The sequence below is a fragment of the Paraconexibacter sp. genome (assembly GCF_059438195.1).
In genome coordinates this window covers 1-54,382 of record NZ_JBLKKY010000020.1, presented here as the reverse complement: position 1 = coordinate 54,382, position 54,382 = coordinate 1, and the positions used below count along the sequence as shown (strand labels likewise).

Annotated in this window: 56 protein-coding genes (1 of these 56 cut by a window edge); 23 read left to right on the top strand and 33 right to left on the bottom strand. The window is 74.0% G+C overall.

Annotation, left to right across the window (positions count from 1 at the left end):
• A protein-coding gene (locus ACME2J_RS09315) for an NAD(P)H-binding protein (protein ID WP_495544626.1) crosses the window boundary here: on the bottom strand, positions 1-614 show its 5' portion. The gene continues 289 nt to the left of window position 1, outside the view; 614 of the gene's 903 nt are visible here — the first part of the coding sequence; it begins with the start codon at positions 612-614; the stop codon falls past the left edge of the window.
• A gap of 169 nt (positions 615-783) precedes the next feature.
• Between ACME2J_RS09315 and ACME2J_RS09310 the strand changes: the two genes are divergently transcribed.
• Both ACME2J_RS09310 and ACME2J_RS09305 read left to right on the top strand, forming a co-directional pair.
• Positions 784-1,047, top strand: coding sequence for a 4Fe-4S dicluster domain-containing protein (locus ACME2J_RS09310; protein ID WP_495544625.1), 264 nt, complete (start codon positions 784-786; stop codon positions 1,045-1,047).
• Between the two features lie 97 nt (positions 1,048-1,144).
• Positions 1,145-1,744, top strand: coding sequence for a hypothetical protein (locus tag ACME2J_RS09305; RefSeq protein ID WP_495544624.1), 600 nt, complete (start codon positions 1,145-1,147; stop codon positions 1,742-1,744).
• A gap of 131 nt (positions 1,745-1,875) precedes the next feature.
• On the opposite strand, the gene ACME2J_RS09300 is transcribed toward ACME2J_RS09305, so the two are convergent.
• From ACME2J_RS09300 to ACME2J_RS09285, 4 genes are all read right to left on the bottom strand, one after another.
• On the bottom strand, positions 1,876-3,036 hold the full coding sequence (locus tag ACME2J_RS09300) for an Mrp/NBP35 family ATP-binding protein (protein WP_495544623.1): 1,161 nt from the start codon (positions 3,034-3,036) through the stop codon (positions 1,876-1,878).
• Positions 3,037-3,204: 168 nt separating this feature from the next.
• The gene (locus ACME2J_RS09295) at positions 3,205-3,942 is read right to left on the bottom strand and encodes an OmpH/Skp family outer membrane protein (RefSeq protein ID WP_495544622.1); all 738 of its coding nucleotides are present in this window, start codon (positions 3,940-3,942) and stop codon (positions 3,205-3,207) included.
• A gap of 222 nt (positions 3,943-4,164) precedes the next feature.
• On the bottom strand, positions 4,165-5,208 hold the full coding sequence (locus tag ACME2J_RS09290; RefSeq protein ID WP_495544621.1) for a zinc-dependent metalloprotease: 1,044 nt from the start codon (positions 5,206-5,208) through the stop codon (positions 4,165-4,167).
• Positions 5,209-5,211: 3 nt separating this feature from the next.
• On the bottom strand, positions 5,212-6,093 hold the full coding sequence (locus ACME2J_RS09285) for an inositol monophosphatase family protein (protein ID WP_495544620.1): 882 nt from the start codon (positions 6,091-6,093) through the stop codon (positions 5,212-5,214).
• A 19-nt stretch (positions 6,094-6,112) separates the two neighbouring features.
• Here ACME2J_RS09285 and ACME2J_RS09280 point away from each other — a divergent pair, with 19 nt between their 5' ends.
• Positions 6,113-9,343 (top strand): ATP-dependent helicase, encoded by a 3,231-nt coding sequence (locus ACME2J_RS09280; RefSeq protein ID WP_495544619.1) that lies wholly within the window; start codon positions 6,113-6,115, stop codon positions 9,341-9,343.
• A gap of 3 nt (positions 9,344-9,346) precedes the next feature.
• Here ACME2J_RS09280 and ACME2J_RS09275 read toward each other — a convergent pair whose 3' ends face one another.
• Entirely contained in the window at positions 9,347-10,243 is an 897-nt protein-coding gene (locus tag ACME2J_RS09275; protein WP_495544618.1) for a PAC2 family protein, read from the bottom strand.
• Positions 10,244-10,268: 25 nt separating this feature from the next.
• Here ACME2J_RS09275 and ACME2J_RS09270 point away from each other — a divergent pair, with 25 nt between their 5' ends.
• Together ACME2J_RS09270 and ACME2J_RS09265 are read left to right on the top strand one after the other, a co-directional pair.
• Positions 10,269-11,225 carry an HD domain-containing protein gene (locus ACME2J_RS09270; RefSeq protein WP_495544617.1) on the top strand — a complete coding sequence of 319 codons (957 nt, stop codon included), beginning with the start codon at positions 10,269-10,271 and terminating at the stop codon, positions 11,223-11,225.
• 37 nt (positions 11,226-11,262) lie between these two features.
• Complete coding sequence (locus ACME2J_RS09265; RefSeq protein WP_495544616.1) at positions 11,263-11,793, top strand: glycine cleavage system transcriptional repressor; 531 nt, start codon at positions 11,263-11,265, stop codon at positions 11,791-11,793.
• A 3-nt stretch (positions 11,794-11,796) separates the two neighbouring features.
• Here the strand turns inward: ACME2J_RS09265 and ACME2J_RS09260 are convergent, their stop codons facing one another.
• The 4 genes from ACME2J_RS09260 to ACME2J_RS09245 are packed head-to-tail and all read right to left on the bottom strand — an operon-like array spanning position 11,797 to position 13,724.
• Positions 11,797-12,213 (bottom strand): acyl-CoA thioesterase, encoded by a 417-nt coding sequence (locus ACME2J_RS09260; RefSeq protein WP_495544615.1) that lies wholly within the window; start codon positions 12,211-12,213, stop codon positions 11,797-11,799.
• Complete coding sequence (locus ACME2J_RS09255) at positions 12,210-12,974, bottom strand: class I SAM-dependent methyltransferase (RefSeq protein WP_495544614.1); 765 nt, start codon at positions 12,972-12,974, stop codon at positions 12,210-12,212. The genes ACME2J_RS09260 and ACME2J_RS09255 overlap by 4 nt, the downstream gene beginning before the upstream one ends.
• 7 nt (positions 12,975-12,981) lie before the next feature.
• Complete coding sequence (locus tag ACME2J_RS09250; protein WP_495544613.1) at positions 12,982-13,365, bottom strand: sulfite exporter TauE/SafE family protein; 384 nt, start codon at positions 13,363-13,365, stop codon at positions 12,982-12,984.
• Positions 13,362-13,724 (bottom strand): sulfite exporter TauE/SafE family protein, encoded by a 363-nt coding sequence (locus ACME2J_RS09245; RefSeq protein ID WP_495544612.1) that lies wholly within the window; start codon positions 13,722-13,724, stop codon positions 13,362-13,364. The genes ACME2J_RS09250 and ACME2J_RS09245 overlap by 4 nt, the downstream gene beginning before the upstream one ends.
• Before the next feature lie 18 nt (positions 13,725-13,742).
• Here ACME2J_RS09245 and otsB point away from each other — a divergent pair, with 18 nt between their 5' ends.
• The 3 genes from otsB (at position 13,743) to ACME2J_RS09230 (ending at position 16,451) form a co-directional block, all read left to right on the top strand.
• A complete protein-coding gene (gene otsB / locus ACME2J_RS09240; RefSeq protein WP_495544611.1) occupies positions 13,743-14,567 on the top strand; it encodes a trehalose-phosphatase in 825 nt (274 codons plus the stop codon).
• Positions 14,564-15,082, top strand: a complete 519-nt coding sequence (locus ACME2J_RS09235; protein WP_495544610.1) for a hypothetical protein — start codon at positions 14,564-14,566, stop codon at positions 15,080-15,082. Before otsB ends, ACME2J_RS09235 begins: the two co-directional genes overlap by 4 nt.
• Positions 15,083-15,209: 127 nt before the next feature.
• Positions 15,210-16,451, top strand: a complete 1,242-nt coding sequence (locus tag ACME2J_RS09230) for a hemolysin family protein (protein WP_495544609.1) — start codon at positions 15,210-15,212, stop codon at positions 16,449-16,451.
• Here the strand turns inward: ACME2J_RS09230 and ACME2J_RS09225 are convergent.
• From ACME2J_RS09225 to ACME2J_RS09210, 4 genes are read right to left on the bottom strand one after another with little or no spacing between them, the layout of a single operon-like run.
• Positions 16,448-16,975: a response regulator gene (locus tag ACME2J_RS09225; protein WP_495544608.1), complete on the bottom strand. Its 528-nt coding sequence runs from the start codon at positions 16,973-16,975 to the stop codon at positions 16,448-16,450. The genes ACME2J_RS09230 and ACME2J_RS09225 overlap by 4 nt on opposite strands.
• A 50-nt stretch (positions 16,976-17,025) precedes the next feature.
• Entirely contained in the window at positions 17,026-18,291 is a 1,266-nt protein-coding gene (locus tag ACME2J_RS09220; protein ID WP_495544607.1) for a sensor histidine kinase, read from the bottom strand.
• Positions 18,288-18,935, bottom strand: a complete 648-nt coding sequence (locus tag ACME2J_RS09215) for a response regulator (RefSeq protein WP_495544606.1) — start codon at positions 18,933-18,935, stop codon at positions 18,288-18,290. The genes ACME2J_RS09220 and ACME2J_RS09215 overlap by 4 nt, the downstream gene beginning before the upstream one ends.
• 23 nt (positions 18,936-18,958) lie before the next feature.
• Positions 18,959-19,165 carry a hypothetical protein gene (locus ACME2J_RS09210; RefSeq protein WP_495544605.1) on the bottom strand — a complete coding sequence of 69 codons (207 nt, stop codon included), beginning with the start codon at positions 19,163-19,165 and terminating at the stop codon, positions 18,959-18,961.
• Positions 19,166-19,575: 410 nt separating this feature from the next.
• On the opposite strand from ACME2J_RS09210, the gene ACME2J_RS09205 reads away from it, so the two are divergent.
• Positions 19,576-20,634 (top strand): glycosyltransferase, encoded by a 1,059-nt coding sequence (locus ACME2J_RS09205; RefSeq protein WP_495544604.1) that lies wholly within the window; start codon positions 19,576-19,578, stop codon positions 20,632-20,634.
• Between the two features lie 36 nt (positions 20,635-20,670).
• Here ACME2J_RS09205 and polX read toward each other — a convergent pair whose 3' ends face one another.
• On the bottom strand, positions 20,671-22,416 hold the full coding sequence (gene polX / locus ACME2J_RS09200) for a DNA polymerase/3'-5' exonuclease PolX (RefSeq protein WP_495544603.1): 1,746 nt from the start codon (positions 22,414-22,416) through the stop codon (positions 20,671-20,673).
• A gap of 26 nt (positions 22,417-22,442) precedes the next feature.
• Between polX and ACME2J_RS09195 the strand changes: the two genes are divergently transcribed.
• The 3 genes from ACME2J_RS09195 (at position 22,443) to trxA (ending at position 24,421) form a co-directional block, all read left to right on the top strand.
• The gene (locus ACME2J_RS09195; protein ID WP_495544602.1) at positions 22,443-23,201 is read left to right on the top strand and encodes a polyprenol monophosphomannose synthase; all 759 of its coding nucleotides are present in this window, start codon (positions 22,443-22,445) and stop codon (positions 23,199-23,201) included.
• 53 nt (positions 23,202-23,254) lie between these two features.
• Positions 23,255-23,956, top strand: coding sequence for a stage II sporulation protein M (locus tag ACME2J_RS09190; protein ID WP_495544601.1), 702 nt, complete (start codon positions 23,255-23,257; stop codon positions 23,954-23,956).
• 135 nt (positions 23,957-24,091) lie between these two features.
• Positions 24,092-24,421, top strand: coding sequence for a thioredoxin (trxA, locus tag ACME2J_RS09185; protein ID WP_495544600.1), 330 nt, complete (start codon positions 24,092-24,094; stop codon positions 24,419-24,421).
• Between the two features lie 49 nt (positions 24,422-24,470).
• On the opposite strand, the gene ACME2J_RS09180 is transcribed toward trxA, so the two are convergent.
• A complete protein-coding gene (locus ACME2J_RS09180; protein ID WP_495544599.1) occupies positions 24,471-24,797 on the bottom strand; it encodes an MGMT family protein in 327 nt (108 codons plus the stop codon).
• A gap of 87 nt (positions 24,798-24,884) precedes the next feature.
• Here ACME2J_RS09180 and ACME2J_RS09175 point away from each other — a divergent pair, with 87 nt between their 5' ends.
• Positions 24,885-25,286 carry a hypothetical protein gene (locus ACME2J_RS09175; protein WP_495544598.1) on the top strand — a complete coding sequence of 134 codons (402 nt, stop codon included), beginning with the start codon at positions 24,885-24,887 and terminating at the stop codon, positions 25,284-25,286.
• Here ACME2J_RS09175 and ileS read toward each other — a convergent pair.
• The 3 genes from ileS to ACME2J_RS09160 form a co-directional block, all read right to left on the bottom strand.
• Positions 25,273-28,431, bottom strand: a complete 3,159-nt coding sequence (gene ileS, locus ACME2J_RS09170; RefSeq protein WP_495544597.1) for an isoleucine--tRNA ligase — start codon at positions 28,429-28,431, stop codon at positions 25,273-25,275. The two genes, ACME2J_RS09175 and ileS, sit on opposite strands and share 14 nt — an antisense overlap.
• A gap of 165 nt (positions 28,432-28,596) precedes the next feature.
• Entirely contained in the window at positions 28,597-29,028 is a 432-nt protein-coding gene (locus ACME2J_RS09165; RefSeq protein ID WP_495544596.1) for a MarR family winged helix-turn-helix transcriptional regulator, read from the bottom strand.
• A gap of 55 nt (positions 29,029-29,083) precedes the next feature.
• The gene (locus ACME2J_RS09160) at positions 29,084-29,944 is read right to left on the bottom strand and encodes a MerR family transcriptional regulator (RefSeq protein WP_495544595.1); all 861 of its coding nucleotides are present in this window, start codon (positions 29,942-29,944) and stop codon (positions 29,084-29,086) included.
• Between the two features lie 102 nt (positions 29,945-30,046).
• Here ACME2J_RS09160 and ACME2J_RS09155 point away from each other — a divergent pair, with 102 nt between their 5' ends.
• Entirely contained in the window at positions 30,047-30,886 is an 840-nt protein-coding gene (locus ACME2J_RS09155; RefSeq protein WP_495544594.1) for an alpha/beta fold hydrolase, read from the top strand.
• A 90-nt stretch (positions 30,887-30,976) separates the two neighbouring features.
• Positions 30,977-32,299 carry a class II fumarate hydratase gene (locus ACME2J_RS09150; protein ID WP_495544593.1) on the top strand — a complete coding sequence of 441 codons (1,323 nt, stop codon included), beginning with the start codon at positions 30,977-30,979 and terminating at the stop codon, positions 32,297-32,299.
• Positions 32,300-32,350: 51 nt separating this feature from the next.
• Here ACME2J_RS09150 and ACME2J_RS09145 read toward each other — a convergent pair whose 3' ends face one another.
• Both ACME2J_RS09145 and ACME2J_RS09140 read right to left on the bottom strand, forming a co-directional pair.
• Positions 32,351-34,336 carry a glycoside hydrolase family 2 protein gene (locus ACME2J_RS09145; protein ID WP_495544592.1) on the bottom strand — a complete coding sequence of 662 codons (1,986 nt, stop codon included), beginning with the start codon at positions 34,334-34,336 and terminating at the stop codon, positions 32,351-32,353.
• 70 nt (positions 34,337-34,406) lie between these two features.
• Positions 34,407-35,888 carry an NAD-dependent succinate-semialdehyde dehydrogenase gene (locus ACME2J_RS09140; RefSeq protein ID WP_495544591.1) on the bottom strand — a complete coding sequence of 494 codons (1,482 nt, stop codon included), beginning with the start codon at positions 35,886-35,888 and terminating at the stop codon, positions 34,407-34,409.
• Between the two features lie 159 nt (positions 35,889-36,047).
• Here ACME2J_RS09140 and ACME2J_RS09135 point away from each other — a divergent pair, with 159 nt between their 5' ends.
• Genes ACME2J_RS09135 through ACME2J_RS09125 form a run of 3 tightly spaced genes read left to right on the top strand, consistent with a single transcriptional unit; the run spans position 36,048 to position 38,966 of the window.
• Positions 36,048-37,472 carry a SpoIID/LytB domain-containing protein gene (locus tag ACME2J_RS09135; RefSeq protein WP_495544590.1) on the top strand — a complete coding sequence of 475 codons (1,425 nt, stop codon included), beginning with the start codon at positions 36,048-36,050 and terminating at the stop codon, positions 37,470-37,472.
• A gap of 55 nt (positions 37,473-37,527) precedes the next feature.
• Positions 37,528-38,085: a LemA family protein gene (locus ACME2J_RS09130; RefSeq protein WP_495544589.1), complete on the top strand. Its 558-nt coding sequence runs from the start codon at positions 37,528-37,530 to the stop codon at positions 38,083-38,085.
• A 5-nt stretch (positions 38,086-38,090) separates the two neighbouring features.
• On the top strand, positions 38,091-38,966 hold the full coding sequence (locus tag ACME2J_RS09125) for a hypothetical protein (RefSeq protein ID WP_495544588.1): 876 nt from the start codon (positions 38,091-38,093) through the stop codon (positions 38,964-38,966).
• A 1-nt stretch (position 38,967) separates the two neighbouring features.
• Here the strand turns inward: ACME2J_RS09125 and ACME2J_RS09120 are convergent, their stop codons facing one another.
• A complete protein-coding gene (locus tag ACME2J_RS09120) occupies positions 38,968-39,432 on the bottom strand; it encodes a MaoC family dehydratase (RefSeq protein WP_495544587.1) in 465 nt (154 codons plus the stop codon).
• A gap of 82 nt (positions 39,433-39,514) precedes the next feature.
• Here ACME2J_RS09120 and ACME2J_RS09115 point away from each other — a divergent pair, with 82 nt between their 5' ends.
• Both ACME2J_RS09115 and ACME2J_RS09110 read left to right on the top strand, forming a co-directional pair.
• On the top strand, positions 39,515-40,411 hold the full coding sequence (locus tag ACME2J_RS09115) for a 5'-3' exonuclease (protein ID WP_495544586.1): 897 nt from the start codon (positions 39,515-39,517) through the stop codon (positions 40,409-40,411).
• Between the two features lie 52 nt (positions 40,412-40,463).
• Positions 40,464-42,524: a glycoside hydrolase family 2 protein gene (locus tag ACME2J_RS09110; protein WP_495544585.1), complete on the top strand. Its 2,061-nt coding sequence runs from the start codon at positions 40,464-40,466 to the stop codon at positions 42,522-42,524.
• Positions 42,525-42,555: 31 nt separating this feature from the next.
• Here ACME2J_RS09110 and ychF read toward each other — a convergent pair whose 3' ends face one another.
• The 4 genes from ychF to mce form a co-directional block, all read right to left on the bottom strand.
• Complete coding sequence (ychF, locus tag ACME2J_RS09105) at positions 42,556-43,638, bottom strand: redox-regulated ATPase YchF (protein ID WP_495544584.1); 1,083 nt, start codon at positions 43,636-43,638, stop codon at positions 42,556-42,558.
• Positions 43,635-44,153: a phosphatase PAP2 family protein gene (locus ACME2J_RS09100; RefSeq protein WP_495544583.1), complete on the bottom strand. Its 519-nt coding sequence runs from the start codon at positions 44,151-44,153 to the stop codon at positions 43,635-43,637. The genes ychF and ACME2J_RS09100 overlap by 4 nt, the downstream gene beginning before the upstream one ends.
• A gap of 75 nt (positions 44,154-44,228) precedes the next feature.
• Positions 44,229-44,453 carry a hypothetical protein gene (locus ACME2J_RS09095; RefSeq protein WP_495544582.1) on the bottom strand — a complete coding sequence of 75 codons (225 nt, stop codon included), beginning with the start codon at positions 44,451-44,453 and terminating at the stop codon, positions 44,229-44,231.
• Positions 44,453-44,866, bottom strand: coding sequence for a methylmalonyl-CoA epimerase (gene mce / locus ACME2J_RS09090; protein WP_495544581.1), 414 nt, complete (start codon positions 44,864-44,866; stop codon positions 44,453-44,455). Before mce ends, ACME2J_RS09095 begins: the two co-directional genes overlap by 1 nt.
• A gap of 41 nt (positions 44,867-44,907) precedes the next feature.
• Here mce and ACME2J_RS09085 point away from each other — a divergent pair, with 41 nt between their 5' ends.
• Together ACME2J_RS09085 and ACME2J_RS09080 are read left to right on the top strand one after the other, a co-directional pair.
• Positions 44,908-45,759: a diacylglycerol/lipid kinase family protein gene (locus ACME2J_RS09085; protein ID WP_495544580.1), complete on the top strand. Its 852-nt coding sequence runs from the start codon at positions 44,908-44,910 to the stop codon at positions 45,757-45,759.
• Positions 45,756-47,057 (top strand): phospholipase D-like domain-containing protein, encoded by a 1,302-nt coding sequence (locus ACME2J_RS09080; protein ID WP_495544579.1) that lies wholly within the window; start codon positions 45,756-45,758, stop codon positions 47,055-47,057. Before ACME2J_RS09085 ends, ACME2J_RS09080 begins: the two co-directional genes overlap by 4 nt.
• A 65-nt stretch (positions 47,058-47,122) precedes the next feature.
• Here the strand turns inward: ACME2J_RS09080 and ACME2J_RS09075 are convergent, their stop codons facing one another.
• Genes ACME2J_RS09075 through ACME2J_RS09065 form a run of 3 tightly spaced genes read right to left on the bottom strand, consistent with a single transcriptional unit; the run spans position 47,123 to position 50,943 of the window.
• Positions 47,123-48,754: an ATP-dependent metallopeptidase FtsH/Yme1/Tma family protein gene (locus tag ACME2J_RS09075; protein WP_495544578.1), complete on the bottom strand. Its 1,632-nt coding sequence runs from the start codon at positions 48,752-48,754 to the stop codon at positions 47,123-47,125.
• A gap of 54 nt (positions 48,755-48,808) precedes the next feature.
• Entirely contained in the window at positions 48,809-49,612 is an 804-nt protein-coding gene (locus ACME2J_RS09070) for a DUF1385 domain-containing protein (protein WP_495544577.1), read from the bottom strand.
• A complete protein-coding gene (locus ACME2J_RS09065; RefSeq protein WP_495544576.1) occupies positions 49,609-50,943 on the bottom strand; it encodes a M20/M25/M40 family metallo-hydrolase in 1,335 nt (444 codons plus the stop codon). The genes ACME2J_RS09070 and ACME2J_RS09065 overlap by 4 nt, the downstream gene beginning before the upstream one ends.
• A gap of 100 nt (positions 50,944-51,043) precedes the next feature.
• Between ACME2J_RS09065 and chrA the strand changes: the two genes are divergently transcribed.
• On the top strand, positions 51,044-52,234 hold the full coding sequence (chrA, locus tag ACME2J_RS09060) for a chromate efflux transporter (protein WP_495544575.1): 1,191 nt from the start codon (positions 51,044-51,046) through the stop codon (positions 52,232-52,234).
• A gap of 76 nt (positions 52,235-52,310) precedes the next feature.
• Here chrA and ACME2J_RS09055 read toward each other — a convergent pair whose 3' ends face one another.
• The 4 genes from ACME2J_RS09055 to ACME2J_RS09040 all read right to left on the bottom strand — a co-directional run bounded on the left by ACME2J_RS09055 (position 52,311) and on the right by ACME2J_RS09040 (position 54,262).
• Entirely contained in the window at positions 52,311-52,691 is a 381-nt protein-coding gene (locus ACME2J_RS09055; protein ID WP_495544574.1) for a PIN domain-containing protein, read from the bottom strand.
• On the bottom strand, positions 52,688-52,933 hold the full coding sequence (locus ACME2J_RS09050; RefSeq protein ID WP_495544573.1) for a type II toxin-antitoxin system Phd/YefM family antitoxin: 246 nt from the start codon (positions 52,931-52,933) through the stop codon (positions 52,688-52,690). The genes ACME2J_RS09055 and ACME2J_RS09050 overlap by 4 nt, the downstream gene beginning before the upstream one ends.
• A gap of 71 nt (positions 52,934-53,004) precedes the next feature.
• Positions 53,005-54,000: a transposase gene (locus ACME2J_RS09045; RefSeq protein WP_495544572.1), complete on the bottom strand. Its 996-nt coding sequence runs from the start codon at positions 53,998-54,000 to the stop codon at positions 53,005-53,007.
• A complete protein-coding gene (locus tag ACME2J_RS09040) occupies positions 53,975-54,262 on the bottom strand; it encodes a transposase (protein ID WP_495544571.1) in 288 nt (95 codons plus the stop codon). Before ACME2J_RS09040 ends, ACME2J_RS09045 begins: the two co-directional genes overlap by 26 nt.
• Positions 54,263-54,382: the final 120 nt, after the last annotated feature.

The following is a 54,382-nucleotide window of genomic DNA, read 5'->3' as shown; positions in this document are numbered from 1 at the left end:
TCGGCGGGCTGGGCGTCGTGGCCGGCGGGCGGATGGCCCAGGACGGTCATCGTGCAGTCGGCGACGTCGTCGGCCCAGACCGGCTGGAAGCGAGCGCGACCGCGGCCGCTCATGGGGACGGCCGGCAGGAGCGCGAGCCGCTTGTACAGGGAGATCGCCGGGTCGTCCGGCGCGTAGACGATCGAGGGAGCGAAGATCGTGTGACGCAGGCCGCTCTCACGGACGGCCTCCTCGGCGAACGCCTTCGACCGCAGGAACCGCGTGCGGTTGTGCGCCGTCGCCGACAGCGCGCTGAAGAAGACGAAGTGCTCCACGCCCGCCTTCTCCGCGGCCTGCACCATCCGCCACGTCGCGATCCCGCCGAGCTCCTCGATGGATCCCTGCGGCTGGTCCCGGCTCGCCGCCGCGAGGTGGACGACCGTCTTCACGCCCCGCAGGGCGTTGCGGAAGGAGGGCGGGTCGGCGAGATCGCCGAGGGACAGCTGCACGCGGACGCGCTCCGCCCCGAGGCGCTTCGGGTCGCGGACGAGGACCCTGACGGGCACTCCCGCGGCGATGAGGCGGCGCAGGAGCGCCGATCCGACGGGGCCGGTGGCTCCGGTGAGGAGGAGCATCGGGGGCGCAGGGTATCCGCCGCGCGGACGGTCGGCTCTCGCGGCGCTCCCCACGTCGAGGGGACGCCCTCTGCCGATCGGGGGCGAGCGACGTCCTCTCCCCCGCTCCTGGCGTAGTATTGCCCGCTCCAAGCTGCTCAGTCAGACGAGATCGGAGTCAAGAAGCCCCATGGCCTACGTCATCGCGGAGCCCTGCGTCGGGACGAAGGACAACTCCTGCGTGGAGGTCTGCCCCGTCGACTGCATCCATCCCACGCCGGACGAGCCGGACTACGACAAGGTCGACCAGCTCTACATCGACCCGGAGGAGTGCATCGACTGCGACGCGTGCGTCGAGGCCTGCCCGGTCGACGCCTGCTTCGCGGAGGATCAGATCCCCGACGAGTGGTCGAAGTTCGTGCAGATCAACGCGGACTACTTCTCGAACCGCTGATCGGGCCGGTCCGCGGGGGCCCTTCCCCCGCGGGCCCTCCGCGCCTCGCAGGCCGACGACGGCCCCACCGCGAGGCGCCCGACGCTAGGGTGCGCGCATGGTGATGACGAACATCCGCGCGCGTGCCCGTGCCGGCGTCGTCGTCCTCGGCGTCGCCGCGACCCTCGGGCTCGCGGCGTGCGGCGACGACGGCGGCGACAACGAGGACTACGAGGCCGCGCTCAACAACTTCTGCGGGGCGCTCCTCGAGAAGCAGCAGAGCCTCGAGGCCGAGGTCCAGGAGGCCGCCGGGAGCGCCGCGAGCGACCCCGCCGCCGCGACCGACGCCCTCGCCGGCGTTCTCCGCGACTACGCGGGGACCCTGACGGGCGAGCTCGAGACGCTCAACGAGACCGACGCCCCCGGCGACTACTCGGAGTTCGACGAGGGTCTCAGCAGCGGCATCACGCAGGTCGCCAAGATCGCGAACGAGACGGCCGACAAGCTCGAGAAGGTCGACCTGTCGGGCGTGCAGGAGGGCGACACGTCGGGCCTTCAGGACCTCCAGGCGGCACTCACGGGCCTCCAGCAGACGGAGAACCCGCTCGAGAACCTCGAGGCTCCCGCCGAGCTCGAGGAGGCGGCTCCGAACTGCGAGGAGCTCAACAGCGGCGGTGGGTCGGGCGGCGAGTCCGGCGGCACCGAGACGACGGAGTAGTCATCACCGCGCCCGCGGATGCGGGCGGACTCCCGGTGGGGTGGGCCGGCGCGGCGCGCCGGCCCACCCGCCCGAAGACGAGAGAGGGCCGCCCCAGGGCGGCCCTCTCTCGTGCCGGATGAGCGTCGCGCTCAGGCCATCGGGAGCGAGACGCCCGACGGCGACGGCCCCTCGGGAGGCCCGTCCCCGGCGGAGGAGCCGGCGGGGACGACGTCGAGGATCGGCAGCGGCTCGGGGGTCATCGCGATGATGCCCCGTGCCGCCTGGCGGACGGCCTGGGCCGCGGGGTCGTCGGGATCGAGCGCGACGAGCGGGACGCCGGCGTCCGCCTGCTCGCGGAGCGGCATCGTGAGCGGCACCTTCGCGAGGAGCGGGACGTCGAGCTCGTCGGCGAGCGCCTCTCCGCCGCCCTCGCCGAAGATCGTGAAGCGCTCGCCGCCCGGCGTCGTGAAGTTGCTCATGTTCTCGATGACCCCGGCGATCTCGAGGTTCACCTTGTGGGCCATCTCGGCGCTGCGCCGGGCGACCTTCTGGGCCGTCGGCTGCGGCGTCGTGACGATGAGGAACTTCGCCTGCGGCAGGAGCTGGCTCAGGGTCATCGAGACGTCGCCCGTCCCCGGGGGAAGGTCGACGAGGAGGTAGTCGAGCGCTCCCCACTCGACGTCCTCGAGGAACTGGGTGAGCGCCTTGTGGAGCATCGGCCCGCGCCAGACGACCGCGCTGTCCTCCTGCACGAAGAAGCCGATCGACATCACCTTCACGCCGCCGGACTCGAGCGGCACGATCTTGCGCTGCGCGCTCACGGGCGGCCGCTCGGCGCCGAGACCGAACATGCGCGGGATGGAGTAGCCCCACACGTCCGCGTCGAGGATCCCGACGCGCTTCCCGTCGGCGGCGAGCGCTGTCGCGAGGTTCGCCGTCATCGACGACTTCCCGACGCCGCCCTTGCCGGACCCGACGCAGATGACGTTGCGGACCTCGGCGAGCGCGCCGGCCGGCAGGCTGCCGCGGCCGAGCGAGCGCTGGAGCTCCGCCTTCTCCTTGTCGGAGAGGACGTCGAAGGAGACGTTGACCGCCGTCACCCCGTCGAGCTCGCCGACGGCCTTGGCGACCGCCGTCTCGAACTGGGCCTTGATCGGGCACCCGGGCGTCGTGAGGGAGACCGTGACGTCGACGGCACCGCCCTCGTGCTGCTCGATGCTCCGGACCATCCCGAGGGTGACGATGTCCTGGCGCAGCTCCGGGTCGATGACGGAGCGCAGGGCCTCGTTGATCTCGTCGCGCGTGGGCATCAGCCGATTCTCGCAGACCGAGGGCTCCGGAAAGACCTCGGGCCCGTCCGGAGACGGGCCCGAGGCCGAGGGAGGAGAGGGTGCTTCTTCGACTGTCGACGGGATATGAGGTCGACAGACTCACCGCCGTGTGGGGCTCCTCTCCGGGGCCCCGGCGGGGAAGGGGTGTCAGACGAGCGAGGCGACCCGCTTCTGGACCTCGCTGGCGGCCTGCGTGCTCGCCGTGATGCCGGACTGCACGATGTTCTCGACCTGGACGCCGATGTTCTCGGCGCGCGCCGTGACGTTCTTCACGCGCGGGTCCTTCGCGACCTTCTCGACGTCCGCGCGGAAGGTCTTCAGCTCGCGCTCGATCGGCGCCGTGCGCGTGTCGAGCTCCTTCTCGAGCCGCGTGCGCGCCTTCTTCACCTCGCGCTCGAGGCGGGTGCGGCGCTGGCGCAGCTCGCGCTCGACCTGCGTGCGCGTGCGCTTGACCTCGCGCTGCAGCTTGTTGCGCGCGGTCGTGCCGCGACGCTCGAACTTGCGCAGCTGGGTCTCGAGCTTCTTCTGGCGGGCCTTGAGCTCCTTCTCGCGGGCCTCGGCGGTCGCGTACGCGCCGCGGACGTCCTCGACGCGGGCGACGAGCGTGTCACGCGCGATGAGAGCGGCGCCGACAGGGATGACGACGGCCTTCTCGGCGTACTCGACGACCGTGTCCTGGACCTTCTCGGCGGTCGTGCGCGCCTCGGAGGCCTTCGCCTCGGCGCCCCGCTCGGCCTTGGTCGCGGCGGTCTTGCGCGCCGTCGCGCCCTGGTTCTTCGCGCGGGTCGCGGCCGCCTTCTTCGCGGCGGTGGAGCGCTTCGTCGCGTTCGTGTCGCGCTTGGTGGCCGCGGTCTTCGCGGTTGTGCTGGAGGTGGTGTCGGCCATGGTGGAGTCCTCTGCTGGCGGCTAAGGAAGTTATCTCTAAGTTGTTCGCTACGGGAGCGTACCCGTCGAACACCTGTTTGTAAACCCCGCCGCGGGCTGCGTTACAGGATGGAACGGGCGTTCGACGATCTGTGACGCGGCTCACGGATATCCGCGGCCGCTCGCCACGTCTACGAGCCGCCTTCCCGGGCGGACCGCGCGGCCCCGTGCCCGCTTGCCGGATCAGCCGACGCGGTCGAGCCAGCGCTGCGGCGCGCGGATCTCGTCGCGCGTCGGGGCCGCCTCGGGCGAGTCCCATGCCGTCCGCAGCGCCCGGCGGCCCCCCGCGGCGACGACCGCGTCGCAGAAGTCCCGGCCCTCGCCGTACTGACGGAGCTTCGCGTCGACGCCGAGGAGCCGCGCGACGACGGTGTCGAGCACGCCGCGCTCGCCCCGCCGTGCGGTCATCGCCCGCCGGAGCGCCGCGACGTCCTCGACGTCGTCGGCGCCGACCTCGTCCATGACGTGCTCGGCGTGCCCCTCCACGAGGGTCATGAGCGCCTGGACGCGGTCGAGGACCGCGAGGACGTCGGGCGAGGCGACCGCGCGGAGGATGTCGCCCTCGCGGATGTGGCCGATGAACGCGCCGAGGTCGTCGAGCGAGGGGAGTCGCAGCGCCGAGCGCAGGTCGATCCCGACCTCGAGGCGCTCGACGAGATCGGCGACGAGGCGGTCGAGCTCGCCGCGGAGCCACGGGACGGCGGCGAACTGGACGGCGTGCGTCACCTCGTGCGCGCAGACCCAGCGGACGAGGTCGTCGAGCGGGACGTCCATCGACCTCGCCGCGCCCTCGAGGTTCGGCGCGACGAGGACGAGGCGGGTCGGAGGCCGGTCCGGCCCCCGCATGAGACCCGGCTCCACCTGGCCGAGGACGCGACCCGCGAGGACCCCGGTGACGACGCCGGCCTCGGCGCCGGCGAGCGTGCCGACCGCGGCGCCGGCGACGCCGGAGAGCGGGCCGAGCGCGTCGCCCGCGCGCGAGAGGCCCGGCTCGATGACCGGGGCGAGGGTCTCGACGTTCATGTCGATCCAGGTCCCGCGCCCGATCCACTCGGGGGACGGGAGGTCCTCGACCGGCTCCATGCGGGCGTAGTCGGCGATCCGCTCCGCCGCGGCGTCGCAGACGCCGATGAGGTCGACCGGAGGCGGGCTCTCCGGGGCGCCCGTCCCGTCCCCGGACAGCGCTCGCCCGACGAGCCCCGCGACGCGTCGGTCGAGCGTCGCCATGCCTCAGCCCTCCTCGGGCGCCGGCAGCGCGAGGAGGCGATCGAGCGAGGCGGCGGAGCGCGCTGCGACGACGGGGGCGATCGCCTCGAGGTCGGTGAGCGGAGCGCCGAGGGGGTCGTCGTACCCCGGGAACGCGACGACCCCGCCGCTCTCGCGCACGATGAGCTGCGCGGCCGCCGAGTCGACCGCGCGCGACTTCCACAGCGTCGCCATCCCGTCGACCCGCGTGAGCGCCACCTGGCACATCGAGATCGCGATCGAGCCCACCGCGCGGATGCGGTGGACGTGCTCGAGGAGGGCGTCCGAGGACTGCCGCAGCCACCACGGGTGCGCGGACTCGACCGCGACGAGCTCGAGCCGGCCGTCCTCGACCGTCCGCTCCGGCGGCGGGTCGACGATGCGCCGGCCGTCGAGGAAGGCGCCACCGCCCCGGACGGCGTGCCACTCCTCGCCCGGGCCGAGGTCGTAGACGTAGCCGAAGACGACGTCGGCCATCGTCGGGCCGTCGGCGACCGCGATCGAGATCGCGTGGTGGGGCATCCCCCGCTTCGCGTTCATCGAGCCGTCGATCGGGTCGACCACGACGAAGGGCGGGCCGCCGCCCGCGCCGTAGTCGACGATCCCGCGCTCCTCGCTCACGACGGTGAACGTGGCGCCCGCCTCGTCATGGAGGGCCTCGAGCGCCCGGAAGACGTGGTCCTCGGCCGCCGCGTCGATGACGAGCGTGCGGTCGCCGCCCTCGCCGCGCTCCCCGGTCTCGACGACGCGCTCGGCGCTCGTCGGGTGCTCGCGCAGGACGGATTCGAGCCCGGCGCGCGCCCGGCGGGAGACCTCGAGCCAGTCGTGACGGAGGACCGCGTCGGCGGCGTCGGTCGGAGGAGTCATCCGCCTCTACTCTAGACCGGTGGACGTCCCGCCCCACCCCCATGCGCCGGGCCCCGAGGCCGACGCCGGGCTCACCGCCGCCCAGCGGCGCGCCGTCGCGCACCGCGGAGGACCGCTGCGCGTCGTCGGCGGCGCGGGGACCGGGAAGACCCGCACGCTCGTCGCGCGGGTCGCGGCCCTCGTCGCCGAGGGCGTCTCGCCCGACGAGATCGTCGTGCTCACCCTCACGAGCGGCGCGGCGGACGAGCTGCGCCTGAGGATCGAGAGCGCGCTCGGCGCCCGGGCGTTCGCCGACCTCGCGGTCGGCACCGTCCCCGGGCACGCGGGCCGCATCCTCCGCGAGGAGGCCGCCGAGGTCGGGCTCGACCCCTTCGCGCTCCCCGCCTCCACGGCGGACCGGCTCGCGCTCCTCCTCGAGCGCATCGACGACCTCCCGCTCCGCCACCACGACCTGGGCGGCAACCCCGCCAACGTCCTCGCGCGGCTCATCGACCGCATCGACGCGCTCAAGGACGAGCTCGCCGGCCCGCAGGACGTCGCCGACTGGGCCGCCACGCTGCCGGGCGAGGACCCGCGCACCGAGCGCGAGCGCGAGTTCGCGAGCTTCTACGCCGTCCACGACCGCCTCCTCGCCGAACGCGGCGCGATCGACGACGGCGACCTCGTGCTCCGCGCCCACCGGCTGCTCCGCGACCGCCCCGACGTCCGGGCGCGCGTCATCGCGCGCCGGCCCCACGTCCTCGTCGACGAGTACCAGGACCTCGCCCCCGCCCACACCGAGCTCGTGGCGCTCCTCTCGGACCCCGCCGGGGGCGCCTCGCTCGTCGTCGCCGGTGACGACGACCAGGCCGTCCGCGCCGGCGGACGCCTCGCCGGTCGCACGCTCGCCGCGCTCGAGGAGCGCCATCCGGGCCTCGAGACGATCGTGCTCGAGCGCGTCCACCGCGGGCGCGACCGCGTCCTGCGCGCGGGCGCGGCGGTCGTCGGGCCGGCGCCCGGGCGCATCGCGAAGCCGCTCCAGGGCGACGAGGGCGGCAGCGTGCGCTTCTGGCGCTGCGAGAACGAGCGCGCGCAGGCGCAGGGGACGGCCGCCGAGATCGAGCGGCTCATCCGGGCCGGGACGCCGCCGGAGCGCATCGCCGTCCTCGTCCGCAGCGTCCGCAACGAGGGGCAGGCGGTCGCCGTCGCGCTCGAGGAGCGCGCCGTCCGCTACCGGCTCGTCGGCGCCGCGGCCTTCTTCCAGCACGCCGAGGTGCGGGACGTCCTCGCGTGGCTGCGGCTCCTCGTCGACCCCGGGGACGCCGCCGCGGTCGTGCGCGCGATCGCCCGGCCGCCCGTCGACCTGCGCTCGATCGACGTCGCGCGGTGCGTCCAGATCTCGCGCCGGCGGAAGGTCGACATGGTGCAGGCGCTCGTCGCCGCGACCGAGTCCCCGCAGCTCCCCCCGGAGGCGCGCGACCGGATCCAGGCGTTCCTCTCCCTCCATCGCGCCGCCGCGGCGGCGCTCGACACGACGAGGCCCGACCTCTTCGTCCACCGCCTCATCGACCGGCTCGGTCTCCGCCGCCAGCAGCTCTTCTCCGCGCAGGCGGACGTCGCCGAGCGGCTGCGCCAGCTCGCGCGGCTGGGCGAGATGGCGGCCGCGTACACCCGCCGGGCCCCGCACGCGACGGCACGCGAGTTCGGCCGCTACCTCGCCGCGGTCGCCGATGCCGGGGCCCCCGGGCTCTTCGACGAGGAGGACAGGGCGGCCGCCGCCGAGCACGCGGCGCGCGGCCGGGCCGGGGCGGTGTCCGTCCTCGCGGTCCACGCCGCGAAGGACCTCGAGGTCGACCACGCGTTCGTGCTCGGGCTCCACTCCTCCCGGTGGCCCGGCGGGCGCCGCACCGTCGTCGCTCCGGTGCCCGACGCGCTGCGGCTGCGCGCGGCCGACGAGGCCGGCCCCGACGTGCGGACCGCGCACCGCGACGCCCACGCCGATCACGTCGCCGCGATGCGGCGGCTCCTCCACGTCGCGCTCACGCGCGCCCGGGAGGGGCTCGTCCTCGCGTACGCGGCGACGGGCGAGCGCGGGGATCCGCAGGCGCCGTCGCCGTTCGCCGAGGAGGCGCGGGCGGCGCTCGGCGCGGGCTGGGAGGACCGCGAGGAGGAGCTCTTCGGGCCCGACGAGGCGCTCCACAGCACGTACCGGGCGCTCCGCGACGAGCTGCTCGAGAGCGTCCCGAAGATCGGCGGCGCGCTCGGCGAGATGCGGCTCGACACCGACCTCGACGTCGCGCACGGGGCCGTCCGCTACCTCGAGCTGCTCAAGCTCGGCGCGCTCATGGCGCGCCCGGCCGGGCTCTCGGTCGCCGACGCGCTGCCGGACGCCAACGCCCGCGTCCTCCAGGCCGCGACGGCGCAGCAGCGCGAGATCTTCCTCACGAGCCCGCTCGACGACTTCATCCTCGGCGCCGAGCGCGACGCGCGGGCCCGCGCCGCCGCGACCGCGGCCCGGGAGGAGCCGTCGCTCGAGGCGTTCCTCCCGCGCCGCGGGGAGGGCCTCGTCCTCAGCGCGTCCGACATCGACACGTACCGGACGTGTCCGCTCAAGTACAAGTTCGCCCGCGTCTTCCGCATCCCGCAGGAGCCGACGCTCAACCAGCGGTTCGGCATCGTCGTCCACCAGGTCCTCGAGCGCTTCCACGTCCAGGGGCTGCGCGAGCTCGACGACCTCCTCGACCTCCTCGACGCGGGGTGGCGGCGCAGCGGGTTCGGCGACAGCGAGCACGAGCGCCAGCTGCGCGCGAAGGCCGTCACGGCCCTCCACCGCTACCACGAGCGCTTCCTCGAGGAGCGCAGCGAGCCGATGTGGTTCGAGCGCGGCTTCCAGTTCCGCCTCGGCCCGCACGTCCTGCGGGGCCGCGTCGACCGGGTCGACCGGCTGCCGGACGGCGGCTACGAGCTCATCGACTACAAGACCGGCCGGCCGAAGACCGCCGCGCAGCTCCGCGACGACGTCCAGCTCTCCCTCTACGCGATCGGCGCTCGCGAGGCGTGGGACCTCGACAGCGCGGCCGGCTCCTACCACTACGTCCTCGACGACGAGAAGGTCGCGGTCCCGCCCGAGGCGCTCGACCCCGAGTGGCTCACCGAGACGGTCGACGAGGTGGCCGAGGGCATCCAGGGCCAGGGCTTCGAGCCGACGCCGAGCTACTCGGCGTGCGCGATGTGCGACTACCGCATCGCGTGCCCGGCGGCGGAGCGCTAGGCGTCAGCCGCGGCCGGACCCGCCGGGGCCGTCGTCCGGGCCCCGCTGGCGGAGGAAGCGCTGGAACTCGCGGGCGAGGACGTCGCCGGACGGGAGGTCGCCGGAGCCCTCCGCCTCCGACTCCTCCTCGGCGGCCTGCTCGAGCCGCTCGACGAACGCCTGGACCTCGGGATCGCTCTGGACGGCGAGCGACACCTGGCGCTCGTAGTCCCCCGCGGCCTCCTCGAGCTCGCTCGCGTCGACCGAGACGCCGACGAGGCCCTCGAGCTTGCGGGTGAGCGCGAGCGCCGCCTTCGGGTTCGGCGCCGCGGCGACGTAGTGGGGGACCGCCGCCCACAGCGACGCGCTGGGGAGGCCGGCCCGCGCGCAGGCGGTGTGCAGGACGCCCGTGATCCCGGTCGGCCCCTCGTAGCTCGAGGACCGCAGGTCGAGGCGGTCGACGAGCCCGGGGTCGGAGGCGATGCCGGTGATCGACACGGGGCGCGTGTGCGGCACGTCGGCGAGGAGCGAGCCGAGGGTGACGACGAGCTGGACGCCGATCGCCTCGGCGACGTCGATGATCTCCTGGCAGAAGGTGCGCCAGCGCATCGACGGCTCGGGGCCGTGGAGGAGGACGAGGTCGCGGGGCGCGCGGGGCACGCGGGCGGCGAAGAGCTCCACCTCGGGCCAGACGATCTCGCGCGTGAGGCCCTCGACGAGCTGGATCTTCGGGCGGCTCGCCTGGAAGTCGAAGAAGTCCTCGGCGTCGATCGACGCGAAGCGGCTCGCGCCGAGCGACGAGCCGACGAACTGCAGCGCCGCCGTCGCGGCGTCGCCCGCGTCGTTCCACCCCGAGAACGCGCACACGAGAGCGGGGGCGCGGAGGCCGTCGGGGCGGTGATCCCAGTTGAGGGAGGGCATCCGGGCCACGGTACATCATGGGTTCGTGCCCGAAGCACCGGTCACCCCGCCCGACGCGGCGCCCGCCCCCGGGTCCGCGACGCCGACCGTCGCCGCCCTGCGTCCCGGCGACGTCGTCGAGCTCGTCCTCGCGTGCACGCGCAAGGACCGCCTCCTCGCGCGATCGGGCACCCCGTACCTCGCCCTCGAGCTGCGCGACCGGACCGCGGCGATCCCCGCGCGCGTCTTCCGCGACGCCGACCGCCTCGCCGCCGGCTTCGAGCGCGGCGACCTCGTCCGCGTCCGCGGCCGCGCCGAGCGGTTCCGGGACGAGCTGCAGCTCGACGTCGAGCGCATCGCGCGGGCCGAGGCCGCCGACGCCGACCCCGCCGCGTTCCTCCCCGTCGCCTACCGCGACCTCGACGAGCTCGACGGCTTCCTCGAGCACCTCGCCTCGGAGGTCCACGACCGCGGGTACCGGGCCCTGCTCGACGCGATGCTCGCCGACGAGGTCCTGCGGCGAGCCTGGCGGCGGGCGCCGTGCACGCGCGCCGGGCACCACGCGTACCTCGGCGGGCTCCTCGAGCACACGGTCGCCGTCGCCACGCTCGCGCTCGAGTCCTGCCAGCTCCACCCGCGCCTCAACAGCGACCTCCTCCTCACGGCGGCGATCGTTCACGACATCGGCAAGACGGAGGAGTTCACCTACGGGGCCGAGATCGGGCTCAGCGACGCGGGCCGTCTCCTCGGCCACGTCGAGCTCGGGCTGCGGATCATCGAGCGACGCGCGGCGGCGATCGGCGCGCTCGACGACGCCCGGCGCCTCGCGCTCGCGCACTGCGTCCTCACCCACCACGGGCCCGACGCCGCACCGGGCCGGCGGTTCGGCTCCCCCGAGGCCCTCGCCCTCGCCCGCCTCAACGCGCTCGACGCGTCGGTGAAGGGCGCGCTCGAGCACGGCCTCGACGGCGGCGGCGGGGGACGTCCCGCTCAGACACCATGACCGGACGCCGCGCCGGAATGCCGTAGCGTCCCTGGTCGTGCAGCTCGCCGTCACCGCCATCGGCCCCGACCGTCCGAACGTCCTCGCGGCGGTGACCGGGGTGGTCGCCGCCCACCGCGGGGAGATCGCCGACGCGCGCGCGTCCGTCCTCGCCGGCCACGTGAGCGTCGCCCTCGTCATCGACGCCCCGGACGGCCTCGACGTCGAGGACCTGCGGCGCGACCTCACCTCGGTCGCCGAGGACCTCGGGCTCGTCGCGGTGCGCGTCGACGCCCTGCCGGCCGGCGCCTCGATCGCCGCGCCCGAGGTGACCCACGTCGTGACGGCGACCGGGTCGGACCACCCGGGGATCATCCACGCGGTGACGCACCAGCTCGCCCGCCACGGCGTGCGGGTCTGCGACCTGCAGGCGAGCCGGATCCCCGACGACGGCAGCGACCTCTCCGTCGTCATGCTCGAGGTCGCGATCCCGGCGTCGGTCGATGCCGACATGCTCACCGACGCGCTGCGCGCCGTCGGCGGCGAGCGCGGGCTCGAGGTCGAGCTGCGCGAGCTCGACGAGGCCTGAGCCTCAGACCTCGAGCGCCGCGTAGGTCTCGAGGCGGCGGCGGACGGCCTCGGGGATCGGCGTCTTCTCCGCGGTCCGCGCCGTGACGAAGACGTGGCGGATCGTCCCCTCGGTCGTCACCTCGCCGCCGACGCGCATCTCGATCGCGGTCGTCATGCCCGTCGTCCCGAGGCGGGTGATCGTGAGGCCGACGTCGAGCTCGTCGTCGAACCGCACAGGCCGGACGTACCGGATCGTCACCTCACCCACGACGAGGTCGACGCCGTGCTCGTCGAGCATCGCGTCGTAGCTCCCGAAGGCCTCGCGCCACAGCTCGGTGAGCGCGACGTCGACGTAGGCGACGAAGTTCGCGTTGAAGACGTGCCCCTGGGCGTCGCACTCGTGGTAGCGGACGCGCAGGCGGTGGACGAACGCGCTCACGCGGCCGCCTCCGCGGGGAGGACGAGCGCGGCGTGGTGGACCGTGATGAGGCGCTCCCCGACGGCGGGGACGAGCGTGAGAGCGCGACGCGCCGCCCACTTCGCGGTCCCGGCAGCGCGGCCGCGCGGCGTCTGCGCCCAGTAGGTGTGCACGGCACGCGGCAGCGGGTCGCTGAGCCGCGCGACGACCCGCATGCCTGCGTCGGCGACGAAGCGGTCGACGGCGGCGCGGTCGAAGCGGTGGAGGTGGCCGATCTCCTCGGCGTGCGCCCGCTTGGCGGGCCGGCCCGCCGAGAGGTTCGCCTCGAGCGGCACCTCGAGGACGACGGCGCGGCAGGCGCGCGCGGTCTCGCGCAGCGTCGCCGCCGGGTCGGGGACGTGCTCGAGCACGTGCGAGAGGACGCCGAGGTCGTAGGAGCCGTCCTCGGCGGGCAGGTGCTCGCCGTCGAACGCGTGCACCTCGTCGATCCCGGGCTGGTCGCGCGCGATCTCGACAGCGGTGCGCGAGAGCTCGTAGCCGACACGCGACGCGCCGAAGCCCCGCCGCGCGAGCTCGGCGAGCATCGCGCCGTCGCCGCATCCGACGTCCGCGATCGTGCGCGGCGCGAGGCCGCCGCGGTCGCACAGGCGGATGACGTGGTCGGCCTTCGGAGCGGCGCTGAGGAGGCGCCACCGGCGCGACCGCTCGCCCTCGGCGGCGGTCGCCGCACCGGCGTAGCAGTCGTCGTAGAAGCGCTGGAGATCGGGCACGGGTCCTGTCACGCGGACCTCACGGTAGCCCCTCGTCGGGGTCGGGCGCGGGCCGCGGGCGCGCGAGCTGCCAGGCGACGAAGAGGAGGAGGCCGGCGAAGGCGACCTCGATGACCCGCTCCGGGAGGGCGTTGACGAGCACGACGCCGAGGATCGCGCCGGGGATCGCGACGACGCCGACGGTGAGGCCCTCGCGCACCCGGAGGTTGCCGTAGCGGTTCTGGCGCCAGGCGCCGACGAGCGCCACCGGCACGATGGCGAGCAGCGAGGTCGCCTCGGCCTCGACGTGCGAGAGCCCGAGGAAGAGGACGAGCCCCGGCACGAAGAGGGCACCGCCGCCGATGCCGAGCATGCCGGCGACGAGGCCGGCCGCGAGGCCGATGAGGATCGCGCCGACGATCATCCGATGATGAGGTCGATCGCGACGGCGACGAGGAGGAGGGCGAAGAGGCGCGACACGAGCTGCGGGGGGATGCGCTGCTGCAGCCACGTCCCCACGAGCACTCCGCCGATCGCGGGGACGCCGACGAGCAGCCCCTCGGCGAGCTGCACGTTGCCGTAGAGGCCCTGGGTCGCCGCGGCGACGGCGGCGATGACGATGATCGCGGCGAGCGACGTCCCGGTCGCCTCGCGCTCGCCGAAGCCGAGCCAGAGGATGAGGAGGGGGACGATGACGGTCCCGCCGCCGACCCCGAACAGACCGCTGAAGAGTCCCGCGAGCGTGCCGATCGCCACGAGACCCGACGATCGGCGGCGGTCCATGCGGGGCATACTAGGCGCGTGCCCACCGGTCCCGCCTCGATCGACGAGCTGCGATCCGCGCTCGCGCCGCTCCTCGACGCGCCCGAGCGCGCGGGCGTCCTCCTCGACGTCGACGGCACGCTCGCGCCGATCGTCCGCCACGCGGACGACGCGCACGTGCCCGACCCGACGCGGATGCCGCTCATCGAGGTCGCGAAGCGCTACGGGCTCGTCGCGTGCGTGAGCGGACGCCGCGCGGCGGTCGCACGGAGGATCGTCTCGATCGGCTCGATCACCTACGTCGGCAACCACGGCGCGGAGACGCTGCCCGGGGGGTCGACGACGGTCGAGATCGACCCGGAGGTCGCGCCGTTCACGGAGGAGATCCGCCGCTTCGCGCGGGCCGCCTACGACGAGGGCGACCTGCGGCGGCTGCGGATCCGCGAGGAGGACAAGGGCACGATCCGCGCGTTCCACTGGCGAGGCGTCCCCGACGAGGAGGCGGCGGAGGCGGCCGTGAGGACCGTGGCCTCCGACGCCGAGGCGGCGGGGCTCGCGACCCACTGGGGCCGGAAGGTCCTCGAGGTCCGCGCCCCGGCCCAGCCGGACAAGGGGGCCGCGATCCGCAAGCTCCTCGAGAACGCCGACGTCGACGCCGCGATGTACGCGGGCGACGACCGCACCGATCTCGACGCGTTCCGCGCGCTGCGCGGCGCCGCCGCCGACGGCGTCATCGCGCACGCGGTGTGCGTCGGCGTCGGCTCGGACGAGACGCCGCAGGAGATCGCGGAGGAGTCCGACGTCCTCGTCGACGGTCCCGGCGGCGTCCGCCGCCTCCTCGAGCTCCTCGCGACGGCGGCGTGAGGTTCGTCGACCTCCTCCGGACGGGGATCCTCCTCAGCGCGGCCGCTGCGACCGCGCTCGCGCTCCTCACGCTCGGCGCGGCGACGGTCGACGGCGACGCGACGATCGTGTGGATCGCCGCGGCGTGGTGGTCCGTCGCCGCGGGCATCGGGACGTGGGTCGGGCGCCATCACGAGACGAGCCCGCCGATCGCGCGCGTCCTCGCCGAGGCGAAGCCCGCGACGATGATGCCCGAGCACCGGCCGGGGATGGTCATCCTCAACCGCCTCTGGCCGCTCCTCGTCCCCACGCTCATCGCCGGCGGGCTCGGGCTCGTGTGGGTCCAGGTCCCGGCGATCGCCGCGGGCTTCGGCATCGTGTGGGCGCTCTCGTGGCGCCACCAGCACCGCGCGGTCCTCGCGATCGAGGAGCGCGACGGCGTGACGTTCTTCGTCGACCGGACATCGCCCCTGCGCCCGATCCGCCTCCTGCGGATGCCGGGCTTCCGCCGCGAGCGGCTCACCTCACCGGGGTAGCCGCCGCACCGGATCACCCACCCGCCCTGACGAAGCTCACCCCTGGCGTGAGTTTCGTCAGAGGGAGAGGGAGCCGTGCGGCGCGCAGTACATTCAGTCGACGGACGAGGCCCTGCGGCTGCTCGCCGTGTTCGTTCTCGTCGCGCTGAACGCCTTCTTCGTCATCGGCGAGTACGCGGTGGTCACCGCCCGGCGCGGGGCGATCGCGGCGCGGGAGAGCCGCGGCTCCGCCGCGGCCCTGCGCCTCATGGATGAACCCGTGCGCGTCATCTCGACCGTCCAGGTCGGCATCACCGCGATCGGGATCCTCCTCGGCGCGCTCGGCGAGCCCGTCGTCCGGGACCTGCTCGGCGAGTCGGTGCCGGGATGGCTCGGCTTCCTCATCGGCTTCGCGACCGTCACCTACCTCTCGGTCGTCCTCGGGGAGCTCGTCCCGAAGGCCGTGACCCTGCAGAAGGCGGAGACGCTCGCGGTCCTCGTCGCCCGGCCGATCGAGATGCTCTCCCGCCTCCTACGCCCGGCGGTGTGGGTGCTCGAGCGATCGGCGACCGTCGTGCTGCGACCGCTCGGCGTGCGCGAGGTGACGGCCGGGGACACGGTCCGCACCGCGGAGGAGCTGCGGGCGCTCGTCGACGAGGCGGAGGGAGCGGGTGTCATCCCGACCGCGCAGGAGGAGCTGCTCCACAACGTCTTCGACTTCGCGGGCCGCGAGGTCCGCGACGTGATGGTGCCGGCGCCCGACGTCTTCTGGCTCGACGCGTCGTCGAGCGTCGAGGCGGCGCTCGCCAGGGTGATCGACGAGCCCTACGCGCGCTACCCGGTGGCCGACGGCTCGCTCGCCCAGGTGCGGGGGGTCGTGCACTTCCGCGAGCTCGTCACCGCCGCCCGCGACGGCGCGCCGTCGACGGTCGGCGATCTCGCGCGCGAGATCCTCGTCGTCCCCGGGACGAAGGACCTCGGCGCGCTGCTGCGCGAGCTGCGCGAGAGCCGCGCCCATCTCGCGCTCGTCGCCGACGAGTACGGGACGAGCGTCGGCGTCGTCTCCGTCGAGGACGTCCTGGAGGAGCTGGTCGGGGAGATCGAGGACGAGTTCGACCTCCCCGACGCCACGATCACGCCGCTGGGCGGCGGCGCGGTCCAGGTCGCCGGCTCCATGACGGTCGACGACTTCACCGAGACCACGGGCATCGAGCTGCCCGCCGGTGAGGCGCACACCGTCGCGGGCGTCGTCTTCGACGGCCTCGGCCGGCGGCCGGAGGTCGGTGACCGCATCGTGCTCGAGGAGGTCGTCCTCGAGGTCGCCGAGATCGACGGCCTGCGGATCACGGCGGTGGTCGTGCGGCCGGTGCCGGCCGACGGGCGGGCCTAGTCACCGTCGCGTCCGAGATGGGTGTCGAAGCCGCGGGCGACCGCGCGGCGAGCGCGCTCCGTGAACGCGATGCCGCCGCTGCCGACCTGCCGGACGGCCTCGCAGATCTCCGCCTGGGTCGCCGTCTTCCCGATGTACCCCGCGGCGCCGGAGGAGACCGCGCCCCACACGATGTCCTCGTCCTCGAAGGCGCTGAGGAGGAGGAGCGCCGTGGCGGGGCGGTCGTCGCGAGCGAGGAGCGCCTCGCAGACCTCGGCGCCGGTCATTCCCGGCATGCGGTGGTCGAGGACCGCGACGTCGGGCGCGAGCGCGAGGATGAGGTCGAGGGCCTCGACGCCGTCGACTGCTTCGGCGACGACCGTGAGGTCGGGCTGGCGGTTGACCGCGCCGCGGACGGCCTTGCGGAAGAGGGGATGGTCGTCGGCGATGAGGACGCGCAACGCGCCGGTCCGGCCGAGGACGATCTCGTCGTCGTCGGCGGCGTCGGCTTCGACGTCGGGGAGGGTGGTGGGGTAGTCGAGCATGAGAGGAGCGTGCGCGAAGCCGCGCGCCGCGCCTACCGCCCGTCGTCGCCTCAGGCGGCTGATCCGCGCGCCCGATCGACGGTCCCCCGATCGCCGGCCGCCGCGGCCTCCCCCGCGGCGGGGGCGGCGCCGGACGTGCGCGCACGGGCGTCGAGCGGGCCGGGGAGGGGGACCGTCATCCGCGCGACGGTGCCGCGGCCCTCGGCGCCCCGGCGCACGTGGAGGGTCCCGCCGACGGCCTCCGCGCGCTCGGCGCACGAGGCGAGGCCGATGTGTCCCTCCATCTGGGCGACGCGGATCGCCTGCTCGTCGATGCCGCGGCCGTCGTCGACGACCGTGAGCACGACGCCGGCGGGCTCCACCCGCACCCCGACCGCGACGTGGCCGGCCGCGCTGTGCTTCGCCGCGTTCGAGAGGAGCTCGCGCGCGACGGAGAAGAGAAGGCTGTCCCACGGTCCCTCGGCCGCCGGATCGACCTCGACGTCGACGGTGAAGCCCGCCCGGCGGCCCGCGCGCTCCGCGACGGCACGCAGCGCGGAGCGGAGACCCACCTGCTCGAGGAGGTACGGGTGGAGGTCGAAGACGGCCTGCCGGATCTGGGTGACGCCTTCGTCGAGTCCCTCGAGCGCGAGCGCGGCGGAGTCCTCCTCGCCGACCTCGAGGAGCTGCCGTGCCGCGAGGAGGTTCTGCAGGGCCTCGTCGTGCAGCGACTCGGCGAGCCGCCGGCGAGCCTGGTCCTCCGCGTCGAGCGCCTGGGCGACGAGCCGCCCGCGACTCACCGCGAGGGCGGAGATCTCGTCGGCGCGCGCCCTGAGGAGCGCGGACAGCAGGGTCGCCGCCGCCCCCATCCAGGCGAGGAAGAGGACCTGCGTGAACTCGAACCCGACGGCGTCGTCCTGCACCCCGCTCGCGTTCGGATACGTGACGGCGACGAGCCCGTAGAGGCCGACGCAGGCGGACGAGGCGGCTGCCGTCGGCCCGGGGCCGAACAGGAGGCCGGCCGCGACCGGCAGGAGGAAGTACGCGTAGCGCAGCTCCGAGAACGGGCCGCCGGATGTGGCGACGAGCGCCGTGATGAGGAGGACGTCCGCGCCGACGAGCACCCGGTGCGAGGCGAGGGGCCGGCCGCGGCACTCGGCCGCGAACGTCGCGATCGCGTAGCCCCCTGCCACGAGGAGGAGCACGCCGAACGGCTCGGTGTTCGCGACCGGGTGGTCGACGAGCCGCTCGGCGGCGAAGAAGACGGGGACGGCGGCGAGGCGGATGACGGCGAGGACGCCGCCGGGGTGACGCAGGCGGGCGAGGACCGCGGTCACTCGATGAGACCCTGCCGCATCGCCTCGGCGACCGCCGCTGCGCGATCGGACACCCCGAGCTTCTCGTACAGGGCGCCGAGGTGGCTCTTCACCGTCGCCGGGGAGAGGTGGAGCAGCTTCCCGATCTCGGGCGCGCTGCGGCCCGCCGCGATGTGGACGAGGATCTCGCGCTCGCGCGGCGAGAGCCCCGGCCGGTCCTTCCCGCCCCGGGCCCGGATCTCCTCGGCGAGGCCGGCCTGGATGTCGGGGTCGATGATCGTCTCGCCCCGGCTGACGGCGGCGACCGTGTCGTTGATGCGATCGCGGTCCGCGTCCTTCGAGAGGAAGGCGGCCGCGCCACCCGCGACGGCCTCGAACGCCATCGCGCCGTCGAGGAACGCCGAGAGGATGACCACGCGCGTCGGCAGCTCGTCGCGCCGGACCGCGTTCAGCACCCTGAGGCCGTCGAGGAGCGGCATCTTCGCGTCGAGGACCGCGACCTCCGGGACGTGCTCCCGGATCGCGTCGAGCGCCGCCTGCCCGTCGGCCGCCTCGGCGACGAGCTCGAAGTCCGGCCGCGCCTTGATCGCGCGGACGACGGCCTCGCGGAAGAGCGGGTGGTCCTCGGCGACGACGACCCGAACGCGCGAGGAGCCTCTGGTCATGACCGGAGGGTAGTCGGCGAGCGTCACGCGGCCTCGTCGGGAGGACTGTGCGTCTGCAGGCGCCGCACGCGCAGGACGGCCGGCGGCTCCGCCAGGGAGCCCTTCAGGCGCAGGGTCGCGATCGCGCGATCACCGGCGACGAGGTCGGCGACCGAGATCTCCCCGTCGTCGTCGCGCCGCCGGTTGCGTCCGCCACCGCGGTTCGGGACGTGTTCCGCCGGGCGGGTCATCGCCTCGCTCCGCCGAGGGCGAGCGCACGCGGCACCGCGATCGCCGCGGAGGCCGCGACGCGGCCAGCCTCCCCGGCCGCGTGCGCCTCGCGCGGCTCGCCCTTCGCCCGGTCGTCCGAACGCCGCCGCTGCCCGCCCGCTCGGGTCGCACCCGGTGTCCCGCACGGCCCGAGGCCGGCGGTGGGGTGCAGGCGGACCGTCGTCCGATGTGCGGGGTCGCGCGGCGTGTTCGACGACATGGCCGGATCATGGGGCCAGGGGCCGCGTCCGCCCATCCGCCGATGGTCGACCCTCGCGGTGAGGAGGGATCGCCGATCGGCGGTCCTCCGATCGGCGCGGCCAGATCGACGGGCCCGTCGACAGGCGGCGACGGGCGCCCGCACGAGGCCCGGCCGTGACACGATCCCGGCGTGGGCGTCGACGTCCTTCTCGTCGGTCTCGGATCGACCGCGGGCCTCAGGTCCGCCGAGGACGCGTTCGCGGATGCGCTGCGGCACGGCGGCGCGACGGTCGCGGTCGCGCGGGCGAAGCCGCCCGGCGAGGTCCGCACCTTCGCGCTCACCGATCTCGTGTGGGCGCGCGCGGCCCGCGAGGCTGCGCAGCGCGGGATCCGCAGCCACGATCCCCGGTCGGTCGTCTACTCGACGGTGACCGCGGCCCTGCTCTGGCCCCGCATCGGCGCGATCCGCTACGACGCGCCGGCGGCGGCCAACCGGCCGGGTCGCCACGGCATCTGGCAGCGCCCGCTCGAGCGCCGGCGGCTGCGGGAGGCGACGCTGCTGATCCCGCAGTCGGAGGCGACGCTCGAGGAGACGCCCGAGCCGCACGCCCGCGCCGTCGTCGTCGGCATCCCAGTCGAGCCGTCGGCCTCGAACGTCCCCGACTGGACGCACCGCGACGTCGCCGCGGTGACGTACGCGTCGAACTGGGAGAAGAAGGGCCTCGACCGCGTCCTCGCGGCGTGGGCGCGGGCACGGAGGGCCGACGAGCGGCTCGTCGTGTGCGGCGTGGACGCGGCGCAGGTCGCGGCGGCCGCCGGTCGCGCGGGGCTCGAGGAGGTGCCCGCCGGCGTCGAGGTCCGGCCGCTCCTCCCCACGCGGGAGTACCGCGCGCTGCTGCGGCACGCGCGCGCCTACGTCACCGCGCCGCGGCGCGAGGACCACGGGGTCGCCCAGCTCGAGGCGCTCGCCGACGGCTGCGCGCTCGTGACGACGGCCGCGCCGGGGCCGTCGGTCGCGCTCGAGGCCGCCCGGGCCGTCGAGCCGCGCTGGGTCGTCCCGGACGGCGCCCCGCCCGCGGCGCTCGCCTCCGCGCTGCGCGCCGCGCTCGACGACCCGCCCGCGGACGTCACCGCCCGGACGCTCGCGGCGATCGCGCCGCACCGCCGCGCGACGATCGACGCGATCGTGGCCGAGCAGGTCCTCCCGGCCCTCCTCGACGCGCCGAACCGGATTCCTGCGGCGTCATAGCGCCGCAGGAATCCGGTTCGGCGCGCTGGTCGGTGGTCAGCGGCCGCGGCGGAGGGCGAGCAGGTCGCCCAAGGGGCGCGTGTTCGCCACGTCGTCCGGGGTGAGCCAGGCGCGGCGGGCGGTGCTCACGCCGTAGCGGAGGTAGGCGAGCGTCTCGGCGCCGTGCGCGTCGGAGCTGATGACGAGCTTCACGCCCGCCTGCGCCGCCGCGCGGGCGCGGACGTCGTCGAGGTCGCGCCGGTTCGGGTTCGCGTTGATCTCGAGGAACGTGCCGGTCCGGGCCGCGGCCTCGATGACCGCGTCGCTGTCGAGCGCGTACGGCGCACGGCGCTCGATGAGCCGGCCGGTCGGATGCCCGATGACGTCGACGAGCGGGTGCTCGATGGCGCGGACGACGCGGGCCGTCATGTCCGACGAGGACATCTGGAACGACGTGTGGACCGACGCGACGACCCAGTCGAGCTCGGAGAGGACCTCGTCGGAGTAGTCGAGCGACCCGTCGGTGAGGATGTTCACCTCGCTCCCGGCGAGGAGCGAGATGCCGTCGATGCGGTCGCTCACCTCGCGGACGCGCTCGGCGTGGCGCAGCAGCTCGTCCGGCGGGACGTCGTTGCCGAAGCCGTGCGTCGCCGAGTGGTCGGTGATCGCGAGGTACTCGTGGCCCTCGTCGAGCGCGGCGCGCGCCATCTCCTCGATCGTCTGCCGCCCGTCGCTCGCGACCGTGTGGCAGTGGAGGTCGCCGCGGAGGTCGTCGAGCGTCACGAGCTCCGGCGCGACGAACCCCTCGGCCACCTCCCCGCGGTTCTCGCGCAGCTCCGGCGGGACCCACGTGAGCCCGAGCCGCTCGTAGACGTCCTCCTCCGTCGCGCAGCGCAGGGTCTCGCCGGTCTCGTCGTCGAGGACGCCGTACTCGCTCACGTGGAGGCCGCGCTTCACGGCGTGCTCGCGGAGCGCGACGTTGTGCTCCTTGCTGCCGGTGAAGTGCTGGAGCAGGTTGCCGAACTGGTCGGGGGCGACGATCCGCAGGTCGACCGACAGGCCGTTGTGGGTGACGCCGCGCGCGCCCGCGTCTCCCGTCCCCGACGAGGACTCGAGCGCGTCGAGCGAGCAGAACGCCTCGACGAGCGCGCGCGGATCGGTCGCCGTCGCGATGACGTCGAGGTCCTTCACGCTGTCGGCGCGGCGCCGAGCCGAGCCGGCGAGGACGACCCGCTCGCTCGCGGGGTGCTCGCGGAGCGGGCCGACGATCCCCTCGGCGACGGCGAGCGCTCGGTGGAGCGGCACCCGTGCGCGCTTCTCCGCGCGGCCGGGCTCGGGGAGCGCCGCGATCGCCTCGAGGACGGTCGTCTCGAACTTCGGGCCGAAGCCCTTCACGGTCCGCAGCCGCTGCGCCTCCGCCGCCGCCTGGAGCGCGGCGATCGAGTCGATCCCGAGCTCGTCGTAGAGCGTGCGCGCCCGCTTCGGCCCCAGGCCGGGGAGCCGCGTCATCTCGACGAGGCCCGCAGGGAACTTCTCGCGGAGCTTCACGGCGGCCGGGATGTCCCCGGTCTCCAGCAGCGCGAGGATCTTCTCCTCGAGCGTCTTGCCGATCCCCTTGATCTGCGTGACGCTCCCCTCGCGCGCCCGCGCCGCGACGGAGGTCGAGGCCTCGCGCACCGCCTTCGCGGCGTTGCGGTACGCGGCGACGCGGTGGACGATCGCGCCGTCGAGCTCGTAGAGGTCGCCGAGCTCGTCGAAGGCCGCGGCGATCTCGCTGTTCGTCGGATCGGGGGTCACGCTCATCTCCGGCGCACTAGCCTACGCGGCTCATGTCGAGCGTCCCCTGGCTCGTGCTGCCGACGTTCAACGAGGCCGAGAACGTCGAGCGCATCGTCGGCGCCGCGCTCGCGGTCCTCGAGCGCTGCGCCCCCGAGGGGCATCGCATCCTCGTCGTCGACGACGGCTCCCCCGACGGGACGGGCGACATCGCCGACCGTCTCGCCGCCGCGCACGACGCCGTCGAGGTGCTCCATCGCACCGAGCGGGCCGGGCTCGGACCGGCCTATCTCGCGGGCTTCGCGCACGCGCTCGAGCACGGCGCCGGGTACGTCTTCGAGATGGACGCCGACTTCAGCCACGACCCCGGGGACCTCGCCCGCCTGCTCACCGTGGTCCGCGACGGCGGCGCGGACGTCGCGCTCGGATCGCGGTACGTCGACGGCGGGCGCGTCGAGGACTGGGGCGCGCTGCGGCGCTTCGTGAGCCGCGGCGGCTCCTGGTACGCCCGGCGGGTGCTGGGCCTCGACGTGCGCGACCTCACCGGCGGGTTCAAGTGCTTCCGCGCCGAGGTGCTGCGCTCGATCGACCTCCCGACGGTGCGGTCCCACGGCTACGCGTTCCAGGTCGAGCTCACCGACCGGGCCGTCCAGGCGGGGTTCCGCGTCGTCGAGGTGCCGATCACCTTCCGCGACCGCGAGCACGGGCAGTCGAAGATGAGCTGGCGGATCGCCGCCGAGGCGGTCTGGCTCGTGCCGCAGCTGCGCCGTCGGCGGCGGCAGGTCGGCGCCCATCTCACGACGAAGCGCTGAGCTGCGCGGGCTCCGGCTCAAGACCCCCGCGGAGCCGGCCGATGGACCGCGGGATGCCGCGCGCCGACGACTTCGTCCTCCTCCAGGGGATCAAGGACACCCGGGGGACGCTCTCGCGATGGCGGGAGGACCCCTGGCCCGTCCTGCGGCGATGGCTCCTCGGATCCGCGGTGATCACCGCCGCGCTCCTCTGGGCGGTCGTCGTCGTCGCCGCCTTCTCGCGGCCCGACCCGACGCCGATCTCGTTCCCGGGCCTCACCGAGCCGTCCTCGCCGGGCGCGGTCGTCGAGGTCCTCAAGCGCAACGCGCTCGTCCTCGCCCTCCACGGCTTCGCGTGCGTCGCGGGGTTCATCGCGGGCAGCTCGCTCCCGCTCGAGGCCCAGCGCTACAAGGGCGTGTGGCGCTGGATCCACGACAAGGCCGGGCCGATGGCGATCCTCTTCGTCACCGCGGCGACGCTCTTCTCGCTGCTCACGCAGGCCTACGTCCTCGGCGGCGCGGCCCGGACGCTCGCCGACCAGGGCGGGATGCACTCCGGGCTGCTCGTCGTCGGACTCCTCCCGCACGCGATCCCCGAGCTCGTGTCGCTCTTCCTCCCGCTCGCCGCCTGGATCGTCGCGAGCCGTCGCGACGACTGGCACGAGCTGCTCGCCGCGACGTTCGTCACCGTCGGCATCGCGATCCCGGTCCTCATCGCGAGCGCGTTCGTCGAGGTCTACGTCAGCCCCGACGTCATCCTCGCGCTCCGCGGCTGAGCGGGAGGTTCCGCCGCCCCTCGGCCGGGTACGCTCGGACGAGCGCTCGTTCGCGTTCGGCATCTTCCACGAGGGCGCTATACTTTGTGAAGTGCCCTCGTCGAGGGCCACGACCGACCCCGAAGGAGCCACGACATGGCCGGCACGCTCACCGACGTCACCGACACGAACTTCCAGGCCGAGGTCATCGAGTCCGACCTCCCCGTCCTCGTCGACTTCTGGGCCCCGTGGTGCGGGCCGTGCCGGGTCGTCGCCCCGGTCCTCGAGGAGATCGCGAGCGAGCGTGACGATCTTCGCATCGTGAAGCTCAACATCGACGAGAACCCGCAGACGGCGGCGAGCTTCGGCGTCATGTCGATCCCGACGATGATCGTCTTCAAGGCCGGCCAGCCGGTGAAGAAGATCGTCGGCGCGCAGCCGAAGAAGCGCCTCGAGGCCGAGCTCGAGCCCGCGCTCGCGGCGTAGCGCCCGAGCGTCGCGGCGCCCGGGTCGGCCCGGGCGCCGCCGCGCGGAGCTACGCCTCCGCGTCCGGGCGGATCCGCGCCTGCGGGTCCGCCCTCCCCGTCGGGTCGAACGCGACCCCCTCCGTCTCGAGCCGCGCGCGGACGGCCTCGGGGTCGCCGAGCGCGGTCGGCGCGATCCGACCGTCCGCCTTGAGGACGCGGTGCGCGCCCTCGATCCCGTGCCGGACGAAGCGCTGGTTGAGCGAGCGGGCGTGCATCTGGTCGCCGCCCGCCGCGCGGGCGACGTCGGCGTAGCTCATCCAGCGACCCGGCGGGATGCTCGCGACGACGGCGGGGAGGCGCTCGGGGTCGAACTGCGGTGCGGTGATGGTGTCCATGCCCCACATGAGGCCGGGAGGCCGCGAGCTCTCCCCCTTACCTCGGAGGTCATCGACGTCCCTCCCTCGCCGGACTACCGTCGCGCAATGACCTCTGCCCGCACCTCCCTCGGCGTCGCCCGCGCCTGCGTCGGACTCGGAAGCTGGATCGCTCCCGACCACACCACGCGGCTCTTCGGCATCGACCCCGACCGCTCCGACCGGTTCATCGCCCGGCTCTTCGGCGCACGCGAGCTCGCGCTCGCGGGGACGCTGCTTCTCGCCCCGGCCCAAGCGGCGCTGCCGGCCGCGGCCATCGGCGCGACGGTCGACGCGATCGACGCGATCGCAGGACTGCAGGAGACGCGACGCGGCACGATGTCGACGACCGCGACGGTCCTCGGCGCCGGGGGCGCCGTGCTCTTCGCAGCGCTCGGCGTCCTCGCCGCGCGCGAGGCGGCGGACGCCCGAGACCGAGCAGCCGCCGCGCCGCCGGTCAGGTCCGCGTGACGCCGATGACGAGGGTCGCGCCCTCGATGCGCGCCTCGGCGACGCCGCCGTTCGCCCCTGCGCCGGCCCCGGCCTCGCCGTAGGCGACGCTCGTCGCGAGGACCTCGCCGGCGATCGTCGCCTCGTGCTCGCGCGCGACCGAGAGGAGCTCGTCGTCCCCCGCGAGCGCGAGCGCGATCCGGTCCTCGACCTCGAGGCCGGCGTCCTTGCGGGCGTTCTGCACGGCGCGGACGATCTCGCGGGCGAGACCCTCGCGCCGCAGCTCCTCGTCGATCTGGAGGTCGAGCGCGACCGCGTGCGACCCCTCGCGCTCGAGCTGGTAGCCCTCGAGCGGCTGGAGGGCGAGGATGAGGTCGTCCTCCCCGAGCGTGTGGTCCTGCCCGCCGACGCTGACGCCGACCGGCCGGCCCTCGCGGAACGCGGCGGCGACGTGGCCGGCGTCGAGGCCCGCGATCGCCGAGGCGACCTGCGGCATGTCCTTGCCGAACCGCGGCCCGAGGCTGCGGTAGTTCGCCTTCAGCTCGTAGGAGCCGAGCTCGTCGGCCTCGCTCACGAATCGCAGCGCCTTCACGTTGAGCTCGTCGCGGACGACCTCGCCGAGAGTCTCGATCGCCTCGCGCTCGCGCCCGGCGGCGACGATGACGGCCTCGCGGAGCGGCTGGCGGATCTTCACCTTCGCCTGGCCGCGCGCCGCGAGGCCGAGCCGGACGGTCTCGCGCGCGGTCGCCATCGCGACCTCGAGCCCGAGATCGCGCGGCCGGCCGTGGTCGGAGGCCGCCGGCCAGTCGCAGAGGTGGACGGACGGCTCGGAGCCGTCGAGGTTGTCGTAGATCTCGTCGGCGACGAACGGCGTGAAGGGCGCGAGGAGCTTCGCGACGGTGACGAGGCACTCCTTCAGCGTCGCGAACGCCGCCGGGTCGCCGTCCCAGAAGCGCCGGCGCGAGCGGCGGACGTACCAGTTCGAGAGGTCGTCGACGAACGTCTGGATCGCGCGGCCGGCGAACGTGACGTCGAAGTCGTCGAGGCGCCTCGTCGCCTCCTCGATCGTCGCGGTGAGGCGCGAGAGGATCCAGCGGTCGAGGTCGCCCCGCTCGGCGACGGGCGGCGCGCTCGCGGCGGCGTCGGCGCCGTCGGCCGTGTCCTCGTAGAGGGCGAGGAACGCGTAGGTGTTCCACAGCTGCCGCAAGAAGAGGCGGACGCCCTCGCCGATCGCCTCGATCGAGAAGCGGTAGCCGTCCCACGGCTGCTTCGCGGTGAAGAAGTACCAGCGGAACGCGTCGGCGCCGTGCTCGGAGAGGACGTCCCACGGGACGACGATGTTCCCGCGCGACTTCGACATCTTGTGCCCCTCCTCGTCGAGGATGAGGCCGAGGCAGACGACGTTCTCGTAGGACGCGCGGTCGAAGAGGAGCGTCGAGACGGCGAGCATGGAGTAGAACCAGCCGCGGGTCTGGTCGATCGCCTCGCAGATGTACTGGGCGACCGGCGCGATCTCGTCGGCGCCCTCCTGGCCCTCGAACGGCGCGTGCTGCTGGGCGAAGGGCATGGCGCCGGAGTCGAACCAGACGTCGATGACCTCCGGGACGCGCGCCATCCGGCCGTCGCAGTGCGGGCACGGGAAGCCGACGTCGTCGACGAACGGGCGGTGCGGGTCGGTGAGCTCCTGCCCGCTGCGCTCCTGCAGCTCGGCGAAGGAGCCGACCGCGTGGACGTGCGACGGGTCGTTCTCGCAGCGCCAGACCGGCAGCGGCGTCCCCCAGTAGCGCTCGCGCGACAGGGCCCAGTCGACGTTGCTCTCGAGCCAGTTGCCGAAGCGCCCGTGCTTGATGTGCGACGGGTACCAGGAGATCGCCTCGTTCGCGGCGAGGAGGTCGTCGCGGATCTGCGACGTCGCGATGTACCACGAGGGCTTCGCGTAGTAGAGGAGCGGCGTCTGGCAGCGCCAGCAGTGCGGGTAGGCGTGCTCGTACTCCTCGGCGCGCAGGAGCTTGCCGCGCGACTCGAGGTCGGCGACGAGATCCCGGTCGGCCTCCTTGACGAAGCGCCCCGTGAAGCCGGTGATGCGCTCGTCGAACGTCCCGTCGAGACGGACCGGGTTGACGACGTTCAGCCCCGCGCCCGTGCCGAGCCGGTAGTCGTCCTCGCCGAAGGCGATCGCGGTGTGGACGATGCCGGTGCCGTCCGTCGCCGTGACGAAGTCGCCCTCGAGGACGGTGTGGGCGCGCTCGCCCCACTCCTCGCTCGCGATGAAGTCGAACGGCGGCACGTAGCGCGCGCCCACGAGCTCGCGGCCGGGCAGGCTCTCGACGATCTGCGACTCCTCGCCGAGGACGCGCTCGCGCAGGTCGGCGGCGAGGACGTAGACCGCGTCGTCGCCGGAGCGCGTCGCGCGGACGTAGGTGAGCTCGGGGTCGACGGCGAGGGCGGCGTTGCTCGGGAGCGTCCACGGGGTCGTCGTCCAGCCGAGGAGGACGTCGCCGTCCTGGAGACCGGGGTGTGCCGCGGCGAGCGGGAAGCGGACGTAGACCGACGGGTCGACGACGTCCTCGTAGCCGAGCGCGACCTCGTGGCTCGAGAGCGCGGTGCCGCAGCGCGGGCAGTACGGGACGACCCGGTGGCCCTCGTAGAGGAGGCCCTTCTTCCAGATCTCGGCGAGCGCCCACCACACCGACTCGACGTAGGAGTCGTCGAGCGTCCGGTAGGCGTCGTCGAGGTCGATCCAGAAGCCGATCCGCTCGGTGAGCGCGTCCCAGTCCTCGAGGAACGTGAAGACCGACTCGCGGCACTTCGCGTTGAACTCCGCGATGCCGTACTCCTCGATCTCCTGCTTCGAGCTGATGCCGAGCTCCTGCTCGACGGCGATCTCGACGGGGAGGCCGTGGCAGTCCCACCCGCCCTTGCGCGGCACGTGGTAGCCGCGCATGGTCTTGAAGCGCGGGAAGACGTCCTTGAAGACGCGGCTGAGGACGTGGTGCGAGCCGGGCCGGCCGTTCGCCGTCGGCGGCCCCTCGTAGAAGATCCACTGGGGGGAGCCCTCGCGCCGCCTCAGCGACTCCCGGAAGACGTCGCGCTCCTTCCACCGCTCGAGGATCGCCTCCTCGAGCGCGGGGAACGACTGGGACGGATCGACCGGACGGCGCGCCATGGACGCGTGATTCTCGCAAGCGCGCCGAGTCCGCGCCCCTCCCCGCCCGGCCGGGAGTCTTCATCTTGCGCGCCAACGGCGGCTGTCGAGATGAAAAGCGCGGGCCGCCGTGGCGTGCTTCGCACGCGAGGCGGCGAGGACGCCGCCAGCGACGGCGAGGCGCGGTCAGGCGGCGAGCTTGCGGCAGATGGCTTCGAGACTCCGCATCTCCGCCTCGTCGAGCACGCTGAACGCCGCCGAGACGCGCTGCGTGTGGTCGGGGAAGATGCGGTCGACGAGCGCCTGGCCGCCGGCGGTGAGCGTGACGCTGGCGGCGCGGCGGTCCGTCGCGAGGCGGCGGCGCTCGACGAGCCCGCGCGCCTCGAGCGTCGAGACGACCTCGGTCGCGTTCGCCTTCGACGTCCGCAGGCGGGAGCGGAGCTCGCGGAGCTCGAGCTCGCCGCCGGCCGACGCGAGGAGGACGAGCACCGAGAAGCCCGAGGCGGAGAGGCCCTCCCTGTCGAGCTCGCAGGAGAGCCGGCGCCGGACGCTCGCCTCCGCCCTCACGAGGCTGTCGAGGACGCGATGGGCGAGCGGGTTGCCCGGGACGAGCTGCACGCGCGCGAGCTTGGCAGGCAGGCCGGACGGCACCGCCGTCCGGCGGCGGGCCGGCTCAGCCCGCCGCGCTCGCCCGAGCCCGCGTGCGGACCGCCGGGTCGAGATGCGCGAGGACGAGCTCGCGCGCGAGGAGCGGACGGTCGCCGAGGCGCTCCACGGTCGTCGCCCCGGTGTCGGGGAGCGCGCCGCGGTAGTCGAGGATCGCGACGCCGGCGCCGCAGGCCTGGCGCGTCGCGTACACGAGCCGGCCGAGGAGGTCGAGCGGGGCCCCGGGCCCGGAGAGGACGATCGCGGCGGGATCGAGCGCGCGGAGGGCGCGGGTCGCGCGCGCGGGGTCCGTCCCGACCGGCAGGGCGAGGGCGCGGAGCCCGCTGCGACGGAGGAGCAGCTCGAGCGCCTGGACGTGGAGCCCGTCGAGACCGCCAGGGTCCGCGGCGTCGAAGAGGACGATCGTCTCGTCCCGCGAGGCGGCAGGCGCGAGACGACGCTGCGCCGACAGCCAGCCGGTCGCCCACCGCACGGCGAAGCCGAGCTCGGTCGGCGCCTCCCGGCCGGCGAGCGACTCGAGGGCGGGCAGGAGGACCTCCTCGACGGTCCGCTCGAGGGAGCGCACGCCGAGGCTCTCCTCGACGACGCGATCGGCGGCGGCCTCGTCGAAGCGCGTCAGCGCGGAGCGCAGCCGGTCCGGGGTGGCGGGCCCGGCGCCGCGCTCGCGTGCGAGCGAGACGGCGGCCGAGATGCTGCGCGTCTGCTCGAGCGCGGTGCGGAGCGCCTCGATCTCGGCGACGTCGAACTGGCGGTGACCGCCGACGGTCCGGCCGGGCTGCGGGAAGCCGAAGCGGCGCTCCCACGAGCGCAGCGTGTTCGGGCTCACGCCGAGCATCGCGGCGGCGGCGTTCGTGCGGATGCTCGGCATGTTCGGATGGTCGGCCGCGGGCGCACGGCGCGCAAGCCGCGCACAGGGGCGTGCATCCGCGACTGTCGTCGCTCCTCTTCGGGCCGCTCTACGATCCGTCGGGTGAAGCTGCGCCTCTGGCACCACACCGACGGGGCGCGCGTCGCCTACCGGGAGGCCGGGACCGGGCCGCCGCTCATCCTCGTCCACTCTGCGGTCCTCGACCACCGCGAGTGGGTGCCCGCGGTCGAGGGTCTCACGCACCGCTTCCGCGTCGTCCTCCCCGACCTCCCGCTGCACGGCGACAGCGAGGACCGCCCCCGCCACCCGTACTCGCCCGAGTGGTTCGCCGAGATCCTGTCCGCCTTCGCGCACGAGGTCGGGGGCCCGCGGCCGCTCGTCGGCGGGCACGGCCTCGGCGCGGAGGTCCTCCTCCGCGCCACCGCGGCCGGGAGTCTGCGCCCGCGTCGACTCGTCCTCGCGCCCTCCCGCCTGCACCGCCCGCCGACGGACGCCGCCGCTCGCGACCGCTGGCGGATCGCCGCCCGCGCCGCCGCCCTCCCCGGCGTCGACCGAGCGCTCTCGCACGCCGCCCGTGTGGTCATGCGCCCCGAGCGCGGGCTGCGCCTCTCCGCCCAGCGCAACCCGGCGGCGGGCGACCTCGTCCGACATGCGATGCAGGACGTCGGCGGCAACGCGAACCTCGCGCGGTCGTGGGCGCGCTTCGCCGCCGCCTGGCCGGCCCGCGGGTCGCGGGACCTCATCGACGCCTACGGGCGCGTCACCGCCCCGACGCTGCTCCTCTGGGCCGACGCCGACGAGCACCATCCGCTGCGGACCGCCGAGGAGGCCCTCGATCTCCTCCCGGACGCACAGCTGCGCATCCTCCCGGGGACCGGCTACCTCATCGCCTACGACGACCCGGTCGGCGTCGCGCGCGAGCTCGTCGCGTTCTGCGGCTGATGTCGCACCGCTCGCGCCTGGCCTCCGGCCGCGCCTCGGCGGGGATAGGGTGCGGGCCGTTCCGTCCCCCCTCGAGCAGGAGCATCACCCATGGCGAAGAAGCGCCTCTACGGCGGCGAGACCGCGAAGGCCGTCGACAACTTCCCGATCTCCGGCGAGACGGTGCCGGTCTCGGTCATTCACTGGCTCGCGCGCATCAAGGGCAAAGCCGCCCTCGTCAACGCCGAGCTCGGCAAGCTCGACCAGGAGATCGCCGACCAGATCGCCCAGGCCGCCGCCGCGATCGCTGCGGGCGAGCACGACGACCAGTTCCCCGTCGACGTCTTCCAGACCGGCTCGGGCACCTCGTCGAACATGAACACCAACGAGGTCATCTCGGCCCTCACCGGTGGCAAGGCCCATCCGAACGACCACGTCAACATGGGCCAGTCGTCCAACGACGTCTTCCCGTCGGCGGTCCACCTCGCGGCGCTCGACGAGGCGACGAACCGCCTCCTCCCCGCCCTGAAGAAGCTCGAGCGCTCCTTCACGAAGAAGGCGAAGCAGTTCGAGAACGTCGTGAAGAGCGGCCGCACGCACCTCATGGACGCGGTCCCCGTCACCCTCGGCCAGGAGTTCGCGGGCTACGCCGCGCAGGTCCGCCTCGGGCAGGAGCGCGTGCAGTCCGCGCTCGTCCACGTCGGCCAGATCCCGCTCGGCGGGACCGCGACGGGCACGGGGCTCAACACGCACCCGAAGTTCGCCGCCCAGGTCCGCAAGCGGCTCGCGAAGGAGTCGAAGCTCAAGCTCATCGCCGCGCCCGAGGACCCCTTCGAGGCCCAGGGCAACCGCGACGCCCTCGTCGAGCTGAGCGGCGCCCTCAAGGTCGTCGCCGTCTCGCTCTCGAAGATCGCCAACGACCTCGCGCTCATGGGCTCCGGCCCGCGCGCCGGCATCGGGGAGCTCTTCCTCCCCGAGCTGCAGAAGGGCTCGTCGATCATGCCCGGCAAGGTGAACCCGGTCATCCCGGAGGTCGTCCTCCAGGTGAGCGCGCAGGTCATCGGCAACGACACGGCGGTCACCGTCGGCGGCATGCAGGGGCAGTTCGAGCTCAACGTCCGCATCCCGCTCATCGCCCGCAACCTCCTGCAGTCGATCCACTTCCTCACGACGACGTCGGACGCGTTCCGCGAGAAGTGCGTCGACGGCATCAAGGCGAACAAGAAGGGCTGCGACGCCTCGGCGGGCGCGACGCTCGCGACGGCGACCGCCCTCAACGAGGCGATCGGCTACGACAAGGCGACGGTCATCGTGAAGAAGGCCGCCGACTCGGGCCGCCCGCTCCGCGACGTCGCGATCGAGGAGGGCGTCGACCCCGAGCTCTACGACCAGACGATCGACCTGCGCCGCATCGCGGCCGGCAGCTCGGCGTAGCGGAGGCGCCTCGGGTCCTTCTCGCGTCGCGAGGAGGACCCGGGGCGGGCGTCAGCCGCCGCCCTTGGGCAGCCCGGACAGCGCGCGCTTCACGACGTCCGCGGAGCGCTTCCGGGTCCCCTTGTACGTGAAGAGGCCCTTCTGGTTGATGCCCTTCACGATCTTGATGTCGGGCACCTGCTTGCGGATCGAGCCGCCCGCGAACGACGGCGCGACCGCGAAGTCGCGGAGGTTCCACACGAGGGCGCCGGAGAGGCGCGGCAGCTGCGCGTACTCCTCGAGGTGCAGCTCGAGCAGGTCGGCCTGGAACTGCCAGCCGCCCGGCTCGTCGGGGCTGTTGAGCCCGTTCGCCTCGGCGCCGAACTCGGTGACGACCATGACCTTGTCCGGGAAGACCTTCTGCAGGTCGCGGATGTGGTCGACGATCGCCGCGCGGACGCTGCGCCGCGAGTCGAGCGTCCGCTCGTACCAGCCGATGTAGTTCGTGTCGCCGATCGCGTCGACGTTGTCGTAGACCTTCCCGGCCTTCTTCGGCGGGTGCTTGCCCCAGATGTCGAGAGCGACGAGGCGACCCGGGTCGCGACGCTTCAGCTCGGCGGACATCGAGCGGATGTAGGGGATCTGGCCCTTCGGGTGGCCGTTGCCCGCGATCTCGTTGACGAGGTTCCAGACGACGAGCGACGGGTGGGCCTGGAGCTGGTGGAAGCTCGTGCGGACGCGCTTCTTCGCCTGGCCTGCGAGCTTGCCGCGCGAGGTCCACGCGCCGGGGGCGTCGACGGGGCCGATCCCCATCCAGAGGATGATCCCGGCGGCGTCGAGGCGCTCCATCAGGGCCGGGTGGAGCGGATGCTGCGCGCGGGTGGCGTTGGCGCCGATCGACTGGAGGTCGCGGACGATCGCGTCCATCTCCTTCGCGTCGACCGCGTCGCCCTTGCCGCGCTCGTCCTCGTGGATCGACGCGCCGCGGAACGTCACGTGCTCGCCGTTGATGAGGAGGCGGGTCCCGTCCTTCTCCACCTCACGCAGGCCGACCCGCTGACGGTAGCCGGACTCCTGGGGGACGAAGAGCTCGAGCTCGTACAGGTTCGGCTCGCCGGGCGCCCACAGCGCGGGGTCCTCGATGCGGGTACGAGCGAGGACGACGCGCGTCTTCCCGGCACGCACCGTGACGGCGGGGAAGCGCAGATCGATGATGCGGCCGTCGCGGCGCAGGCGGCCCTGGACCTGGATCGGGCGGTCGTCCCGGCGCCGGTTCTTGACGTGGATGGTGATCTCCACGTCCGCCGACCCGTCGTCGGCGAGGCGCGTCTGGATCGTCGGCGCGACGAGCTCGCTGCCGACGACCGGGCGGATCGTCACCTCGCGGTTGATCCCGCCGAAGTTGAACCACGTCCGGTGCCAGCCGGTCGCCTTCATCTCGTCGGGGTCGCGCCAGTCGGCCTTGACGACGAGCTCGTTCTGCCGGCCGGGCTCGAGGTCGACGAGGAACTCGAACGGGAGGTACTCGCCGGTGTGCGTCCCGAGCCGCTTCCCGTTGAGGTAGACGATCGCCTTGTGGTTGACCGACTCGAACCGCAGCCGGTGCAGCCCGCCCTGCGGCGCCGTGAAGGTCGTGCGGTACCACGCGATCGAGCCGTCGTGGCTGCGCGCCCCCGCCGTCCCCGTGAGCGTCTTCGCGTTGGGCGAGTAGGGGAGGGTCACGCGCTTGCCGCGGAAGTCGCCGGCCGGGTAGCCCTTGTCGTGGCCGTGGTTCCGGGGGTCCTCGACGACCCGCCACGGGCCGCGCAGCGCGAAGCGGCCCGTCGGCCCCGCGTGGATGACGCTCGGCTCGAGGCTGCTCACCGCCGACGGCCGACCGTCCGACTGCGCGGTCGTCGCGCTCGTCGCCGCCGACGCGGCGGGCACGGTGATCGGCGGACCGGTGTCGCCCGCGAGGTCGCGGCCCGACGCGCTGTCGTCAGCGCCGACCGTCGGCACGAGGAGACCGACGACGAGCGCGGCCGGGATGACGACGCGGAAACTTCCCCTGCCGGGCATCGCGCCGCAGGGTAGCGACCGTCCCCGTCGTGTGCGCCGCAGCCCCGAGCGCCGTCGCGCCGCGCTTCGCTCAGCCGCCGACGTTCATCGCGATGTAGCGCGTCTCGAGGTACTCCTCGATGCCCTCGGGCCCGCCCTCGCGGCCGAAGCCCGAGTGCTTCACGCCGCCGAACGGGGCTCCCGCATTGGAGACCATGCCCTGGTTGAGGCCGATCATGCCGACGTCGAGCCCCTCCATCACGCGGAAGGCGCGGTCGAGATCGCGCGTGTAGGCGTAGGCGACGAGGCCGAACTCCGTGTCGTTCGCGAGGCGCACGGCCTCGTCGTCGCCGTCGAAGCTCGTCACCGGGGCGACAGGCCCGAAGATCTCCTCGTGGAGAGCGCGGGCCGACGGGTCGACGCCCCCGAGCACCGTCGGGCGGTAGAAGTGGCCCGCGCCCGGCAGCGACTCGCCGCCGGTGTGGACCCGCGCCCCGCGGGAGACGGCGTCCTCGACGAGCTCGGTGACCTTCGCGACCGCGTCGTCGTCGATGAGCGGCCCGACCTCGACGCCGTCCTCCACGCCGCGCCCGATCGTCATGGCGCCCATGCGCTCGGCGAGCCGCGCCGCGAAGTCGTCGGCGACCGAGGTGTGGACGAGGAAGCGGTTCGCCGACGTGCAGGCCTCGCCGATGTTCCGCATCTTGGCGATCATCGCCCCCTCGACGGCCGCGTCGAGGTCGGCGTCCTCGAAGACGAGGAACGGCGCGTTGCCGCCCAGCTCCATCGAGACGCGGAGGATCTGCTCGGCGGACTGCTCGATGAGCGTCCGGCCGACCTCGGTCGAGCCCGTGAACGAGAGCTTCCGGGTCCGCGGGTCGCGGATCAGCGGCTCCATCGTGGCACCCGACCGCTTGGCGGTGATGACGTTGAGGACGCCGCCGGGCATGCCCGCCTCCTCGAGGATCTGGGCGAGCGCGAGCATGCAGAGCGGCGTCTGCTTCGCGGGCTTGACGACCATCGTGCAGCCGGCGGCGATCGCCGGGCCGATCTTGCGGGTGCCCATCGCGAGCGGGAAGTTCCAGGGCGTGATGAAGACGCAGGGGCCGACGGGGCGGCGCATGGTGAGCACGCGCCCGCTCCCGTTCTCGGCGGTCGTGAAGCGGCCGTCGATGCGGACCGCCTCTTCGGAGTACCAGCGCAGGAAGGCGTTCGCGTACGTCACCTCCGCCCGCGACTCCGCGAGCGTCTTGCCCATCTCGAGGGTCATGAGGAGCGCGAGGTCCTCGGTGCGCTCGGCGACGAGCTCGTAGGCGCGGCGCAGGACGTCGGCCCGCTCGCGCGGCGCGGCGTCGCGCCACCGGGCCCTCGCCTCCTCGGCCGCCCCGAGGGCGTCGAGCGCGTCGTCGACCGTCGCGTCGGCGACCGCGCACAGCACCTCGCCGGTCGAGGGGTCCTCGACGTCGAGCGTCCCGCCGCCGTCGGCGGGCCTCCACTCCCCGCCGATGAAGAGGTCGTGCGGGACGCCGCCGACGACGTCCTGCTCGCGGGCCGAGGTGACGGTCGTGCTCATGTCGCGACCCTACCCGGGGACCCGCCGTCCGCAACGACGCTGCCAGGGACTGCGGATCCGGCGCCCGGCTGCCGATGTCCAGGCAAGATGAGATGCTCACATCAGCACCCGGGCGGGGGTCACCGCAACTCGCCCCGGACTCGCGCGTTCCCGACCACGATGCCCGCCATCCGCACCCTCCTCGCAGGACTCACGACCACGGCCGTGGCGACCCTCGCCGTCGTCCCCGCCGCCGACGCCGCCACCCGCCTCGTCATCAAGGGGCGCGGGTTCGGCCACGGCGTCGGCATGAGCCAGTACGGCGCGTACGGCTTCGCGAAGGAGGGGCGCTCCTACAAGGACATCCTCGGGCACTACTACTCCGACACGAAGGTCGGGAAGCTCGACGGCGATCCCGAGGTGCGCGTCCTGCTGCGGTCCGCCTCGCGCGCGACGTTCAAGGGCGCGCGGAAGGTCGCCGGCGACCGCAACCTCAACCCGGACAACACCTACTCCATCCGCCGCACCCGGAAGGGCCTCGCGCTCTACTCGCCGACGGGGCGCAAGATGAAGACCTACAAGGAGGACCCCGTCCGGATCGAGGCGCCCGGCGGCGGGTCGATCCGGCTCTCGGGGAAGGCGGCGAACGGCGTGACCAGCGGCCGCTACCGCGGCGCGATGGAGTTCCGGGAGCAGGACGACTCGGTCCTCGCGATCAACGCGGTCCGGCTCGAGGACTACGTGCGCGGCGTCATCAGCGCGGAGTCGCCCGCGCACTGGCCGGAGGAGGCGCTGCGCGCCCAGGCCGTCGCGGCGCGGACCTACGCGATCACGACGCGCAAGAACGGCAGCGGCTTCGACCACTACGCGGACGTGCGCTCGCAGATGTACAAGGGCGTCGTCGCGGAGTACGACTCGACGGACGCGGCGACGCGCGACACCTCCCGGGAGGTCGTCACCCACGACGGCGAGCCCGTGACGACGTACTTCTTCTCGACCTCCGGCGGCCGGACCGAGAACGTCGAGCACGCCTTCGGCGGTGACCCGCAGCCCCACCTCAAGAGCGTCGAGGACCCCTTCGACGACCACTCGCCGAAGCACACGTGGACGATCCGCATGCGGATGAGCACCGCGGAGAAGCGCCTCGGCGACCTCGTCGAGGGCGACTTCCGCCGCATCGAGGTGACGAAGCGCGGCGCCTCCCCCCGGATCGTGAAGGCGAAGGTCGTCGGCTCGAAGGGGACGACCGAGACGAGCGGGTCCACGCTGCGGGCGCGCCTGCGCCTCAACGACACGTGGGCCTCGTTCACGACGATCACCTCCAACGCGACGTCGGCCCGGCGCGCGGTCGCCTCCGGCGCGACGGCGCGCACCGCGGGCCTGTTCGCGGCGGCGACGCCCGGCTCCCCCCGCATCAGCGGGTCGATCCAGCCCGCGAAGGCCGGGAGCTGGCTGCGCGTCGAGCGCCGCGCGAAGGGACGCTGGGTGCTCGTCGCCGAGACCGTCCTCGGGCGCGGCGGCCGCTACTCGGCGAGCGTGCCGCGCAAGGGCTCCTACCGCGTCGTCCACAAGGGCATCGCGGGCCCGACGGTCCACGTGAAGTAGTCCGGTCCGGGCGCCTGCCGCTCAAAGGCGGCGCCCACCTGCCGATACGTCGGACATGACCGTCGTGCTCGTCCTCGTCGGCGTCGCCGTGCTGCTCGTCGTCGCCGCGATCCTCATCCACAACAATCTCGTGGGCGCGCGCAACCGCGTCGACGAGTCCTGGAGCGGCATCGACGTCCAGCTCCGCCGCCGCCACGACCTCGTGCCGAACCTCGTCGCGGCCGTCAAGGGCTACGCGGACCACGAGCGCGGCGTGCTGCAGTCCGTGACCGAGGCGCGGGCGACCGCGATGGCGGCGCAGAGCGTCGAGGCGCGCGCCGGCGCCGAGCAGGCGCTCTCCGTGGGCCTCGGGCGCATCAACGCCCTCGCCGAGCAGTACCCCGAGCTGCGGGCGACCGAGAACTTCCAGCGCCTCCAGGCCCAGCTCGCCCAGCTCGAGGACGAGATCCAGGCCTCGCGGCGGATCTACAACGGCAACGTCCAGGCGTACCTCACGGCGTGCCAGGTCTTCCCCAACTCGCTCGTCGCCTCGCGCGGGCCCTTCCCGGCGAAGCCGTTCTTCGAGCTCGACGACCCGGCGCGTCAGCGCGCCGTGCCGACCGTCGCCTTCTGAGGCTCGTGCGCCCGGGACCGCTCCACAGCGACCACACGCGCGGCGAGCACCTGAGGGAGATCCTCCGCGGCCGCGCCGTCGCCTACGGCATCGTCGGCGGGGGCGCGCTCGCGCTCGCCGTCGCCGCCGCCGCAGGGGCCGCGGCCCCGATCGTCCTGCTCGCGCCGGTCGCGACGGCCATCGTGGTCGTCGTGCTCGCCGTCGCGATCGCCGACCGCCGCGCCGCCGACGAGTTCTTCGCGTCGCTCGCGAGGTCCATCGGGTTCGTCCTCCACGGCGAGAGCGACGAGCCCCACGCCTTCACGCCGCTACTGGCCGCGGGCGACGTGCGGAAGCTCACCCGAGTGATGACCGGGCGCCTCGACGGCCACGAGACGAAGATCGGCCACCTCTCCTGGTACACGGTCTCGAAGGACCACGACGGGCGGACGAGCCGCGGGCCGCGGCGCGCCTACACCGTCGTCGTCGTCGACCTCGAGCCGGAGGGCGTGCCGTGGTGCAGCGGCGTCTACCTCCACCCGCGCCAGGCGCTCGGCGGGCTCCTCACCGAGGGCTGGCTCCCCGGCGGCCTCGACACGATCGAGACGGAGTCCTCGGCCGTGCGGGAGCGCTACGTCCTGCGGGCCGAGAGCGACGTCGAGCCGCTGAGGATCCGCGAGCTGCTCTCGCCGACGCTCCTCGACCGGCTCGCCCGCGACCCGGCGCGACCGGCCTTCGAGTACCGCGCCGGGGTCCTCGTCGTCTTCGAGGAGGGTCACGCGCAGGACGCCGGCTCCTACGTCGCACTCCTCGACGCGACGCGGGCCATCGCGGAGCGGATCTCGAGCGAGGCGACGGAGGCGCGTGAGGCCTCCGTCCCCCCGCCGGGGCGGGCGGCCTGACTCAGCCGCCGAAGAAGCGCACGAGCGACTCGGCGACGCAGACGGGCTTCGTGCCGCCCTCGATCTCGAAGGTCTGGGTGACGGTCGCCTGGACGCCGCCGGGGACGTCCTCGCACTTCGCGAGGGTCGCCGTCATGCGGAGCTTCGCGCCGGCCGGGACCGGCGCCGGGAAGCGGACCTTGTCGTAGCCGTAGTTGAGACCGCCGGCGACGCCGGTCATCTCGAAGACCTCGAACATGAGCTTGGGGCCGACCGAGAGCGTGTAGAGGCCGTGGGCGATCGGGCCGCCGAACGGGCTCTCCTTCGTCGCGCGCTCGACGTCGACGTGGATCCACTGGTGGTCGCCGGTCGCGTCGGCGAACGCCTGGATCGCGTCCTGCGTCACCTCGATCCACTCGCTCGTCCCGAGCTCCTGCCCGACGAGGCCCTTGAGCTCCTCGATGCCGTTGATCGTCCGCTGCGCCATGTCCCTCTCCTTCGTCGACGTCGTCCTGAGGGCGTGGATGCTACGAGAGGCCCCCCGGACGCGCGGGTAGCCTGCAGCGGCGATGCCCGCCCCGCTGCTCGCCGTCGACGCGCCGTCCCTCCTCTACCGCGCGTACTTCGCGCTCCCCTCGTCGATCAAGGGCGCCGACGGCCGCCCCGTCAACGCGCTCCTCGGGACGGCGAACCTCGTCCTGCAGGCCGTCGAGCGGTTCGCCCCGCGGGCGGTCGTGCTCTGCCACGGCGCCGAGGCGGCGGCCTACCGCAAGGAGCTCCTGCCGGAGTACCACGCCGACCGCCCCGAGATGCCGGACGACCTCGCGCACCAGTGGGCCGACGCGGAGGCGTTCTTCGGGGCCTTCGCCTGGCCGACGCTCCACGCCGACGACCTGGAGGCCGACGACCTCCTCGGCACTCTCGCGGACCTCGAGGCCGCGGCGGGCGGGGAGGCGGTCCTCTTCACCGGGGACCGCGACATGTTCCAGTGCGTGCGCGACGGCGTCACCGTGCTCTTCCCGGGCAAGAAGGGCGGCCCGGAGGAGATCGACGCCGACGGGGTCCGCGAGCGCTACGGCATCGAGCCCGCGCAGGTCCCCGACTTCATCGCCCTGCGCGGGGACCCGTCCGACGGGATCCCCGGGGCGAAGGGCATCGGGGCGAAGACCGCCGCCGAGCTGCTGCGCCGGCACGAGAGCCTCGACGGGCTCTTCGCGGTCGCGCAGGAGGTCGGCGTCGACAAGGGCGCGGCCCAGGCCGCGGGGCTCACGCCGCGGGTCCTGGCCGCCCTGCGCGACGAGGCCGCCGCGCTGCGCGAGTATCGCGACGTCGCGACGCTGCGCGACGTCGAGGTCGAGCGTCCGCCGGACGCGCCGACCGACCACCGCAGCGCCGCGCTGGCGGCGCGCGAGCGGGGGATGAACCGGCTCGCCGACCGGCTCGAAGGGCTCGCCGGGGACGGCTGACGCCGCGGCCTTCCCCCGCAGGCGCACGGGTGCGCCATCATGTCGGATCGACGTGCTCCGCCGGGCGTCCCACATCCTGCTCGCGGTCGTCGCGCTCATCGTCGTCCCAGCCGGCCTCGCGCATGCGGCCGCAGACGACTCCGGACGCGGCGCGCGCCCGCCCGCGCCGGTCGCCCTCACCGGGGCATGGTCGTTCGCGCCCGATCCCGAGGACCGCGGCCAGGACGCGCGCTGGGCGACCGGCGGCGGTGCCCCGCGGTGGCAGCGGGTCGCCGTGCCCCACGTCTTCGAGCCGCGGCCGGTCGAGGAGAGCTTCGGCGGCACCGTCGGGTGGTACCGGCTGCGCTTCACCGCGCCGGAGACGACCGCGGGGCTCCGGTGGGGCGTCCGATTCGAGCAGGTGCGGCGCGACGCCCGCGTGTGGCTCAACGGGCGGGAGCTCGGCCGCCACGCCGATCCCTACGTCCCCTTCACGCTCCCCGCGGAGGGCCTGCGGGCCGGCCGCGCCAACACGCTCGTCGTCCGCGTCGACAACCGCAAGGGCCGCGAGCCACGCGAGGGCTGGTGGAACTGGGGCGGCATCACGCGCGGGGTGTCCCTCGTCCCCCGCGGCCCGGTGGGCTACGAGGACGCCGCCGTGCTCCCCGCCGTCGACTGCCCGCAGGGCGGCGGCACGTGCGCGGCGCGCGTCGTCGTCGACGGGACGCTCACCCACCGGCGCGGCGACCCCGTGCGGCCGCGCGTCACGCTCACCCTCCGCGCGCCCGACGGGACCGTGACCCGCGCCTCCCGCACCGCCCGGGTCATGCGGGAGGGGGAGCGCAGCCGCGTCCGCTTCACGGTGCCCGTCGAGGGCGACGCGGAGCTGTGGTCGCCCGAGGACCCGCAGCTCTACGACGCGCGGATCGAGACCCGCGTCGGGCGGCGGGTCGTCCAGGTCGACGAGCAGCGCGTCGGCCTCCGCGACGTCGACGTCCGCAACGGGATGCTCCTCCTCAACGGCCGCGCCGTCGACCTCCGGGGGGCCTCGATCCAGGAGGACCTCAAGGGGCGGGGGCCGGTGATGACCGAGGAGGACATCGAGCTCGTCGTCGACGAGCTGAACGAGATCGGCGCGAACGTCACCCGGGCGCACTACCTCCTCGACGACCGGCTCCTCGACCGCTTCGACGAGGAGGGCATCCTCGTGTGGAACCAGGCGCCCGTCTACCACCGCGACGACCTCCTCGAGACGCGCGAGGGCCGCGAGGACGCGCTCGAGACGCTGCGCGGGACGATCCTCGCCGCCCGCAGCCACGCCTCCGTCGTCACGCACTCCGTCGCGAACGAGCTGAGCGCGACCGCCGACGAGGTCCCGGGGACGAAGGCGTTCCTCGCGGATGCGCGGACGCTCGCCGCCGACCTCGATCCGAGCGTCCCGCCGAGCGTCGACACCCTCAGCTACCCGGGCATGCCGCGCCAGGAGGCCTACGCCGCCTACCCGCTCATCGGCATCAACTCGTACTTCGGCTGGTACCGCGGCAAGAAGGACAACCCCACCTCGAACCTCGCGGACCTCGAGCCGTACGTCGAGGGGATGCGCGAGAAGTACCCGGCGAGCGCCTTCGTCCTCACCGAGTTCGGCGCCGAGTCGACCTACGAGGGGCCGGCGCACGAGAAGGAGACGTTCGCGTTCCAGGCCGACTACGTGCGGAAGGTCCTCGACATCGTCGACCGCTCCCCGGACCTCGGCGGCGCGATCCACTGGACGCTGCGCGAGTTCGCGGTGAAGCCGGACTGGGACGGCGGCGCCGAGCGCGACGTGCCGCGCGACCCGATCCACAACAAGGCGCTCATCGCCTACGACGGGACGCCGAAGCCCGCCTGGGACGTCGCCCGCTCGGACTTCGCCGCGACGCCCCTCTTCCGCGACCAGGCGCTCTCCGCGGCGCGCGTCGGGTCGGGCGGCGGCGCGCACTTCCTCGCGCTCCTCGTCATCCTCGCGATCGCGGGGCTCATCACCCTCGACGCGTGGCTGCTGCGCGGCATCCTCGCGACGCGACGCGAGCGGGGAGACGCCCGCCCGGCGGCGAGCGACCCGCGAGGCGCAGGATCCAGTCGCCAGGCAGCGTGATGCCTGCGGCCCGCGGTGACCTGCGCGGGCCCTACGGCGTGAACTTCACGGTGATGACGTCACCGTCCTGCATGACGTAGTCGCGGCCCTCGAGGCGCAGCGTGCCCGCCTCGCGGGCGCCCGCGTAGCCGCCGGCCCCGACGAGGGCGTCCCAGGCGACGACCTCGGCGCGGACGAAGCCCTTCTGGATGTCGGTGTGGATCTCGCCCGCGGCGTGCCACGCGGTGAGCCCGCGCTTCAGGTGCCACGACTGCGCGGGCTTGTCCACGCCGACGGTGAAGAACGTGAGGAGGTCGAGGAGGTCGAACGCCCCGCGCACGACGCGCTGGAGGCCCGACTCGGCGATCCCGAGGTCGTCGCGCATCGCGGCGGCGTCCTCGTCGTCGAGGTCGGACAGCTCGGCCTCGATGCGCGAGCTGATCGCGACCGCCTTCGCCTCGCTGCCCGTCGCGTGCTCGGCGACGGCCGCGGGCACCTCGTCCACGCCCTCGTCGACGTTGGCGACGAAGAGGACGGGCTTCGCGGTGAGGAGCTGGACGGTCTGCGCGCGGTCGACCTCGTCGGGCATCGGGACGGTCCGCGCGGGCTTCCCGGCCTGGAGCGCCTCGACGAGCGCCTCGAGCCAGCGCTGCTCGGCGATCGCCGCCTTGTCGCCGCCGCGCGCGGCGCGCACGACGCGCTCGAGGCGCCGCTCGACCTGCTCGAGGTCGGCGAAGACGAGCTCGGTCTCGATCGTCTCGATGTCGGCGGCGGGGTCGACGCGGCCCTCGGGGTGGATGACGTTCTCGTCGCGGTGGCAGCGCACGACGTGGACGATCGCGTCGGTCTCGCGGATGTTCGCGAGGAACTGGTTGCCGAGGCCCTCGCCCTTGTGGGCGCCGGCGACGAGGCCGGCGATGTCGTGGAAGTCGATCGTGTCGCGGACGACCTCGCTCGCCCCGATGACCTCGGCGAGGCGGTCGAGCCGCTCGTCGAACACCGGGACGACGGCGACGTTCGGCTCGATCGTGGTGAACGGGTAGTTCGCCGCCTCGGCCCCGGCCCGCGTGAGCGCGTTGAAGAGGGACGACTTGCCGGCGTTCGGCATGCCGACGATGCCGACGCGCATGCTCACTCCGGCCTCCCTGCCAGCTTGCCGACGAGCGTGCCGAGCGCGGCGCCCGCGAGGACGTCGCTCGGGAAGTGGACGCCGAGGTGGACGCGGGACAGCGCCATCGCCGTCGCGGTCGCGTAGAGCGGACGGGCGGGGAGGAGCGGCCGGAAGGCCGCGGCCGCGCAGAACGACGACGTCGCGTGGGCGCTCGGGAAGGACAGCTGGGTCGGCGTCGCGGCGAGGAGCGGCAGCTCCTCGAAGGCGGGGCGCTTGCGCCCGACGATCCCCTTCACCGCGGTGTTCGCCGCGTAGGCGATGCCGACGACCGCCGTCGCCCGGATCCACCGGCGCCGGCGCGGCCGGTCGACCGCCGCCCCGAGCGCGCCGATGCCGAGCCAGAGCCCCGCGTGCTCGCCGAGCCGCGAGAAGCGGGCGACCGCCGGCGTGAGGTGCGGATGGTGGAGACGCCCGCGCAGGAGGCGGTAGACCGCGACGTCCGCCCGGCCGATCGCACGGCGGACCGGCCGCGGGAACACGGGCTCGAGCCGCGCCGAGACGTGGGCGCGGACGGGATGGAGGGTCGGGCGGCGGACGGCGTGCTCCGTGCGCGTCTAGGCGCCGAGGCCGAAGCCGACGCGCTGCTCGTCCTTCTCGACCCGCACGAAGATGACCTTCGAGAGGTCCACGCGGATGAGGGCGTCCTCGGCGTCGATCTCGAACCACTCCTCGCGCCCGAGGGCGTCCTGGAGGGCCTTGAGGCCGTCCTCGGTGACGCGCACCCCGACGGGCGGGGAGGCGTGGAACCCGATCGAGACCCGCTTCGTCTTCTCGGCCATCAGTGCGCCCCTTTCGCGGGCTGGACGATCTCGGTGAGGACGCCGCCCGAGCTCTTCGGGTGGAGGAAGGCGACCCGAGAGTCGCGGATCCCGACGCGGGGCGTCTCGTCGATGAGACGGACGCCCGCCGCCTTGAGGCTCTCGAGGACCTTCGCGATGTCCTCGACCTGGTAGGCGACGTGGTGGAGGCCAGGGCCGCGGCTCGCGAGGAACTTCCCGACCGGGGTGTCCGGCGAGAGCGGCTCCAGCAGCTCGACGTGGTTCTCGCCGACGTCCAGCAGCACCGCCTCGACGCCCTGCTCCTCGACGCGCTCACGATGGACGAGCTCCATCGCGTAGGTCTCCGCGTAGAGAGGCAGGGTCTCCTCGATGCTGTTGACCGCGACCCCGATGTGATCGATGCGTCCGAACATGCGTCGCGGAGTCTACGAAACGGGGTACTCATGCCCTGTCCATGCGCATCTCCCTCGTCATCAACCCCCGCAGCGGCTCGATCGACGGAGCCGGCCCGATCGTCGAGCGCCTCGGCGCCGACGGGACGGACGTCGCGTCGTTCGCGCCCGGTGAGCACGCCTCGGCGATCCTCGAGCGGCCCGACAGGCTCGTCGTCGCGGGGGGCGACGGGACGATCGGGGCGTGCGCGCTCGCCGCGGCCGAGGCCGGGATCCCGCTCGCGGTGATCCCGGCAGGCACGGCCAACGACTTCGCGCGCGCGCTCGGCATCCCGCTCGACATCGAGGCGGCGATCGCCCTCGCCCGCGACCCGCAGGCCCGCACGACGCCGGTCGAGGTGGCGCTCGCCGGCGACGAGAGGCCGTTCGTCAACGTCGCGAGCGCCGGCCTCGCCGTCCGCGCGGCGCGCGAGGCCGCCGGCCTCAAGGCGCGGCTGGGCCCGGTCGCCTACCTCGTCGGCGCTCTCCGGGCCGGTCTCGGCGCCCGCGCCGTGCCGGTGTCGGTCGTCGCGGACGGCGAGCAGTGGTTCACCGGCGCCGCGTGGCAGGTCGTCGTCTCCGGGACCGGCCGGTTCGGCGGCGGCTCCGCCGTCGGGGAGACCGATCCCGACGACGGCCGGCTCGACATCACGATCGTGCCCGCCGGGCCGCGGCTCGCGCTCGCGCGCCGGGCGTTCGGCCTGCGCCGCGGGACCCTCGGCGAGCAGGAGGACGTCCCGCACCGCCGCGCGCGCGAGGTGCACGTCGACCTCGACGGCGGCGACGGCGGCTTCAACGTCGACGGCGAGCTCGTCGACGACCGGGTGCTCGACTTCGCGGTGAGCCCCGCCCGCGTCGAGGTCGTCGTGCCATGAGCGCGCGGACGCCTCCCCTGCCCCCCGCGCGGTACGCGTGGCCCGCCGCGCTCGCCGCATGGGCGACGGGCTCCTACGTCGCCGGGTCGATCCGCCATCGCCGCGAGGGCCGCAGCGGCTACGTCCTCGACGACCCGATCGACGTCGGCAGCGAGGACTTCCTGCGCGCCTGCGAGGCCCTCACCGGCGCGCCGATCTCGCGCGGCAACGTCCTCGACGTCCTCATCAACGGCGACGAGATCTTCCCCGCCCTCCTCGACACGATCCGCCGCGCCGAGCGCACGCTGTCCTTCCTCTCCTACGTCTACTGGGTCGGTGACATCGCCGACGAGGTGGCGGGGGCGCTCGCCGAGCGCGCGCGGGCGGGCGTCGACGTCTGCGTCCTCCTCGACGCGGTCGGATCGATGCGGATGCGGCGCGACCTCTTCACCGAGATGACGGACGCGGGCGTCCGCATCCACCGATTCCGTCCCGTGAAGCCCTACGCGCTCAAGCGCCTCAACCACCGCTCGCACCGCAAGCTCCTCGTCGCGGACGGCTGCGTGGGGATGACCGGCGGCGTGGGCATCGCGGAGGAGTGGACGGGGGACGCCCACGACCCCGACCACTGGCGCGACACCCACCTCCTCGTCCGCGGCCCGGTCGTCCGCGGCCTCCACGGCGCGTTCGCGGAGAGCTGGCTCGAGGCGACCGGTGAGCTCCTCTGCGGGGAGGACCACCTGCCCGAGCTCGAGCCGCAGGCCGACGGCGGCCCGATGCAGCTCGTCCGCTCCCGGGCGGGGGTCGGCGACACGAACGCCGAGGCCCTCATGTACCTGGCGATCGCGAGCGCCCGCGAGACGATCGACCTCGAGAGCGCGTACTTCGCCCCCCGTCCGGCGTTCGTCCACGCGCTCTGCGAGGCGGCGCAGCGCGGCGTGCGGGTCCGGGTCGTCGTCCCCGGCGAGCACGCCGACAAGCAGCTCGTGCGACTCGCGGGCCGTGCCGTCTACTCCGACCTCGTCGAGTGCGGCGTCGAGGTGAGCGAGTACGACGCGACGATGCTCCACGCCAAGGCGCTCATCGTGGACGGCACGTGGGCGACCGTCGGCTCGGTGAACTTCGACAACCGCAGCTTCGAGCGCAACGACGAGGCGACGCTCTGCGTCCAGTCGCCGGAGGTCGCGCGCGAGCTGACCGAGCGGTTCGAGGACGACATCGCCCGCAGCACGCCGATCGAGCCTCGCCGCTGGTCGCGCCGCAGCCCGGCCGCGCGCGCCGCCGAGGCGGCGACGCGGCTGCTGCGCCGGGAGCTGTAGCCGCGCACCGGCCGGTGAGTGTCCTTCCACCCACCTCCAGGGTGGGTGGATCGACATTCACGCGGTCAGGTCGTGATGTCGGTCGGCGTCGCCGCCGCGATCCGCAGTCCCCCGCGGCCCGGCTTGCGCTCGATCCGCGGGACGCCGGCCATGATCTTGTCGATCGCGGCGCGGTCGAGCGTCTCGTGCTCGAGGAGGGCGTGGGCGAACTGGTCGAGCTTGTGGCGGTGGGCCTCGATGATCGCCTTCGCCGCGCGCTCGCCCTCGAAGGCGAGGGCCTGCTGCTCCTCGTCGCGGATGCGGCGCGTGATGTCGCTGACGACGTTCGCGTCGGTGACCGCGCGGGTGGGTGTCGAGGACGTCCCCATGCCGTACTCGTGGACCATCGCGTGCGTCACCTCGGCGACGCGGTGCAGGTCGTTCGCCGCGCCGGTCGTCACGGCGCCGAAGACGACCTCCTCGGCGACGCGGCCGCCGAGGAGCACGGTGATCTGGTCGATGAGCTCCTCGCGGGTCTTGAGGTAGCTGTCCTCGTCCGGCAGGTTCATGACGTAGCCGAGCGCCTGGCCGCGCGGGACGATCGAGATCTTGTGGACGCGGTCCGCCGTCGTGAGCAGCTCTCGGCAGAGCGCGTGACCCGCTTCGTGGTAGGCGACGACGCGCCGCTCGTGGTCGCCGAGCGTCGTCGAGGTCTGGACGCCGGCGACGACGCGCTCGAGCGCGCCGTCGAAGTCCGCGGCGCTCAGCTGGCGGTCGCCGCGCCGGGCGCAGAAGATCGCCGCCTCGTTGCAGAGGTTCGCGAGGTCGGCTCCGGTGAGCCCGCTCGTCTGCTGGGCGACGACGTGGAGGTCGACGTCGGGACCGAGCGGCTTGTTGCGCGTGTGGACCTCGAGGATGCGCTCGCGCCCGGAGACGTCGGGCGGCGAGACGAAGACCTGGCGGTCGAAGCGACCCGGACGCAGGAGCGCCTCGTCGAGCTTCTCGAGGAGGTTCGACGCCGCCATGACGACGAGGTCCCCGGTCGACTCGAAGCCGTCCATCTCGACGAGGAGCTGGTTGAGCGTCTGCTCGCGCTCGGAGTTCTGGTCCGAGCCGCGCTTCGCGCCGACCGCGTCGATCTCGTCGATGAAGAGGATCGCCGGGGCGTTCTTGCGCGCCTCGGAGAAGAGCCGCCGGATCCGCGCCGCGCCGAGGCCGGCGAACATCTCGACGAACGACGACGCCGACTGGGCGAAGAACTGGGCGCCGGACTCGTGGGCGACCGCCTTGGCGAGCAGCGTCTTGCCGGTGCCCGGCGGGCCGTGGAGCAGGACGCCCTTGGGGACCTTCGCGCCGACCTCGCGGAAGCGCTTGGAGTCGCGGAGGAAGTCGACGACCTCGCGCAGCTCGGCCTTCGCCTCGTCGACGCCGGCGATCTCGTCCCAGCCGACCTCGAGCTTCGACTGCGGCTTGATCTGCTGCGGCTTCGTCCGCGGCATCATCTTCATCGTCCGCCAGAGGACGTAGGCGATGACCGCCATGAAGACGAGCCCGGCGACCCCGCCCCAGGCGTTCGCGAAGTCCTGGATCTGCTGCCCGAACCCGCCGTCGTCCTGGACCGGCTGCAGGCGAACGCCACGCAGTCCGGAGACGAACTGCGTGAGCGACTCGGTCAGCTTGAGCTTCGCGTCGAGGAGCTGGGCGGCGTCGGGGTCCACTCCATCGGGCTATCGGCTGCCCGGCGGAGTTTCATGAGTCCTCGACCGGACGATTCAGCTGGTCGCGGACGCGACGCCCTCCGCGCGGAGGATCTCGTCGAGCGCCGCACGGCCGACCTCGAGCTGCTCCTCGGTCGGCTCGCGGGTCCCGATGACCCGCTGCAGCTCGTGGCCGGGCTTGCGCAGCGCGCGGGCGGCCGCGGTGCCGGCGTGGCGCTCGGACCACACGAACACCTCGACGGCGACGCCGAGAGAGGCGACCGAGAGCGCGGCGCTCTGCAGGCGCGTCGGGCGGTCGACGGCCGCGCGCAGGAGCGCCCCGCCCGCGACGTTCGCGGTGAGGAGCGGCGCCATGAGGTGCGAGCCGCAGCGGTCGTGCTCCTTCGCGGCGTCGGCGGCGTCCGGCTCGTCCTGCTCGTACGCGGCGATCGACTTGTGCTCGACCCCGTGGTAGGCGGCGAGGTCCCCGCGGCTGAGGGCGAGGATCGACGGCGCGAGCGAGAGGCCGGCGACGAGCGCCTCCCCGCCCGCACCGGGCAGGCGCTTGCGCAGCGCCGCCGCCGCGACGGCCGTCCCGCCCATCGCGGCGAGGATCGTCGGGTCCTGGAAGGGGAGCTTCGTCTCGGGGAGCGCGCGCTTCACGAGCGGGATGACGAGCATCGCCTCGCCGAGCCGGACGACGCCGCGCGCGCCGGGGACCGACTCGATCGGGCCGCGCAGGCGCGGCTTGCGGCCGCTCGCGACGCCGATCGTCCCGTCGCGGCGGCGGATCGCGGCCGCCCACTGCGTGGGCCCGTGGACGAGGAGGCCGTTGCGCAGGGCCATCCCGCCGAGGCGGAGCTTCTCGTTCTCGCTCATCCGAGGCGCTCCTGGACGATCTCGGCGTAGCAGCGGGCGGCGGCCCCGAGGTCGCGGACGTCGATCCGCTCGTCGGCGGAGTGGATGAGCGGGGCGGTCTCGTAGAGCGTCATGTGCGTGTGGGGGAAGAAGCCGTAGGCGACGCACTCGGGGAAGGCGTCGCGGAACGTCCGGGAGTCGGTGAAGCCCGGCAGGATCGTCGGGACGACGCTCGCGTCGGGGTCCTCGCGCTCGACCCAGCCGCGGATCGCGTCCATGAGCGGCGAGGCGACCGGTGAGCTGTTGCCGACGACCTCCTCGGTGAACTCGATGCGGTAGCCCTCGCCGCCGAGGACCTCGTGGATGCGGCGCTCGGCGTCGGCCTTGCCGAGCCCGGGCGGGGTGCGGCAGTCGACCTTCAGCTCCGCGCGCGACGGGAGGACGTTGATCTTCTCGCTCGCCTGGATGCGCGTCGGGGCGAGGGTGACGCCGAGCATCGGCTCGACGAGCATGCCGAGGATCGGGTCCTTCTCGGCGAGCGCGGAGTACGCGGCGCCGACGTCGCCGCCGGGCGCGAGGAGCCCGAGGCCCTCGAGCATCGCGACCGGTCCCTCGGTCGGGTCGAAGCCCGGCTGGGAGTCGGCCATGCGCTGCAGGAGCGGCGCCATCTTGAGGAGGGCGTTGTCGCCGATGCGCGGGATCGAGGCGTGCCCGGCGACGCCGTCGGTGATGACCTTGAAGCGGAAGACGCCCTTCTCGGCGACGCAGACGCCGTAGACGCGGCCGCCGTCGTAGGGGATGACCGCGCCGCCGCCCTCGTTGAGCAGCTCGTCGCAGCGCACGAGGTCCGGGTGGTTCTCGCAGGTCCAGATCGCGCCCTCGCCGCCGCCGGTCTCCTCGTCGACGACGACGACGACGAGGAGGTCGCCGCGGGCGGGTCGCCAGCCGCTCCGCGCGAGCGCGATCGCCGCCGCGACCTCGGCCGCGGTCTGCGACTTCATGTCGAGCGCGCCGCGACCCCAGAGGTAGCCGTCGTCGTCGACGTCGCCCGACCAGGGGTCCCGCTGCCAGGCGGATGGGTCGGCGAGGACGGTGTCGACGTGCGAGAGGAGGCAGAGCGTCGGCCCGTCCTCCTTGCCGCGCAGGCGGGCGACGAGGTTCGGGCGCGGCTCGGTGCGCCCGACGAGCGTCACCTCGAAGCCGACGTCCTCGAGGCGACCGGCGAGGTGCTCCTGCGCGGCGCGCTCGTTGCCGGGCGGGTTGACGGTGTCGAAGCGGACGAGCGACTGGAGAAGCCGCGTCGCGTCGGCCTGCAGCGAGGCGGCGTCGAAGGCGACGGGGGGATGGGGCATCGATCCGATGCTACCCAGGCGGCTTCCTCGCGATGGCGCCTTCTCGACGTTCACCCGAGGGCGACGACCTCGGGTGGGGGCTGTGGGAGGATCGCCGCCCGTGTCCGCCGCCCCCTCCCCGGTCGCCGCGCCGGCCGACGTCCCGCTCCCGACGGTGCTCCGGGAGTGGGGTCGGCTCGGCGTCGTCGGGTTCGGCGGGCCGCCCGCGCACGTCGCGCTCCTGCGGGAGCTGTGCGTCGAGCGTCGCGGCTGGCTCGACGAGCGGACGTTCACCGATGCGAACGCGGCCTGCGGCCTCCTCCCCGGGCCCGCGTCGACGCAGCTCGCGATCTTCTGCGCGCAGCGGGCCGCCGGGACGGCGGGGGCGGTCGTCGGCGGGCTCGCGTTCATCCTGCCCGGGCTCGCGCTCCTCATCGCTCTCGCGGCGATCTCGCTGCAGGACGCGCCGCCGGACGTCGTCCGCGGGCTCGCGGCGGGGGCGGGGGCGGCGGTCGTCGCGGTCGTCGTCCACGCCGGCTGGCGGCTCGCGCGCGCCTCGCTGCTCGGCCTCGAGCGCGCCGCGCTCGCACGAGGGCTCGTCTACGTCGCCATCGGCGCGGCGGCGACGATCGCCGTCGGCGCGTTCGTCGTCCTCGCGCTCCTCGCCTGCGGGGTCTTCGAGGTCGCGCGCCGCTCGCTCGGTCCCCGCGGCGGGGCGCCGGTCGTCGCGATCCCGGGCCTCGCGGCGCTGCTCGGGACGACGACGGGCGCCGGGGCGCTCCCCGGCCTCGCGTGGACGGCGTTCAAGGTCGGCGCCCTCTCCTACGGCGGCGGCTTCGTCATCGTCCCGCTCATGCAGGCCGACGCGGTCGACGTGCACGGCTGGCTCACCGAGAGCGAGTTCACCACCGCCGTCGCGCTCGGGCAGATCACGCCCGGCCCGGTCGTCCAGACCGTCGCCGCCGTCGGGTACGCCGCGGCCGGCGTCGGCGGGGCGCTCCTCGCCGCGCTCATCGCCTTCGCCCCCTCGTTCCTCGTCATCGGCCTCGGCGGCGCGCGGTTCACGCGCCTACGTGAGAGCGTCCGCGCCCGCGCGTTCCTCGACGGCGCGGGACCGGCGGCGATCGGCGCGATCCTCGGCGCCGCGGTCCCGCTCGCGGCTGCGATCGACGAGCCGTGGCAGGCCGTCGTCGCCGTCGCCGCGGGCGCGCTCCTGCTCACCGCCCGCCTCGGCGTCGTCGCGGTCCTCCTGCTCGCCGCGGCGGCGGGTGCGGTCGTCGGCGTCGCGGGCGGCCCGCTGCCACCGCTGTGACGCATCCCTCCTGACGAAACTCACGCTGAGCGTGAGTTTCGTCAGGAGGGATGGGCGTCCGGGCCGGTGGGAGCCCTCAGCCGGACGCATCGACGAGCCGCACGACGTCCGCGATCACGTCGAAGTCCGCGTCGCAGGCCGCCAGCGCAGCGTCGTGGACGTTGGCGGTCGCGGCGATCAGCAGGTCGAGCGCACGGCGACGCGGGCTCGCGCCGCGCTCGTCGCAGAGCGCGGCGAGCCGCGCGTGCTCCCGGGCGACCGCGGCGTCGACGGGCAGGGGCTCGAAACGGGCCTCGATGGCGGCGAGGCGCTGCAGGCGGCTCGCGCGCGAGGCGTCGTCTCTGACGCGCAAGACGCCCAAGTGCAGCTCGGCGAGGCTCACGCTGCTGATCGCGTAGGCGTCCGCCCGCGGATAGGCCCCACCGACGAGCACCGAGGTGTCGAGGAGGACGTTCACCCCTCGAAGGGGTCGGCGAGGTGCCCACCGGCACCGCGGATGTCCTCGAGCGCCGACGGGTCCTCCGGCGTGCGGAAGACCTCGGCGACGTCCTCGGCGGACACCCACGCCCGGCGCCGCATGGGACCGAGCTCGGCGACCGGCCGCCCGGACACCGTGATCGTGAGCCGCTCGCCGGCCTCGGCGCGCCGCAGCGCCGCACCGACGTTGTTGCGGAGCTCCTTCTGCGGGATCACGCCCACCGAGCGGAGGTAGCAGAACTGCTACCCACTCGTACAACCGCGCCGCCGGCGCCTCGAACGAGTGTCCCGCGTCAAGGAATCCGCGCATTCTGGCGTGTTGAAGGTGGTGTGATCCGGGCCTGGTGAGACGCGTCATCTGGGTCGGCGAGGTAGGCCTCGATCGGTCGGGCGCCGTGGAGCGTCTCGTGCGGGCGGACGTGGTTGTAGAGCTGTCGGAACGCTTCGACCATGCGGGTCATCTCGGTGCCGTCGGCGGGGAGCTGCCGCCAGAGGTGCTCGATCTTGATCGCGCCGTGGTAGCGCTCGATGACGCCGTTGGTCTGCGGGCTCTTGCGGCGGGTGCGGACGTGCGTGAGCTCGGGGCGGGATGCGATGTAGCGCTCGAACCCGGTGCTCTTGAAGCACGGTCCGTTGTCGGAGACGACGATGACCGGCGTGATCTCCCCGGTCTGCGGACAGGTGACGTCATCGAGCAGCGAGTGGCCGAGGAGATCGTGAACTTGGGCGCGGGCGTCCTCGATCGAGCTGATCGCATCGCGGGTGTTCTGGGTCGGGGTGACCGGGCCGGCGAGCACGAGCTTGGTCGCGTAGTCGATGACGTCCCCGGACCGCCAGGTGCCGCCGCCGCTCGTTTCGAGTTCGAAGAAGTCGGTCTGCCAGACTCGGTTGCGCCGCGTCGGGATCGTCACGAACGCCTCCCGCCTGGCGGTCGCGAGATCGCGGCGCTCGCGGGCGTAGTCGACCGGCAGCACGAGCCCCGCGTCGCGCAGGACGCGCAGGCAGGTCGCGTCGGCGACCTCGAGGCCGTCGTGGCGGCACAGCCACGCGATCTTGCGATGCCCCCACTGCGGGAACGCCAGGGCCATCGCGACGACCTGCTCGCCAATGCGGTCGCGCGCGGGGCGCGGCCACGGACCACGGACCGCCGACCGGCCGGCATGGTGACGGGCGCGGCGGTCGTAGTAGGTGCGACGGCCCAGGCCGACGATCTCGCAGAACCGCTCGACGGTCAGGCCATGCTCGACCCGCAGCTGCTCGAGCTCAGCGAAACCCCATCCCCGACGCACCGCCGCGCTTCAAGGCGCGCAGCTCGACGTGCGCCTCCCCCAGCGCGCGGGTGAGGTCGTCGAGCTCGGCTTCGAGCTGCGCCTCGCGGCCAGTCGGCTTGCCATGACGGCCTCCCTGCTCAAGACCGTCGCGGCCGCCGTGCAGGAACTGCTCCTTCCACTTCCCGATCGACGTCTCAGAGATCCCATGGCGACGAGCCGCTTCGGCGATCGACGCCTCCCCAGACAGGACCGACAGCACGATCTTCAGCTTCGTCTCCACGGGGTGCACAGGCGGGCGGGCCACGGGCTTCTCCTTCACGGGTGTCGGGGCGCGGGGCCCGGCGAGAAGCCGCGCGCGGTGGTGATCACACAGCCGACTCGGTCGCCCTACGGGCTCCCT

What these genes read in the sequence shown, in the direction of transcription:
- ACME2J_RS09310 (WP_495544625.1), top strand. Translation starts at nt 784, where the DNA reads ATGGCCTACGTCATCGCGGAGCCCTGCGTCGGGACGAAGGACAACTCC.
- ACME2J_RS09305 (WP_495544624.1), top strand. Translation starts at nt 1,145, where the DNA reads ATGGTGATGACGAACATCCGCGCGCGTGCCCGTGCCGGCGTCGTCGTC.
- ACME2J_RS09300 (WP_495544623.1), bottom strand. Translation starts at nt 3,036, where the DNA reads ATGCCCACGCGCGACGAGATCAACGAGGCCCTGCGCTCCGTCATCGAC.
- ACME2J_RS09295 (WP_495544622.1), bottom strand. Translation starts at nt 3,942, where the DNA reads ATGGCCGACACCACCTCCAGCACAACCGCGAAGACCGCGGCCACCAAG.
- ACME2J_RS09290 (WP_495544621.1), bottom strand. Translation starts at nt 5,208, where the DNA reads ATGGCGACGCTCGACCGACGCGTCGCGGGGCTCGTCGGGCGAGCGCTG.
- ACME2J_RS09285 (WP_495544620.1), bottom strand. Translation starts at nt 6,093, where the DNA reads ATGACTCCTCCGACCGACGCCGCCGACGCGGTCCTCCGTCACGACTGG.
- ACME2J_RS09275 (WP_495544618.1), bottom strand. Translation starts at nt 10,243, where the DNA reads ATGCCCTCCCTCAACTGGGATCACCGCCCCGACGGCCTCCGCGCCCCC.
- ACME2J_RS09250 (WP_495544613.1), bottom strand. Translation starts at nt 13,365, where the DNA reads ATGATCGTCGGCGCGATCCTCATCGGCCTCGCGGCCGGCCTCGTCGCC.
- ACME2J_RS09245 (WP_495544612.1), bottom strand. Translation starts at nt 13,724, where the DNA reads ATGGACCGCCGCCGATCGTCGGGTCTCGTGGCGATCGGCACGCTCGCG.
- ACME2J_RS09225 (WP_495544608.1), bottom strand. Translation starts at nt 16,975, where the DNA reads ATGCTCGACTACCCCACCACCCTCCCCGACGTCGAAGCCGACGCCGCC.
- ACME2J_RS09215 (WP_495544606.1), bottom strand. Translation starts at nt 18,935, where the DNA reads ATGACCAGAGGCTCCTCGCGCGTTCGGGTCGTCGTCGCCGAGGACCAC.
- ACME2J_RS09210 (WP_495544605.1), bottom strand. Translation starts at nt 19,165, where the DNA reads ATGACCCGCCCGGCGGAACACGTCCCGAACCGCGGTGGCGGACGCAAC.
- polX (WP_495544603.1), bottom strand. Translation starts at nt 22,416, where the DNA reads ATGAGCGTGACCCCCGATCCGACGAACAGCGAGATCGCCGCGGCCTTC.
- ACME2J_RS09195 (WP_495544602.1), top strand. Translation starts at nt 22,443, where the DNA reads ATGTCGAGCGTCCCCTGGCTCGTGCTGCCGACGTTCAACGAGGCCGAG.
- ACME2J_RS09190 (WP_495544601.1), top strand. Translation starts at nt 23,255, where the DNA reads ATGCCGCGCGCCGACGACTTCGTCCTCCTCCAGGGGATCAAGGACACC.
- trxA (WP_495544600.1), top strand. Translation starts at nt 24,092, where the DNA reads ATGGCCGGCACGCTCACCGACGTCACCGACACGAACTTCCAGGCCGAG.
- ACME2J_RS09180 (WP_495544599.1), bottom strand. Translation starts at nt 24,797, where the DNA reads ATGGACACCATCACCGCACCGCAGTTCGACCCCGAGCGCCTCCCCGCC.
- ACME2J_RS09175 (WP_495544598.1), top strand. Translation starts at nt 24,885, where the DNA reads ATGACCTCTGCCCGCACCTCCCTCGGCGTCGCCCGCGCCTGCGTCGGA.
- ileS (WP_495544597.1), bottom strand. Translation starts at nt 28,431, where the DNA reads ATGGCGCGCCGTCCGGTCGATCCGTCCCAGTCGTTCCCCGCGCTCGAG.
- ACME2J_RS09160 (WP_495544595.1), bottom strand. Translation starts at nt 29,944, where the DNA reads ATGCCGAGCATCCGCACGAACGCCGCCGCCGCGATGCTCGGCGTGAGC.
- ACME2J_RS09150 (WP_495544593.1), top strand. Translation starts at nt 30,977, where the DNA reads ATGGCGAAGAAGCGCCTCTACGGCGGCGAGACCGCGAAGGCCGTCGAC.
- ACME2J_RS09145 (WP_495544592.1), bottom strand. Translation starts at nt 34,336, where the DNA reads ATGCCCGGCAGGGGAAGTTTCCGCGTCGTCATCCCGGCCGCGCTCGTC.
- ACME2J_RS09140 (WP_495544591.1), bottom strand. Translation starts at nt 35,888, where the DNA reads ATGAGCACGACCGTCACCTCGGCCCGCGAGCAGGACGTCGTCGGCGGC.
- ACME2J_RS09135 (WP_495544590.1), top strand. Translation starts at nt 36,048, where the DNA reads ATGCCCGCCATCCGCACCCTCCTCGCAGGACTCACGACCACGGCCGTG.
- ACME2J_RS09130 (WP_495544589.1), top strand. Translation starts at nt 37,528, where the DNA reads ATGACCGTCGTGCTCGTCCTCGTCGGCGTCGCCGTGCTGCTCGTCGTC.
- ACME2J_RS09120 (WP_495544587.1), bottom strand. Translation starts at nt 39,432, where the DNA reads ATGGCGCAGCGGACGATCAACGGCATCGAGGAGCTCAAGGGCCTCGTC.
- ACME2J_RS09115 (WP_495544586.1), top strand. Translation starts at nt 39,515, where the DNA reads ATGCCCGCCCCGCTGCTCGCCGTCGACGCGCCGTCCCTCCTCTACCGC.
- ACME2J_RS09095 (WP_495544582.1), bottom strand. Translation starts at nt 44,453, where the DNA reads ATGGCCGAGAAGACGAAGCGGGTCTCGATCGGGTTCCACGCCTCCCCG.
- mce (WP_495544581.1), bottom strand. Translation starts at nt 44,866, where the DNA reads ATGTTCGGACGCATCGATCACATCGGGGTCGCGGTCAACAGCATCGAG.
- ACME2J_RS09085 (WP_495544580.1), top strand. Translation starts at nt 44,908, where the DNA reads ATGCGCATCTCCCTCGTCATCAACCCCCGCAGCGGCTCGATCGACGGA.
- ACME2J_RS09080 (WP_495544579.1), top strand. Translation starts at nt 45,756, where the DNA reads ATGAGCGCGCGGACGCCTCCCCTGCCCCCCGCGCGGTACGCGTGGCCC.
- ACME2J_RS09070 (WP_495544577.1), bottom strand. Translation starts at nt 49,612, where the DNA reads ATGAGCGAGAACGAGAAGCTCCGCCTCGGCGGGATGGCCCTGCGCAAC.
- ACME2J_RS09065 (WP_495544576.1), bottom strand. Translation starts at nt 50,943, where the DNA reads ATGCCCCATCCCCCCGTCGCCTTCGACGCCGCCTCGCTGCAGGCCGAC.